Origin of the sequence: Papillibacter cinnamivorans DSM 12816 (assembly GCF_900176335.1) — a bacterium.
Classification (GTDB): domain Bacteria; phylum Bacillota; class Clostridia; order Oscillospirales; family Oscillospiraceae; genus Papillibacter; species Papillibacter cinnamivorans.
The window spans coordinates 1-54,448 of the sequence record NZ_FWXW01000006.1 but is presented as its reverse complement, the minus strand read 5'-3'; the positions used below and the strand labels follow the sequence as shown (position 1 = coordinate 54,448).

Annotated in this window: 66 protein-coding genes and 1 riboswitch (1 of these 67 cut by a window edge); of the genes, 16 read left to right on the top strand and 50 right to left on the bottom strand. The window is 56.8% G+C overall.

The features are described from left to right. The 4 genes from amrA to B9A13_RS10100 form a co-directional block, all read left to right on the top strand. Positions 1-521 carry the final stretch of an AmmeMemoRadiSam system protein A gene (amrA, locus tag B9A13_RS10115; RefSeq protein ID WP_084235041.1) on the top strand. It extends 865 nt beyond the left edge of the window, so 521 of the gene's 1,386 nt are visible here — the last part of the coding sequence; its start codon lies off the left edge, out of view; its stop codon occupies positions 519-521. Continuing rightward, positions 518-1,348, top strand: coding sequence for an AmmeMemoRadiSam system radical SAM enzyme (gene amrS, locus B9A13_RS10110; protein ID WP_084235040.1), 831 nt, complete (start codon positions 518-520; stop codon positions 1,346-1,348). The genes amrA and amrS overlap by 4 nt, the downstream gene beginning before the upstream one ends. Positions 1,349-1,486: 138 nt before the next feature. Beyond that, positions 1,487-1,668: riboswitch (cobalamin riboswitch) on the top strand. A 174-nt stretch (positions 1,669-1,842) separates the two neighbouring features. Continuing rightward, on the top strand, positions 1,843-4,560 hold the full coding sequence (locus tag B9A13_RS10105; RefSeq protein ID WP_084235039.1) for an S-layer homology domain-containing protein: 2,718 nt from the start codon (positions 1,843-1,845) through the stop codon (positions 4,558-4,560). A 705-nt stretch (positions 4,561-5,265) separates the two neighbouring features. Next, on the top strand, positions 5,266-6,651 hold the full coding sequence (locus B9A13_RS10100) for a B12-binding domain-containing radical SAM protein (protein WP_084235038.1): 1,386 nt from the start codon (positions 5,266-5,268) through the stop codon (positions 6,649-6,651). A 208-nt stretch (positions 6,652-6,859) separates the two neighbouring features. Here the strand turns inward: B9A13_RS10100 and B9A13_RS10095 are convergent, their stop codons facing one another. The 43 genes from B9A13_RS10095 to proS form a co-directional block, all read right to left on the bottom strand. Further along, complete coding sequence (locus tag B9A13_RS10095) at positions 6,860-7,603, bottom strand: amino acid ABC transporter ATP-binding protein (RefSeq protein WP_084235037.1); 744 nt, start codon at positions 7,601-7,603, stop codon at positions 6,860-6,862. Continuing rightward, a complete protein-coding gene (locus B9A13_RS10090; RefSeq protein ID WP_084235036.1) occupies positions 7,600-8,361 on the bottom strand; it encodes an amino acid ABC transporter permease in 762 nt (253 codons plus the stop codon). Before B9A13_RS10090 ends, B9A13_RS10095 begins: the two co-directional genes overlap by 4 nt. A gap of 82 nt (positions 8,362-8,443) precedes the next feature. Beyond that, positions 8,444-9,331 carry a transporter substrate-binding domain-containing protein gene (locus B9A13_RS10085; RefSeq protein WP_084235035.1) on the bottom strand — a complete coding sequence of 296 codons (888 nt, stop codon included), beginning with the start codon at positions 9,329-9,331 and terminating at the stop codon, positions 8,444-8,446. A 176-nt stretch (positions 9,332-9,507) separates the two neighbouring features. After that, the gene (locus B9A13_RS10080; RefSeq protein ID WP_084235034.1) at positions 9,508-10,722 is read right to left on the bottom strand and encodes a DHHW family protein; all 1,215 of its coding nucleotides are present in this window, start codon (positions 10,720-10,722) and stop codon (positions 9,508-9,510) included. A 12-nt stretch (positions 10,723-10,734) separates the two neighbouring features. Beyond that, on the bottom strand, positions 10,735-12,147 hold the full coding sequence (locus B9A13_RS10075) for an MBOAT family O-acyltransferase (protein WP_084235033.1): 1,413 nt from the start codon (positions 12,145-12,147) through the stop codon (positions 10,735-10,737). Positions 12,148-12,175: 28 nt separating this feature from the next. After that, positions 12,176-12,535: a VOC family protein gene (locus B9A13_RS14290; protein ID WP_200809709.1), complete on the bottom strand. Its 360-nt coding sequence runs from the start codon at positions 12,533-12,535 to the stop codon at positions 12,176-12,178. 221 nt (positions 12,536-12,756) lie between these two features. Beyond that, the gene (locus tag B9A13_RS10065; RefSeq protein ID WP_084235031.1) at positions 12,757-14,631 is read right to left on the bottom strand and encodes an ABC transporter ATP-binding protein; all 1,875 of its coding nucleotides are present in this window, start codon (positions 14,629-14,631) and stop codon (positions 12,757-12,759) included. Continuing rightward, positions 14,628-16,880, bottom strand: coding sequence for an ABC transporter ATP-binding protein (locus B9A13_RS10060; protein ID WP_084235030.1), 2,253 nt, complete (start codon positions 16,878-16,880; stop codon positions 14,628-14,630). The genes B9A13_RS10065 and B9A13_RS10060 overlap by 4 nt, the downstream gene beginning before the upstream one ends. Continuing rightward, positions 16,874-17,395, bottom strand: a complete 522-nt coding sequence (locus tag B9A13_RS10055) for a MarR family winged helix-turn-helix transcriptional regulator (RefSeq protein ID WP_159448097.1) — start codon at positions 17,393-17,395, stop codon at positions 16,874-16,876. The genes B9A13_RS10060 and B9A13_RS10055 overlap by 7 nt, the downstream gene beginning before the upstream one ends. A 247-nt stretch (positions 17,396-17,642) precedes the next feature. Beyond that, positions 17,643-17,987: a 50S ribosomal protein L17 gene (rplQ, locus tag B9A13_RS10050; RefSeq protein ID WP_084235028.1), complete on the bottom strand. Its 345-nt coding sequence runs from the start codon at positions 17,985-17,987 to the stop codon at positions 17,643-17,645. Positions 17,988-18,000: 13 nt separating this feature from the next. Next, positions 18,001-18,948 (bottom strand): DNA-directed RNA polymerase subunit alpha, encoded by a 948-nt coding sequence (locus B9A13_RS10045; protein ID WP_084235027.1) that lies wholly within the window; start codon positions 18,946-18,948, stop codon positions 18,001-18,003. A gap of 84 nt (positions 18,949-19,032) precedes the next feature. Continuing rightward, entirely contained in the window at positions 19,033-19,662 is a 630-nt protein-coding gene (gene rpsD, locus B9A13_RS10040; RefSeq protein ID WP_084235026.1) for a 30S ribosomal protein S4, read from the bottom strand. Positions 19,663-19,689: 27 nt separating this feature from the next. Then, positions 19,690-20,091, bottom strand: a complete 402-nt coding sequence (gene rpsK / locus B9A13_RS10035; RefSeq protein WP_084235025.1) for a 30S ribosomal protein S11 — start codon at positions 20,089-20,091, stop codon at positions 19,690-19,692. Between the two features lie 16 nt (positions 20,092-20,107). Beyond that, positions 20,108-20,476 carry a 30S ribosomal protein S13 gene (gene rpsM / locus B9A13_RS10030; RefSeq protein WP_084235024.1) on the bottom strand — a complete coding sequence of 123 codons (369 nt, stop codon included), beginning with the start codon at positions 20,474-20,476 and terminating at the stop codon, positions 20,108-20,110. Between the two features lie 87 nt (positions 20,477-20,563). Beyond that, a complete protein-coding gene (gene rpmJ, locus B9A13_RS10025; RefSeq protein ID WP_084235023.1) occupies positions 20,564-20,677 on the bottom strand; it encodes a 50S ribosomal protein L36 in 114 nt (37 codons plus the stop codon). Positions 20,678-20,706: 29 nt separating this feature from the next. Beyond that, the gene (infA, locus tag B9A13_RS10020) at positions 20,707-20,925 is read right to left on the bottom strand and encodes a translation initiation factor IF-1 (protein ID WP_084235022.1); all 219 of its coding nucleotides are present in this window, start codon (positions 20,923-20,925) and stop codon (positions 20,707-20,709) included. Between the two features lie 14 nt (positions 20,926-20,939). After that, entirely contained in the window at positions 20,940-21,218 is a 279-nt protein-coding gene (locus B9A13_RS10015) for a KOW domain-containing RNA-binding protein (RefSeq protein WP_084235021.1), read from the bottom strand. Next, complete coding sequence (gene map / locus B9A13_RS10010) at positions 21,205-21,975, bottom strand: type I methionyl aminopeptidase (RefSeq protein ID WP_084235020.1); 771 nt, start codon at positions 21,973-21,975, stop codon at positions 21,205-21,207. Before map ends, B9A13_RS10015 begins: the two co-directional genes overlap by 14 nt. Next, entirely contained in the window at positions 21,975-22,610 is a 636-nt protein-coding gene (locus B9A13_RS10005; RefSeq protein WP_084235019.1) for an adenylate kinase, read from the bottom strand. The genes map and B9A13_RS10005 overlap by 1 nt, the downstream gene beginning before the upstream one ends. A 12-nt stretch (positions 22,611-22,622) precedes the next feature. Beyond that, positions 22,623-23,906 carry a preprotein translocase subunit SecY gene (gene secY, locus B9A13_RS10000; RefSeq protein WP_084235018.1) on the bottom strand — a complete coding sequence of 428 codons (1,284 nt, stop codon included), beginning with the start codon at positions 23,904-23,906 and terminating at the stop codon, positions 22,623-22,625. A gap of 1 nt (position 23,907) precedes the next feature. Continuing rightward, positions 23,908-24,348, bottom strand: coding sequence for a 50S ribosomal protein L15 (gene rplO / locus B9A13_RS09995; RefSeq protein ID WP_084235017.1), 441 nt, complete (start codon positions 24,346-24,348; stop codon positions 23,908-23,910). A 15-nt stretch (positions 24,349-24,363) separates the two neighbouring features. Continuing rightward, the gene (gene rpmD, locus B9A13_RS09990) at positions 24,364-24,546 is read right to left on the bottom strand and encodes a 50S ribosomal protein L30 (RefSeq protein WP_084235016.1); all 183 of its coding nucleotides are present in this window, start codon (positions 24,544-24,546) and stop codon (positions 24,364-24,366) included. A gap of 13 nt (positions 24,547-24,559) precedes the next feature. Further along, positions 24,560-25,060, bottom strand: a complete 501-nt coding sequence (gene rpsE / locus B9A13_RS09985) for a 30S ribosomal protein S5 (RefSeq protein WP_084235015.1) — start codon at positions 25,058-25,060, stop codon at positions 24,560-24,562. 17 nt (positions 25,061-25,077) lie between these two features. Then, positions 25,078-25,434, bottom strand: a complete 357-nt coding sequence (gene rplR / locus B9A13_RS09980) for a 50S ribosomal protein L18 (protein WP_084235014.1) — start codon at positions 25,432-25,434, stop codon at positions 25,078-25,080. 15 nt (positions 25,435-25,449) lie between these two features. Further along, positions 25,450-25,998 (bottom strand): 50S ribosomal protein L6, encoded by a 549-nt coding sequence (rplF, locus tag B9A13_RS09975; protein ID WP_084235013.1) that lies wholly within the window; start codon positions 25,996-25,998, stop codon positions 25,450-25,452. 15 nt (positions 25,999-26,013) lie between these two features. After that, positions 26,014-26,412: a 30S ribosomal protein S8 gene (rpsH, locus tag B9A13_RS09970; RefSeq protein WP_084235012.1), complete on the bottom strand. Its 399-nt coding sequence runs from the start codon at positions 26,410-26,412 to the stop codon at positions 26,014-26,016. 189 nt (positions 26,413-26,601) lie between these two features. Further along, entirely contained in the window at positions 26,602-26,787 is a 186-nt protein-coding gene (locus B9A13_RS09965) for a type Z 30S ribosomal protein S14 (RefSeq protein ID WP_084235011.1), read from the bottom strand. A gap of 14 nt (positions 26,788-26,801) precedes the next feature. Then, positions 26,802-27,344 (bottom strand): 50S ribosomal protein L5, encoded by a 543-nt coding sequence (gene rplE, locus B9A13_RS09960; RefSeq protein WP_084235010.1) that lies wholly within the window; start codon positions 27,342-27,344, stop codon positions 26,802-26,804. Positions 27,345-27,362: 18 nt separating this feature from the next. Then, positions 27,363-27,680, bottom strand: coding sequence for a 50S ribosomal protein L24 (gene rplX / locus B9A13_RS09955; protein WP_084235009.1), 318 nt, complete (start codon positions 27,678-27,680; stop codon positions 27,363-27,365). 13 nt (positions 27,681-27,693) lie between these two features. After that, positions 27,694-28,062, bottom strand: a complete 369-nt coding sequence (rplN, locus tag B9A13_RS09950) for a 50S ribosomal protein L14 (protein WP_084235008.1) — start codon at positions 28,060-28,062, stop codon at positions 27,694-27,696. A gap of 12 nt (positions 28,063-28,074) precedes the next feature. Next, entirely contained in the window at positions 28,075-28,329 is a 255-nt protein-coding gene (rpsQ, locus tag B9A13_RS09945; protein WP_341456032.1) for a 30S ribosomal protein S17, read from the bottom strand. Between the two features lie 28 nt (positions 28,330-28,357). Beyond that, complete coding sequence (rpmC, locus tag B9A13_RS09940) at positions 28,358-28,570, bottom strand: 50S ribosomal protein L29 (RefSeq protein ID WP_084235006.1); 213 nt, start codon at positions 28,568-28,570, stop codon at positions 28,358-28,360. A gap of 1 nt (position 28,571) precedes the next feature. Further along, the gene (gene rplP, locus B9A13_RS09935; RefSeq protein WP_084235005.1) at positions 28,572-29,006 is read right to left on the bottom strand and encodes a 50S ribosomal protein L16; all 435 of its coding nucleotides are present in this window, start codon (positions 29,004-29,006) and stop codon (positions 28,572-28,574) included. Continuing rightward, positions 29,006-29,833: a 30S ribosomal protein S3 gene (gene rpsC, locus B9A13_RS09930; protein ID WP_084235004.1), complete on the bottom strand. Its 828-nt coding sequence runs from the start codon at positions 29,831-29,833 to the stop codon at positions 29,006-29,008. Before rpsC ends, rplP begins: the two co-directional genes overlap by 1 nt. 14 nt (positions 29,834-29,847) lie before the next feature. Next, complete coding sequence (gene rplV / locus B9A13_RS09925; RefSeq protein ID WP_084235003.1) at positions 29,848-30,183, bottom strand: 50S ribosomal protein L22; 336 nt, start codon at positions 30,181-30,183, stop codon at positions 29,848-29,850. A gap of 14 nt (positions 30,184-30,197) precedes the next feature. After that, positions 30,198-30,470, bottom strand: a complete 273-nt coding sequence (rpsS, locus tag B9A13_RS09920) for a 30S ribosomal protein S19 (RefSeq protein ID WP_084235002.1) — start codon at positions 30,468-30,470, stop codon at positions 30,198-30,200. A 21-nt stretch (positions 30,471-30,491) separates the two neighbouring features. Then, a complete protein-coding gene (gene rplB / locus B9A13_RS09915; protein ID WP_084235001.1) occupies positions 30,492-31,328 on the bottom strand; it encodes a 50S ribosomal protein L2 in 837 nt (278 codons plus the stop codon). Between the two features lie 38 nt (positions 31,329-31,366). Further along, positions 31,367-31,663 carry a 50S ribosomal protein L23 gene (gene rplW, locus B9A13_RS09910; RefSeq protein WP_084235000.1) on the bottom strand — a complete coding sequence of 99 codons (297 nt, stop codon included), beginning with the start codon at positions 31,661-31,663 and terminating at the stop codon, positions 31,367-31,369. Further along, positions 31,660-32,286, bottom strand: a complete 627-nt coding sequence (gene rplD / locus B9A13_RS09905; protein WP_084234999.1) for a 50S ribosomal protein L4 — start codon at positions 32,284-32,286, stop codon at positions 31,660-31,662. The genes rplW and rplD overlap by 4 nt, the downstream gene beginning before the upstream one ends. A gap of 19 nt (positions 32,287-32,305) precedes the next feature. After that, positions 32,306-32,941: a 50S ribosomal protein L3 gene (gene rplC / locus B9A13_RS09900; RefSeq protein ID WP_084234998.1), complete on the bottom strand. Its 636-nt coding sequence runs from the start codon at positions 32,939-32,941 to the stop codon at positions 32,306-32,308. 110 nt (positions 32,942-33,051) lie between these two features. Beyond that, entirely contained in the window at positions 33,052-33,366 is a 315-nt protein-coding gene (gene rpsJ / locus B9A13_RS09895) for a 30S ribosomal protein S10 (RefSeq protein WP_084234997.1), read from the bottom strand. Between the two features lie 382 nt (positions 33,367-33,748). Further along, positions 33,749-34,270 carry a YcxB family protein gene (locus tag B9A13_RS09890; protein ID WP_084234996.1) on the bottom strand — a complete coding sequence of 174 codons (522 nt, stop codon included), beginning with the start codon at positions 34,268-34,270 and terminating at the stop codon, positions 33,749-33,751. A gap of 57 nt (positions 34,271-34,327) precedes the next feature. Continuing rightward, the gene (gene proS, locus B9A13_RS09885) at positions 34,328-35,767 is read right to left on the bottom strand and encodes a proline--tRNA ligase (protein WP_084234995.1); all 1,440 of its coding nucleotides are present in this window, start codon (positions 35,765-35,767) and stop codon (positions 34,328-34,330) included. Between the two features lie 164 nt (positions 35,768-35,931). Between proS and B9A13_RS09880 the strand changes: the two genes are divergently transcribed. The 3 genes from B9A13_RS09880 to B9A13_RS09870 all read left to right on the top strand — a co-directional run bounded on the left by B9A13_RS09880 (position 35,932) and on the right by B9A13_RS09870 (position 38,168). Beyond that, the gene (locus B9A13_RS09880) at positions 35,932-36,258 is read left to right on the top strand and encodes a carboxypeptidase-like regulatory domain-containing protein (protein ID WP_084234994.1); all 327 of its coding nucleotides are present in this window, start codon (positions 35,932-35,934) and stop codon (positions 36,256-36,258) included. 111 nt (positions 36,259-36,369) lie between these two features. Further along, complete coding sequence (gene ychF / locus B9A13_RS09875; protein ID WP_084234993.1) at positions 36,370-37,464, top strand: redox-regulated ATPase YchF; 1,095 nt, start codon at positions 36,370-36,372, stop codon at positions 37,462-37,464. Then, entirely contained in the window at positions 37,461-38,168 is a 708-nt protein-coding gene (locus B9A13_RS09870) for a heparan-alpha-glucosaminide N-acetyltransferase (RefSeq protein WP_084234992.1), read from the top strand. Before ychF ends, B9A13_RS09870 begins: the two co-directional genes overlap by 4 nt. Positions 38,169-38,408: 240 nt before the next feature. On the opposite strand, the gene B9A13_RS09865 is transcribed toward B9A13_RS09870, so the two are convergent. From B9A13_RS09865 to B9A13_RS09840, 7 genes are all read right to left on the bottom strand, one after another. Beyond that, positions 38,409-38,834 (bottom strand): hypothetical protein, encoded by a 426-nt coding sequence (locus B9A13_RS09865; protein ID WP_084234991.1) that lies wholly within the window; start codon positions 38,832-38,834, stop codon positions 38,409-38,411. A gap of 205 nt (positions 38,835-39,039) precedes the next feature. Then, positions 39,040-39,255, bottom strand: a complete 216-nt coding sequence (locus B9A13_RS09860) for a hypothetical protein (RefSeq protein ID WP_084234990.1) — start codon at positions 39,253-39,255, stop codon at positions 39,040-39,042. A 30-nt stretch (positions 39,256-39,285) separates the two neighbouring features. Beyond that, entirely contained in the window at positions 39,286-40,026 is a 741-nt protein-coding gene (locus B9A13_RS13950) for a hypothetical protein (protein ID WP_143806942.1), read from the bottom strand. A 13-nt stretch (positions 40,027-40,039) separates the two neighbouring features. Continuing rightward, on the bottom strand, positions 40,040-40,345 hold the full coding sequence (locus B9A13_RS09855; RefSeq protein ID WP_084234989.1) for a hypothetical protein: 306 nt from the start codon (positions 40,343-40,345) through the stop codon (positions 40,040-40,042). A 169-nt stretch (positions 40,346-40,514) separates the two neighbouring features. Beyond that, the gene (locus B9A13_RS09850; RefSeq protein WP_143806941.1) at positions 40,515-40,964 is read right to left on the bottom strand and encodes a hypothetical protein; all 450 of its coding nucleotides are present in this window, start codon (positions 40,962-40,964) and stop codon (positions 40,515-40,517) included. Positions 40,965-41,056: 92 nt separating this feature from the next. Continuing rightward, positions 41,057-41,752, bottom strand: a complete 696-nt coding sequence (locus B9A13_RS09845; protein ID WP_084234987.1) for a DUF4367 domain-containing protein — start codon at positions 41,750-41,752, stop codon at positions 41,057-41,059. Further along, the gene (locus tag B9A13_RS09840; protein WP_084234986.1) at positions 41,742-42,290 is read right to left on the bottom strand and encodes an RNA polymerase sigma factor; all 549 of its coding nucleotides are present in this window, start codon (positions 42,288-42,290) and stop codon (positions 41,742-41,744) included. The genes B9A13_RS09845 and B9A13_RS09840 overlap by 11 nt, the downstream gene beginning before the upstream one ends. A 458-nt stretch (positions 42,291-42,748) precedes the next feature. On the opposite strand from B9A13_RS09840, the gene thrS reads away from it, so the two are divergent. From thrS to B9A13_RS09795, 9 genes are all read left to right on the top strand, one after another. Further along, entirely contained in the window at positions 42,749-44,653 is a 1,905-nt protein-coding gene (gene thrS / locus B9A13_RS09835; protein ID WP_084235142.1) for a threonine--tRNA ligase, read from the top strand. 520 nt (positions 44,654-45,173) lie between these two features. Next, a complete protein-coding gene (gene sleB / locus B9A13_RS09830) occupies positions 45,174-45,848 on the top strand; it encodes a spore cortex-lytic enzyme (protein ID WP_084234985.1) in 675 nt (224 codons plus the stop codon). A gap of 238 nt (positions 45,849-46,086) precedes the next feature. Continuing rightward, complete coding sequence (gene rny / locus B9A13_RS09825) at positions 46,087-47,634, top strand: ribonuclease Y (RefSeq protein ID WP_084234984.1); 1,548 nt, start codon at positions 46,087-46,089, stop codon at positions 47,632-47,634. Positions 47,635-47,823: 189 nt separating this feature from the next. Then, on the top strand, positions 47,824-48,591 hold the full coding sequence (locus tag B9A13_RS09820; protein ID WP_341456031.1) for a TIGR00282 family metallophosphoesterase: 768 nt from the start codon (positions 47,824-47,826) through the stop codon (positions 48,589-48,591). Between the two features lie 123 nt (positions 48,592-48,714). Beyond that, complete coding sequence (locus B9A13_RS09815) at positions 48,715-49,809, top strand: metallophosphoesterase family protein (RefSeq protein ID WP_084234983.1); 1,095 nt, start codon at positions 48,715-48,717, stop codon at positions 49,807-49,809. Continuing rightward, positions 49,806-52,076, top strand: coding sequence for an ATP-binding protein (locus B9A13_RS09810; RefSeq protein WP_084234982.1), 2,271 nt, complete (start codon positions 49,806-49,808; stop codon positions 52,074-52,076). The genes B9A13_RS09815 and B9A13_RS09810 overlap by 4 nt, the downstream gene beginning before the upstream one ends. After that, complete coding sequence (lepB, locus tag B9A13_RS09805) at positions 52,073-52,648, top strand: signal peptidase I (protein ID WP_242942835.1); 576 nt, start codon at positions 52,073-52,075, stop codon at positions 52,646-52,648. The genes B9A13_RS09810 and lepB overlap by 4 nt, the downstream gene beginning before the upstream one ends. 78 nt (positions 52,649-52,726) lie before the next feature. Next, complete coding sequence (locus tag B9A13_RS09800) at positions 52,727-53,362, top strand: flavodoxin family protein (protein WP_084234980.1); 636 nt, start codon at positions 52,727-52,729, stop codon at positions 53,360-53,362. 833 nt (positions 53,363-54,195) lie between these two features. Further along, the coding region (locus tag B9A13_RS09795) for a helix-turn-helix domain-containing protein (RefSeq protein ID WP_143806940.1) at positions 54,196-54,448 on the top strand (253 nt) is incomplete at its 3' end.

Here is a 54,448-nt window from a genome sequence, read left to right as displayed (position 1 = left end):
AAAAAGCGGGCGGGGACCCCTATGTGAATCTGGCCAGGGAATCTCTGGAGACCAGGGTCCGAACGGGAAAAAGTCTTCCGCGGCCCGCGAGCCTGCCGGAGCAAATGCTGAAAAACAGAGCGGGCGTCTTTGTCTCTCTGAAAAAGGAAGGTCGCCTCAGGGGCTGTATCGGGACCATCTCCCCCGCCGCCCCCTGCGTGGCGGACGAGATCATCCGCAACGCCGTATCCGCAGGCCTTGAGGACCCCAGGTTCGATCCGGTCCGTGCCGAAGAGCTGCCGGAGCTCACCTACAGCGTGGATGTGCTGCAAAAGCCGGAACCGATCTCATCCCCGGACGAGCTGGATGTGAAGCGGTACGGCGTCATTGTAAGCCGGGGCTGGCGCCGGGGCCTGCTTCTGCCCAACCTGGAGGGAGTGGATACGCCGGGCGATCAGATTTCCATCGCCCTGCAAAAGGCCGGGATCTCCCCCCGGGAGGCTTTCTCCATGGAACGCTTCGAGGTGGTGAGGCACAAATGAGCAGCATAACGTGCCCCATCTGTCCCCACGGCTGCCGGCTGGAGGAAGGGCGGACGGGGTTCTGCGGGGCCAGGAGCAACCGGGGCGGGGAAATTCGCTGCTTAAACTACGGGCAGATTACTTCCCTTTCTTTGGACCCCATTGAGAAAAAGCCTCTCCGTCGCTTTTATCCCGGCAGCCGGATTCTGTCCGCGGGAAGCTACGGCTGCAATCTCCGCTGCCCCTGGTGCCAGAATTATGAGATTTCCTCGGCGGACTCGGGGCGCCTGCGCGCCGTCTCCCTCACCCCGGAAGAGCTGGTCTCCCGCGCCCTCTCCCTTCGCTCCCAGGGAAACATCGGGCTTGCCTATACCTATAACGAGCCGCTGATTGGTTACGAATTCGTTCGGGATTGTTCGCTTCTCATCGAAAAAGAGGGTCTGAAAAACGTACTCGTCACCAACGGGTATATAAACGAGGCACCCCTGCGGGAGCTTCTGCCCCATATTCACGCCCTGAACATCGACCTGAAGAGCTTTTCCCCGGCATTTTACCGGAGGCTGCGGGGGAATGTGGAAACCGTGAAAAACAGCATCGCCGCCGCCTCGGAATGCAGCCATGTGGAGGTCACCCTGCTGGTCATCCCCGGGGAAAACGACTCTCCGGAAGAAATGCGGAGTTTGTCCTCCTGGCTGGCCTCCGTAGACCCCCGCATCCCTCTCCACGTCACCCGCTTCTTTCCCCGCTACCATATGACGGACCGGCCCGCCACCTCCGTGGACACCGTATACTCCCTCGCCCGGATCGCCCGGGAAAAGCTGGAGTACGTCTACGAAGGCAACTGCTGAGCATCTCCCCGATTTTTGTATATTCCGGATACCCGCGCAATTTCTCTTGCTTTGGAAAAAGATTCCGGTTATAATATAGACACCCCATCGCCGCGGGTGTCCTCCTGCCTCGCTGCAGACATCCGGCCGGCGGAGAAAACTAAATATCGCTCGTCAGGTGCGGATTTTACGATCCGTGAAAAGGGAAACGGGTGAAACGCCCGTGCGGTCCCGCCGCTGTATGGGACGAGCTGCGCAGCATCATGCCGCCGGTATACCGGGAAGGCGCTGCGCCGCGACGACTCCCGAGCCAGAAGACCTGCCTGACGGCAAACACCGCAGACTCTACGGAAGATAGAGGGTGTGAGGCTTGGCTCTGCCGCCGGCGGAAGCCGCTTTCTCTCCTGTCCCCCCGTGGGACAAGGAGAGTTTTATTTGCGGCTGAACGCCCGCCGGATAGGTCTGACCTTTCTCTGTCCGGCCGTGTGAAAATCAAATGCAAAGGTTGGGATGGTATGAAAAAAACACTGTGCAAATCGGGCCTCAGTCTGTTTCTCGTTCTGCTTCTGGTCCTCTCTCCCCTTTCCCTCTCCGCCCGTGCGGCATCCTTTACGGATTCCGACTATGCCGCCGCCGTCGACACCACGGCAAATACATACAAGGATTCCTATTCGGGGCCCTCGGACTCCATTTTTCCCTGGCTCATCATGACCCTGGGCCGCAGCGACGCGAAGTTTTCCACCACTTATCTCGCTTCGGCCGCCACGCGCACCTTCTATTATGACCAGCTGGACGTCGTCGAGGCCGGAACCAGCGCCAGCGGCATCGCCAAGGCTATTCTGGCCCTGTCCGCCATGGGCTTTGACGCGACCGCGCTGGACACCAACGGCGCCGGAGCCACCATAGACGCGGTAGGCACCCTGCTTCATCTGGAGGATGGCAGTTTCCAAAGCGCCGACAACAGCGAAATATACGTTAATACCCTCTGCTATGCGCTTCTGGCCCTGGACTGCGGGGCGTATCCCGACACGGCTATGAGCTGGGATTATGCCCTGAGCCAGATGGTGGACACCGCGGTACAGAACCGGGAACATCTTAAAGACGCAATTTTGGATGCTCAGGATTCCGGTGGCGGCTGGGCCTGGGATGGGGGCAGCAACGTGGATACCAACACCACCGCCGTGGCCGTTACGGCCCTTGCGCCCTATTATAGCGGGGATGCCGGCGTCGAGGCCGCGGTGAATAAAGCTTTAGCCTGGCTGAAAACCCAGTATCTGCCCGCCGGATTTGGGTATATTTCCGATTACGGCGCCGACGCCAGCTCCACCGCTCTGGTGATCCTGGCTCTTCTTTCCATGGGCACGGACCCCTGCACCTATGAATACGCCGTCGGTTCCGCCGCCGACCTCATGGAGGCTCTCATGGCCTTCCGGGGCGACGCCGGCATGATCGGAGCGGACAACAACGCTTTCTACAACGAGCAGGGCGCCCGGGCCGTCCTGGCCTACCGGGAATTTCTGGGCTTGACGACAACAGCTCCCGTCCGGTACTACATCTTCGGCAATTACGCCACGGACTTTAACGCAAACCTCTTTATTCTCAGCGACGGTACCGGCGGCGGCTCCGGGGAAACTCAGGTAAACTCCAGATCCGCCTCCGTGCGCATCGAGAGCGGGGACGCCACCCTTCTTCCCAAGACCTCCGTCACCGTCACCAACCAGAGCCCCGACCTTTCCCCTTACGGCCTTACATATGATTACCTCATTCCCAGCGCCATGCATGCCATGGTCTCGGCCATGGCCTCCCGCGGCCTTTCGGTTTCCTCTCCGGACTTTATGGCCGCGGGCGGCTACATCACGGTCATCGGCGGGCTTGCCGCCAGCGATACCGCTCCCAGATCCTACTGGAGCTTTTACATCAATAATCAGGCGGCCACCCTGGGAGCCGCCAACTATGCCCTGGTTAACGGCGACTCGGTGGTTTTCTATCTGGCTTCCTGCGACGACAACTGGAGCATTATAAACCGGTATGCCTATTTTATCCAGGAAAGCCTCTCCTGCCTCACCGGGCAGAACGTATCCCTCACTTTGCTGGACGAAACAGGCAATGCCGTTTCCGGCGCAGAGCTTCTGGTGAGCACCGCCGGAGGCTCCTCCGCCGAAACCGCCACGGATATTATCACCGATGAAAACGGGCAGGCCTCCCTTTCCTTCTCCGGCGCCGGAACCTATCTGGTCTCGGCCCAAAAGATTGTGGATTCGGTAAACACCATCTCCCGGCCCTACTGCAGGGTCTCCGTCTCGGAGCCCTACGTCCCGTCCTACATTAACGTGACCCTCTCGGTCACCGGGGTGAACGGTATTCTCCTCTCCTCCCGCACCGTCACCGTCGCCGAAGGCTCCTCCGCCTTCGATGCTCTCCATTCCGCTCTTTCCGCGGCGGGCGTCGACCTGGAGTACACCGGCAGCGGTTCCACCGCCTACGTGGTTTCCATCGGGGGCCTTGCCGCCTTCGATTACGGAGACAACAGCGGCTGGCTCTACTTCGTCAACGGGGTCGCCCCCTCCGTGGGCTGCGGCGCCTATACCCTCAGCGCCGGGGACACGGTGGAGTTCCGCTACACCGAGGACTGGCAGGCGGGTTCCTCCGCCGCGGGCGGCGAAGAGGAGGAAACCTCTATTGACGCGGACGCCGTGCTATCGCCCTTCGCCGACGGAGACTCCGTTTCCTCCTGGGCAAGGGAAGGCATGGCCCGTGCGGTCTCTCTGGAAATTCTTCGTGGGGACGACACGGGAGCCATCCGGCCCCAGGACGCCGTCACCCGGGGCGAGTTCTGCGCCATGCTCCTTCGCACCCTGGGCTGGGCGGTTCCGGACACCTATTCTCCCCGGTTCTCCGACGCGACCGAACAGGATTGGTACTGGCCCTGGGTCCAGGCGGCGGCCGACATGGGAATCATCACCGGGACCGGTGGCGGGCATTTCCGGCCCGGCGACCCTGTGACCCGTCAGGATATGGCGGTGATGCTCTCCCGGGCCTTCGCCGTTGAAAACGGGGATACCCCTACCGTCTTCTCCGATCGGGACGAGGCCTCGGCTTATGCTTTGGATGCCGTTGAAGCCCTCGCCTCCGCGGGGCTCATGGAGGGAAACGGGGAAGAGTTTCTGCCTCTGGCCTCCGCCACCCGGGAAATGGCCGCTGTTGTCCTGGTCCGCTGTCTTGACAGGGACTGAGCCTGTCCGGGATACGGCTCCGTGCGCGATAGGAGATTAAAATCTTCGAAACAGCATGGGGCTGCTGCATGATTCACAAAATGCACAATAGCACTGATATTTTAATGGTATTCCCCCCGCCGCCGGCGGGGGGAATACCATTAAAATTGTGAAATACGTGCATTTTTCAACAGCCCCTTTATAACGCGGCCAAAGCCTCAAAACTTTTACCGGCGGCGGGAAAACTAAATATGATTTTATGAGGAGCTGCTTCTCGGAAAATACCCGAATATCCGTTCAGCCGGAATCAATCCTACGATTTTTTCAGGCTGAAAGCTGTTTCACTTACATTTCGGTGCTTTTCGGATGTTCTGGTGCTTTTACTCCCGTTCATCGCCCTTGAATATTTCTCTGTTGGGAACTAAAATAAACTCGGTGTAATCTGGAAGATTCTTCCGGTGAATCGGGCTTATGGGCTGCAGACCTTGCCCTTCCTCTCCTTATCTGAAATTTCCGGTATCCCACTTTTCCTGATAGGGGTCCGGGTGGGGCAATAGATTCCATCAGACGGAAGAATGGAATCTTGCGTCTTGTATACAAATACCAAAAAATGATTTCCGGGCCTGTCTCGCAAAGGTTTAATTTTAGTAAAAGCAGCCCATACTACAAATTGTGGAAAGGCAAAACCAATCGTCTTTCTTCCCAAACCGAAAGGGGCTGTCAAACATGAAAATCGTTTTTATCACTCCTGCCAGCGGTATGCGCAGGTTCGCCCTGTACCGTTTGGGCAATAACTTGTATGGGCACCCCAATTCTATTACGGGGCCTTTGATACTTGGACATATCCTAAAAAACGCGGGGCATGAAGTGGAGGTCTACGAAGAGCTCTATGACGACCTTCCCTTTGAAAAGATTGCCGGAGCGGATGTTTACTGTCTGTATACCATGACCTCCAGCGCGCCCCGCGCTTATTTTCTCGCCGATCGCATTCACAGGGAATTCCGTGCCCGTGTTCTCATCGGGGGAATCCATGCCTCCGCGCTTCCGGAGGAGGCGGCGGAGCACGCCGATCAGGTGATTGTGGGCGAAGGGGAATCCGTCATTCTGGACGTGGTGGAGGGACGGGTGACGGATCAGATCGTACGCGCCGAATGCACTAAGGACCTGGACTCCATCCCCTTCCCCGATTATTCTTTGCTGAAAACCCGCTGTGAGGCAGCTAACGTGATGTCTACCCGGGGCTGTCCCTTCCGCTGTTCCTTCTGCACCACCTCCCGCATGTTCCATCCGTACCGGAAACGGAGTGTGGAAAGCGTCATTCAGGAGCTTCGCTACTATAAAAAACTGGGCTTTAAGTATATGAATTTTGAAGACGACAATTTTACCGCGGACAGGGAGCGCGCCAAAGAAATCTGCCGGCGCATGATCGCGGAAAACCTCGTCTTCCGGGAGACCTTCTTTTTCGGCCGGACGGATCTTGCCGGCGACGAGGAAATGCTGGAGCTGCTGCAGCGGGCTCATCTCTCCCGTGTCCTGGTGGGAATCGAATCCCTCAACCAGGCGTCTTTGGATCTCATCAACAAACACCAGAAGATTTCCGACATCCGGCGGTGCGCCGCGGCCCTTTCCCGCCATAAGATCCGCCTGATCGCGAGCCTTGTTTTGGGTATCGACACGGACTGCGCGGAGGATATCCGAAACGGCGTGCAGTTTGCCAAGTCCATCAACGCCTATCAGCTGCAGCCCGCAGTCATGACGCCCTTTCCGGGGACGCCGGTATATGATCAGCTGGAAAAACAAAACCGTATGCTCACCCACGAATGGAGCCTCTTCGATATGCTCAACGTCACCTTTATCCCTAACCACCTCTCCCCCTGGGCGCTGCAGAAGGAATTTTTTCGGGCCGTCAGACAATTCTACTCTTTTTTATCTTCTTTTAAAATTATGCGGATATTCGGGCTTCAATATGGACTGCGGCGGCTGGGTCTGTGCTTTCTGATGCATCTCGGCATGCCCTTCGCGTATGGTATCGCCTATGTTGGCAAAAATACGCATTATTATAAGCTTAAGCACATGGAAAAAAAGCCCGAAATAGCCGCCAATCCCACCTGATAATATTATCCAATAAAAAGATCAAACAAGATAGTACGGTTGTCCCCCCGCCTCCGGCGGGGGGACAACCGTACTATCTTGTTTGCTGTATCGACATTTTATTGGAGTCCAGTATAAAAAAATGCCAGGATGTCGCTTTGCTATCATAAAAGGACCGCGTCAGCCGAAACAATTCGGCTGGCGCGGTCCTTTTATGGAAAATATATCGTTATTTTTCGCTGAGGATCCGGGTTAAAAACATCTTCGTGCGCTCCAGCTTGGGATTACCGAAAATTACCTCGGGGGGGCCCTCTTCGGCGATGACTCCGTCGTCCATAAACACCACCCGGTCGGCCACTTCCCGGGCGAAGGCCATCTCATGGGTTACGATGATCATGGTCAGGCCGCTTTCAGCCAGATCCCGCATGACTTTCAGCACCTCGCCCACCATTTCAGGATCCAGTGCGCTGGTAGGCTCGTCAAAGAGCATGGCCTCCGGCTCCATGGACAGGGCCCGGGCGATGGCCACCCGCTGCTTCTGCCCGCCGGAAATCTGCCGGGGCTTGGCGTCTACATACTGGTCCATCCCTACCCGCTGCAGAAAGGAAACGGCGGTTTTTTCCGCTTCGGCCCTCTCTTTGCCCAGCACCTTCACCTGACCTACCACGCAGTTTTCCAGCACCGTCATGTTGCTGAAAAGATTGAACTGCTGAAATACCATTCCAAGCCTCGCCCTGTATTTGGCGGGGTTCATTCCTTTTTCCAGGACGTTCTCTCCGTGGAATAAAATCTGTCCGCCGGTGGGATATTCCAGCAGGTTGATGCACCGCAGGAGGGTTGACTTTCCGGATCCGCTGGCTCCGATCACGCAGACCACCTCGCCCCGGTTGACGGAGAAGTCGATATTTTTTAAAACCTCGTTTCGGCCGAAGGTCTTTTTCAGGCCGCACACCTGAACCACGGGGGTGCTCATATCTCCACCCCTCCTTCCGCCTTCTCCTCCTTGGTAATCGGACGCATTTCATAGCTGTCCGGCCCGTCCAGCCTGCGCTCGATGAGCCGCAGGATGCGCGTCACGGTAAAAGTCAGGATCAGATAGATGACGCAGGTAATGAAGAACGGCTCAAAGGTCCGATAGATGGCTCCCTTAATGGAGTTGGTCATGAAGAACAGCTCGGAAACCATGATGGCGCTGAGGACCGATGTGTCCTTGATATTGATGACGAACTCGTTCCCCGTGGCTGGCAGAATGTTTCGGATGGCCTGGGGGAGAATGACGCTCAGCATGGTCTGGGTATGATTCATCCCGATGGACTGGGCGGCCTCGTACTGGCCCCTGTCGATGGACTCGATTCCGCCCCGGGCGATTTCAGCCATATAGGCACCCGTGTTGATGGATACCACCAGAATTCCCGCCGTGATGGGGGCCAGATCGATCTGAAACGCCTCCATCAGCCCATAATACACCAAAATGCCCTGCACCATCATGGGCGTGCCCCGGAACACCTCTATGTAGACAGACAGCAGGATGTTCACAAACCGCATTGCGCCCCGCTTCACCAGCGGGTCTCCCGGATTTTTCGGTATGGTTCGCAGCACCGCTACTAAAAGCCCGATGGCAAATCCCACGACCGTGCCGGTAATGGAGATCAGCAGCGTGTTCCGTGTTCCCACGAGAAGCCACATGCCGTACCTGTCTATAATTCGGAATACCCAGTCCCAGAAGCCCATTCCGGTTCACCCCAGTATATTAATGGTATCAAAAAGACGTCTCCTGCAAAATATGCTTTCGCAGGAGACGGTTCTTTTTCTCTTACGAAGCGGAGGGCTGATTTGCGATAGCCGACTCCATCAGCGCCTGCCTGTCCTCCGCGGTAATCCCCGCAAGCGCCTCGTTGATGGGTCCGAGAAGATCGCTGCCCTTCTTGATCGCCACCGAAACCGCCACATCATCCTTGGTGTAATCAAAGCCCTTGCCCTCTTCAAAGGCAACGTAGGTGATTTCCGGGTTGGAATTCACCGCCGCAATGGCCGCAGGGCGCTCGGAGATATACCCGTCGATCTTGCCGGAGGTGAGAGCTACGATCATGGTGGGGAAATCCGCCATGGCGGTCTGCTTGTCGATCCCGTCCATCTGATCCAGCACGGTGTAGTGGAAGGTGTTCTGCTGCGCCGTGATTTTCGCCCCGGCGAAATCGCCGATGGACTTGGCATCCACATACTTGCTGTCGGCCCGGACCACCACCACCAGATCGGAATCATAGTAGTAATCAGAGAAATCCATGCTCAGCCGGCGGTCCGCCGTGGGCGACATACCGGCAATGATGGCGTCGATTTTCCCGGAATTGAGGGCGGGCTCCAGTCCTTCCCAGTCCACCTGGACCACTACCAGCTCCTTATTCAGGGAAGCGGCTACCAGTTTTGCAATCTCAACGTCGTAGCCCGCGGCATAGCCGATGCTGCCGTCGATGGGCACCGCGCCGTTGGAATCGTCCGTCTGGGTCCAGTTGAAGGGCGCATAAGCGCACTCCATTCCCACCCTCAGCGTTCCGTTCAAAGCTTCCGTGGGTGCCGCGCTCTCCGTGGGCGCAGCAGTGGGTGTCGCAGTCGCGGCGGACGATCCGCCCGAGCAGGCGGTGATGGGCAGCAGCATGGCCGCCATGACAGACGCCGCCAAAAGGATTCTCAGCTTCTTCTTCATTCCTGTCTTCCCCCATTTTTATTGAATTAAATTACTAAACTCTCGGCATATACCGGCCCCTTCATGGAAAAAGGGGGACCCTCCGGATATCCGGGGAATTATGCTGTATTATAACACAGCCATCCGGTCACATCAATACAAACCGCGTATTTTTATACTGCTTTGCTGAAGTTAAGCTAGGTATCCAGCCGAAACATCGTCCGGTTTGCCGTGGTGCCGGCGGTATAGAGGACGATCACCAAATTCGGCTTTGTCTTCTCAATATACCCGCTGAGGGAATCGGTGAAATACCGCAGATCCACGATGTCCAGCTCCCCGCACCCCAGGGCCAGGAAGGGTGCCAGGGCGCAGGAATAGGAATCCCGGATCAGAAGCACCCGTTTTCCCGTGGGGTCCAGATTGTTTCGGATGATGTTGAGCGGGAAGTCCCCTCCCGTATACATGGCGTAGGGATTGTTGCCGTAGTAGTCCCTGGTGTCGATCTTGGTGTAATCGATGACGGTGTCCAGAAACGCGCCGGTTCGGGATATCTTGTAGAAAGGGACCTCAAAGGTGAGGTTGGTTTCAAATTTGGGGGAAATGAGGCTGATGTCGTCCACCCCCGCGTACAGGGTTCCCACCCGTTTCCCCTGGCTGCCCAGGAACCAGTCTTTGTATATCTTTACAGTATATTGGTCCAAATCCGTATATGCTTCGGGTATGGTAAACCCGTATTTCTCGTTTAAAAGGCCCGCCATGGTCTGAAAGGAGAGAAAGGCCCCCTCCGGCTTCCAGTGATGGTCGGTGCGGAAAAAATAGCTCTCATAGGGCTCGCTCGCCGAGGCGAAAGCCTCCCGCAGATCGAGGCTCGCCACCCCCCGCGTATGGAGATAGGCAAGCAGCGCGTCCGCCTCGTCGTTTCCGTAGTCTGCAATTCCCTCGGGCAGCAGGTCCATGTCCTTGCCGTTTTTCTGAGGCGCCTGGACGTAGAGGAGGGGGATCCCCTGGGCTTCCAGCCTGTCGCCGAAGTCCGCGAGGGCCTGGCCGCAGTCGGAATTGTCGGAAAAAGTCGCGCCCTTCAGGGCAAAGCTCAGGCTTCCGTTTTTAAGCTTCACCACGGTATTGTCCGCGTCCACGTCGTCGATGACCCGCTTCCCCAAAAGCCTCTGGAATCCGCCGTTGAGCTCTATAAGCAGGTGGTACTTGTCCGCCTGAAGGCAGATCTCCTCCTCCGCGCTGCCGATGGCAAGCTCGGCCTTGTCGAACAGGGTCGGATTCTCCGGCCGGTTTGCCCGATACTCCTTCAGGATGTCCTGAAAAATCGTATTCGAACCGGTGGCGATTAAAAGGAAGACGGCCGCAAGCGCCGCGAGAAAAAGGACTGCAACCGCGGTTGTGCTCGTGCGTTTCATGTTGCTGCGCTCCTAAAAATTGAAATAGATGAACGGATTGTAGCTCCCCTTGATAATGTAGGAAACCGAGACGGCAAGTATGAGCAGAAGACCCGCGGCATAGAGAAAGCCGAAGACCGGCTTGTCTGAGAAACGGGCGCCCAGCCACTTCGCCGTGGGAAGGGAAAATAAGACGGCAGCCGGGAAAAACCAGCGGTTTTCCAGGACGTAAAGCATCGTGTTCGCGTCCCACAGCCCGTTCCCCTGAAGCCCGAACATCGCCTTTAAATATTCCGCCGCGGCTGCCATGCTATCGGCCCGGAACATCACCCAGCCGCAGACCACCAGAAGCATGGTGTAAAGGTGCGGGAGAAAACCGCGCCTTTGCAGCCGACGGTCAAAGCCTGTGAGCTTTTCGGCTGTGATGAGGATAAAATAAAACAGCCCCCAGCAGATAAAGGTCCAGTTGGCCCCGTGCCAGATTCCGGTTAAAAGCCAGACGACGAACAGGTTGAACACCAGCCGGGCCTTGGACTGCACCCGGCTGCCCCCCAGCGGAAAATATACGTAGTCCCGAAACCAGGTGGAAAGGGAGATGTGCCAGCGCCGCCAGAATTCGGTGATCGAACGGGAAATATAGGGGTAATTGAAGTTTTCCAGGAAGTGAAACCCGAACATCCGGCCGAGACCGATGGCCATATCCGAATAACCGGAAAAGTCGAAATAAATCTGGAAGGTGTAGGCCAGGGCCCCCATCCAGGCAAAGCTCACGGAGAGGTTGCCTCCGCCCAGGTTAAAAGCCTTTTCCGCCACCAGGGCCAGGGTGTTGGCCAGCAGGACCTTCTTCCCCAGACCCAGGATGAACCGGCAGACCCCGGCGGAAAAGTCCTCCCAGGTCTCTTTTCTGTCCCGGATCTGCTGTGCCACCGTCTCGTACTTCACGATGGGGCCTGCGATGAGCTGAGGAAAAAACGAAATGTACAGCCCCACGTTCAGGGGATTTTTCTGAGCCTCTCCCCTGCCCCGGTATACGTCCAGGACATAGGAGATCGCCTGGAAGGTGAAAAAGGAAATGCCGATGGGCAGCACAAGACTGGGGACGGAAAGCTTCGAAGAAAACAGCAGGTTGATGTTCCGCACGGTGAAGCCCAGATACTTATATACAAACAGGATGCCGAGATTTACCGCCAGCATTGCCGTGATCGCGAGCCTGGCCGCACGGGGCCTGGTCCTGCAGACGCTGACCCACAGACCGAACCCGTAGTTTACGAGGATGGAGGCGATCATCACCAGCACGAACCAGGGCTCTCCCCAGGCGTAAAAAAAGAGGCTGGCAAGAAGCAGGAACACGTTTTGCAGCGTCCTGTTCCACCGGAATAAAATATAATATCCTGCCAGTACGCAGGGCAGGAACACAAACAGGAATACGGCACTGGAAAAGAGCATACCGTTTCTCCTTCTGACTGGCTAAGGTTTATCTCTGGGGCACAATTTCAATCCAGTAGCCGTCCGGGTCCGAAATAAAGTAAATCCCCATGCCCGCGTTTTCAAAGCAGATGACGCCCATGGATTCATGCTTCCGGTGGAGAGTCTCAAATTCGTCCGTCCGGAAGGCAAGGTGGAATTCGTTTTCCCCCAGATTGTAGGGCTCCGTCCGGTCAAAAAGCTGCGTAAGCTCCAGCGTGAAGTCGGTTGTACCGTCCCCGAGATACTGAAGAATGAACCCGGGGCGCTCCACCGTCCTTACTACCTGAAGGCCCAGGGCTTCCCGGTAAAACGCGGTGCTCCGTTCCACGTCCAGTACATTGAAATTAAAATGCGCAAATTGTACCACTTTCGCACCGTCCTTTCCTGTAAAACGAAAATTCTTTGTCCCCAGACCGGCGGGATCCGCGGTGCGGTCCCAGTTCTTGGGGACAGGCTGACACCGAACGGTATTATTATACCCGTATTGAAGCCGGATGTAAATTGTAGAATTGCGGCATGCCCGTGCCGCTGTTATAAAAAATGATCCCTCCTTTTGAAAAGGGGGGATCATTTTTCCTTGCTTTGTCTTTATACCGCTTCGGAACTTTCAAACTGGGCGTTGTAGAGTTCGGAGTAATAGCCTCCCGCCTCCAGCAGCTCCTCGTGACTTCCCTGCTCCACGATGTCGCCGTCCCGCATCACCAGAATCAGGTCCGCGTCCCGGATGGTGGAGAGCCGGTGGGCGATGATGAAGCTGGTCCTGCCCTGCATCAGGTTGTCCATGGCCTTCTGGATCCGGATCTCCGTCCGGGTGTCCACCGAGCTGGTGGCCTCGTCCAGAATAAGGATCCTGGGGTCGGCCAGTATGGCCCGGGCAATAGTCAGAAGCTGTTTCTGCCCCTGGGAGATATTGCTGGCTTCCTCGTTGAGCTCCATATCGTAGCCGCCGGGCTGCGTGCGGATGAAGTGATGGATGTGGGCCGCCCGGGCTGCCGCCTCCACCTCCGCGTCGGTGGCGTCCAGCTTTCCGTACCGGATGTTCTCCCGGAGAGTTCCGGAGAAAAGCCACGTATCCTGCAGCACCATTCCGAAAAGGCCGCGCAGGTCGTTGCGGCGGAAGTCCCGGATGTCGTGCCCGTCAATGAGAATGGCTCCGCCGCTTACATCGTAAAACCGCATGAGAAGCTTGATGATGGTGGTCTTTCCGGCGCCGGTGGGCCCCACGATGGCTATCTTCTGCCCGGGTGAGATGATGGCGTTGAAGTCCCGGATGATGAGCTTGTCGGAATTGTACCCGAACTTCACATGACGGAACTCCACCTGGCCCCGGATCCCCTCGGGTGAAACGGGTTCGTCGGCCTCCGGGACCTCTTCTTCCTCCTCCAGAAACTCAAACACCCGCTCCGCCGCGGCTGCGGTGGACTGCAGGAAGTTGGCCACCTGGGCCGCCTGGGCGATGGGCTGGTTAAAACTGCGCACATACTGGATAAAAGACTGGATATCTCCCACCGTGATGGTCTTCTTGATGGCCAGATACCCGCCCAGGATGGAGACCATCACATAGCTGATGTTTCCGATGAACGTCATCATAGGCATCATCATCCCGGATAAAAACTGGGACTTCCAGGCCGATCCGTAAAGTGTTTCGTTGGTTTTGTCGAATTCCTCCACAACGCCGGCTTCCCCGTTGAAAGCCTTGACCACGTTGTGTCCGCCGTAGACCTCCTCCACCTGGCCGTTGATTTGGCCCAAAAACTTTTGCTGTTGTTTGAAATACTTCTGGGACCTTTTGACCACACTGGAAACCGCCAGCATGGAAAGAGGCAGAATCAGAAGGGTCACGACGGTCATAAGCCAGCTGATGGAGAACATCATGATGATGGTGCCCACCAGCATGGTCACGGAGGAAACCAGCTGAGGCAGACTTTGGTTGAGGCTCTGGCTCAGGGTGTCTACGTCGTTGGTCACACGGGAGAGTACTTCCCCGTGAGTCACCCGATCGAAAAATTTCATGGGCAGGCGGTTGATTTTCTTGGAGATCTCATCCCGCATGCGGTAGGACACCTTCTGGGCCACTCCGGAAATGATGAAGCCCTGGGCAAAGGAAAAACAGGCGCTGACAACATACAGGCACAGGAGATTGATCATGATCCGCCCGATGAGGGTGAAATCGATGCCCGTTCCAGTTCCCTGGATTTTATTCACAAGACCGTTGTAGATCTCCGTTGTGACGTTTCCCAGGATCTTGGGGCCGATGACAAAAAACGCGGCGCTCCCGATGGCGAAAAGCACCACCAGAATCAGAGACAGTTTATATTTGGCCAGATACCGGAGAAGCTTTCCCATGGTAACCTTAAAATTCTTTGCCTTTTCTCCGGCACCCATTCCCCCCATGGGACCGCCCATGGGACCCCGTCCCATGGGACGACCGCCGGGACCTGGGGCTCTTGTTTCTTCGCTCATATGTCAAGTTCCTCCTTTGAAAGCTGTGAGACCGCGATCTGCCGGTATACCTCGCAGTCGCGCATCAGCTCCCGGTGGGTGCCGATTCCCGCGATTTTACCTTCCTCCAGCACGACGATCTGATCCGCGTGCATGATCGTGTTGATCCGCTGCGCCACCACAAGAACCGTGCTCTTGCCGGTTTCCGTCCGGAGCGCCCGGCGCAGGCTGGCCTCCGTCTTGAAGTCCAGCGCGGAAAAGCTGTCGTCGAACAGATAGATTTCGGGTTTCACCGCAATGGCTCTCGCAATGGAAAGCCGCTGCTTCTGCCCTCCGGATACGTTGGTGCCCCCCTGGGAGATGGAGGAATCGTATCCCTCCGGCTTTTCCTCCACAAAGTCCGAGGCCTGTGCGATCCGGGCGGCGGTCTTCATCTCCTCGTCGGAGGCCTCCTGCTTCCCGTATTTGATGTTGGAGGCAATCGTGCCGGAAAAAAGGATCCCGTGCTGGGGCACATACCCCAGCTTTGCACGGAGGTCATGCTGGCTCACGTCCCGAATATCCATCCCGTCAATGAGGATCTGGCCCTCCGACACGTCGTAAAAACGCGGAATCAAATTCAGAAGCGTCGACTTACCGCTGCCCGTGCTGCCGATAAACGCGGTGGTTTCCCCGGGTTTGGCGGTAAAGCTGATATGGCTCAGCACATCCTCCTCCGCGTTGGGGTAATGAAAGGAGACATCCCGGAACTCCACCAGGCCCTTCACGTCGCCGGAGAAAGATGCCGGCTTCTGCGGATCCCGGATGCTCTGCTTCGTGGACAGAACCTCCTCGATACGCACGGCCGAAACGGAGGCGCGGGGCAGCATGATGGACACCATGGAAACCATGAGAAACGCCATAATGATCTGCATGGTGTACTGGATGAAGGCCATCATATCTCCCACCTGCATGGTGCCGGAATTCACGGCGTGTCCGCCGTTCCAGACGATCAGCAGTGTCACTCCGTTCATCACCAGCATCATCGCGGGCATCATTCCTGCCATGATGCGGCTGACAAACAGGTTGGTTTTCGTCAGATCCACATTGGCCCTGTCAAAGCGCTTCTCCTCATAGCTCTGGGTGGAAAAGGCGCGGATGACGGGAAGGCCGGACAGGATCTCCCGGGTGACCAGATTCACACGGTCCACCAGCTTTTGGATTCGCTTGAACCGCGGGATGGCAAGGCCGAACAGAACCAGTACCAGAGCCAGAATGGCAGCCACCGCCACAACGATGATCCATCCCATGGAGGTGTCCGTGTTCAGCACCTTAATAATGCCCCCGATTCCCAGGATGGGAGCATAGAACAGAATTCGCAGCATGATGGCCATCAGAAGCTGGATCTGCTGGATGTCGTTTGTGCTCCGGGTGATAAGAGATGCGGTGGAAAAGTGGTTCAGTTCCTCTCCCGAGAAGGAAACCACCTTTTTAAACACCCTGCCCCGCAGCTCCATACCCAGCCTCGCCGCCACCCGGGAGGCGAAGAAGCCCACCAGGATGGAAGCCGCCATGGAGGCAAAGGCGATTGCCAGCATCTTGGCGCCGGAGAAGAGGACGTACCGCGTCTGCTTCGTATCCAGATTGATGCCCAGTTCCTGGTATTCCTCCTGGATCGCCACAATGGCCCCCTGGCGGAGGAAACTGTCCGGCAATGCGTCCATTTGGGTCTGCGCGCCGCTGAGCACCTGTGTCCTCGCCTCTTCCGGCAGAAGCGCCAGAATTTGTATTACGCTCATATCGGCGGCTTGGGTCTGCATCTGGGAAGGCAGCATGGCGATCAGAGCGCTGTGAATCTTGGAAGCCGTTTCGGAATCCCCCGAAAGCTCTTCCATCATGAGAAGCGGCCGCGTCATGGTGTCGGCCAGTTCTCCGACAGTTGTTTCATCCTGAGGGATCCTTTGATACAAGGCTTCGCCCCCCAGGTCCGGATATTGCTTGTTGAACTGCTCCAGCTCCTGCTCGCTCATGGAAGCGGTGTCTACGGCCTCGTACTGGGAGGAGATCTTCTCCCCGTCCTCTCCGGCCAGAAGCGCCAGAGTATCCAGCGTGCTCTTCCGCAGCACTTCTGGAGCCGCGGAGTCGATTCCCTTCTGCTGGATTCCCACATTTACGATACTGGAAGTATAGTCCGGCAGAGAAAGGTCGCAGGTCGCCTGAATCACAAGCAGGACAATGATGACAAGCACCGCCGGGGCAGACTGCTTCATGTATTTGAGTATTTTCAGCATGTGTGGTTTCCTTTCCGTGAATGGCATGGAATTGGCCCGTCCGGGCCGTTTTCAAAGGGCTCCTGTCCCGATGCGAGGTTACTCCTTGCCCGCTGCAGATATTCCCGGAACTGGTGCCGTTCCCCCTGGGAAAAATCCAGCAGCATGGCGGTTTCGATCTCCTTTGTCACCTGCATAACCCTCAGGAATACGTCCTCACTCTTTTTTGTCATGTAAACCCGGATTATCCGCTGGTTGTTTTCATCCCGCCTTCGCTCGATGAGCTCCGCTTTTTCCATTCTGCGGAGCAGTACAGTGATGGTGGAGGGCCGGATGTGCATTTTTTCCCCCAGTTCCTTTTGGCTGAGCCCCGGCGTATCGCTCAGATGCTGCAGCAGAACGAATTGGCCCGGATATACCCCGGTTGCGCCCGCGGCGGCGAACATCCTGTGAAACAGCAGGTGGGCGACTTGCGCCGCCAGCATGCTCATGGGTTCCTCCTCCGGGCGGCGTTTTTCGCATACCCCTTCTATCATCCTTTTTTCCTCCATGTTAGTTAGATAGCTAAATTGCATTGTACTCCTATTATGTCCGTTGTCAAGAGTATTTTCCTGGTCAATATCGACATATGTTGAATTCGTCCATGCGGTAATTTTTGGCATGCAATTTATTCAAGAAATGTCTGCTGGGATAATAGTATGATATGTTAAAGTGCCCAAATAAAAGTGGCTGTCATAAAATGCCCGGCGGCATTTTGTGACAGCCACTTTTCGATTCATCACTTTACTTGACCAGCTCGATAACCGCCATTTCGGCGGCATCCCCGCGCCTCGGCCCAAGCCGGGTGATGCGGGTGTAACCCCCGTTGCGCTCCGAGTATCCGGGAGCGACCTCCGCGAACAGGCGCTTGGCCACGTCCTCCTTCGTCAGGAAGGAAATCGCCTGCCGATAGGCGGCCAGGCTCCGGCTCTTTCCCAGGGTTATCATTTTCTCGGTCAGAGGCGCAACCTCTTTGGCCCTGGTGATCGTGGTTTCCAGTCTGCCCTTTTCCAGCAGGGTGGTCACCATGGATCTCAGCATTGCCATGCGCTGATCGGTGGGCTTACCGAGTTTTCGTGTTCCAGGCATTGAAAATACCTCCCTAATTGTCTTCGCTTGCCAGGGAAAGCCCCATCATTGCAAGCTTATTGATCACTTCTTCCAGTGACTTGCGCCCGAGGTTGCGAACCTTCATCATTTCGTCCTCGGTCTTGCTGATGAGATCCTCCACCGTGTTGATGTTGGCGCGTTTCAGGCAGTTGAACGAACGGACGGACAGATCCAGCTCCTCTATCGTCATTTCCAGCACCTTGTCCCGCTGGGTCTCTGCCTTTTCCACTACCGTGGATTTATTGCCCACCGTATCGGACAGGTCCGTGAACAGGATAAAATGGTCGCACAGAATCTTGGCTCCCAGAGAGACCGCATCCCTGGCTGTAATGGTGGAATTGGTCCAGACCTCCAGCGTCAGTTTGTCGAAATCGGTCATGTTGCCCACGCGGGTGTTTTCCACCGTATAGTTGACCTTGTATACCGGCGTGTAGATGGAGTCCACGGGGATGACGCCGATAATGGTCTGGGTGGGCTTGTTCCGATCGGCCGGGACGTATCCCCTGCCGTGGTTGAGGGTGATTTCCATATTCAGCGACGCGTCCGGGCCCAGAGTCGCAATGTGAAGCTCGGGGTTTAAGATCTCCACCTCGCCGTCGGCCTTGATGTCGCCGGCCTTCACTTCGCACTCGCCGTTGGCTTCGATATACACGGTCTTGGGGCCCTGGCTGTGAAGCCTCGCCACAATTCCCTTGACATTGAGAACGATTTCCGTGACATCTTCTTTTACGCCCGGTATGGTGGAAAACTCATGCTGGATGCCGGCAATCTTAATGGTGGTCGCCGCGGTTCCGGGCAGAGAGGACAGCAGAATCCGGCGGAGAGAGTTGCCTAAGGTCGTGCCGTAACCGCGCTCCAGCGGTTCCACGATATACTTCCCATAAGAGCCGTCTCCCGGGGTTTCCACGCATTCAATACGCGGCTTCTCTATTTCTACCATAGATTGATGATACCCTCCTTTACTCCGCGGCGCAAAAGATGCGCCGCATGGTTTTTCAGCTGACCAATGATTGAGGGTGATGGTTTATTTGGAATACAGCTCAACGATCAAATGCTCCTCGATGGGAAGATCGATATCTTCTCTGGCGGGCAGAGACACTACCTTCGCTTCCAGCGTGTTTTTATTGAAATCCAGCCACTTGGGCGCGGTGCGCGCGCCGTTGGCTTCGATGACCGCCTTGAATTTATCCAGGTCCCGGCTTCCCTCTTTCAAAGTGATTACCTCTCCCGGCCGGACAAGGTAAGAAGGAATATTGACCTTCTTCCCGTTCACGGTAAAATGCCCGTGCCGGACAAGCTGTCTGGCCTCCGCCCTGGACATGGCAAAGCCCAGTCGGTACGCCACGTTGTCCAGACGGGATTCCAGAATACCCAGAAGATTCTCGCCGGTGACGCCCTTCCGGTTGGCGGCCATTTCAAAATACGCTCTGAACTGGCTCTCCAGGACGCCGTAATACCTGCGCGCCTTTTGTTTCTCTCTCAGCTGCACGCCGTATTCAGACGCCTTTTTATTGCGGGCGTTTCCATGCTGTCCGGGGGGAAAGGAACGACGGTCCACGGCGCACTTTTCTGTATAGCATCTGTCGCCCTTGAGGAAAAGCTTCTGCCCTTCCCTGCGGCAGAGACGGCACACCGCTCCGGTATATCTTGCCATTTTTATTTACACCTCCATAAAGTACGGTTACACGCGCCTTCTCTTGGGCGGGCGGCATCCGTTGTGGGGAATGGGCGTTACGTCTTTGATCATGTTGACCTCGAGGCCGGCGGCCTGAAGTGCCCGGATGGCGGCTTCACGCCCTGCGCCCGGTCCCTTCACGTAAACTTCCACCGTTTTCAGCCCGTGCTCCATGGCGGCCTTTGCGGCGGTCTCCGCCGCGGTCTGAGCCGCGTAGGGCGTGGACTTCCGGGAGCCCCGGAACCCGAGACCGCCGGAGGATGCCCAGGACAGCGCGTTCCCGTTCATGTCGGTAATCGTCACCATAGTATTGTTGAAGGACGAGCGGATATGTGCGGCGCCTTTTTCGATGTTTTTGCGCTCGCGGCGTTTCCTCGTCGTCTTTTTCACGGTTTTAGGACTGGCCATTTACAATATCCCTCCCTTACTTCTTTTTATTGGCGATGGTTCTCTTGGGTCCCTTGCGCGTTCTCGCGTTGGTTTTACTGCGCTGACCGCGGACGGGAAGACCTTTTCTGTGGCGCATGCCGCGGTAACTGCCGATTTCGGTCAGCCGCTTGATATCCATCGCTACATTGCGGCGCAGATCGCCTTCCACAATGAATTTCTTATCGATGCATTCGCGAAGGGCCGCCTCTTCCGCGTCTGTCAGGTTCTTGACTCTCGTGTCGGGACTCACGCCCGTCTCCGCCAGAATGTCTCTGGCGCTTTTCCTGCCGATGCCGTAGATATAGGTCAGTCCAATCTCGACCCTTTTCTCTTTTGGCAGGTCTATACCGGCAATACGTGCCATGTTGTTAAAGCACCTCCAATAATTTGACATGCGGCGCGGCCGCGGGGGCGGTCCATTTCACCGTCATATTTCTTGCCGAATTTCGTTTCAGCCTTGTCTCTGCTTGTGTTTCGGGTTTTCGCAGATTACCATGATGCGCCCTTTGCGCCGGATGACCTTGCACTTTTCGCACATGGGTTTCACAGATGGCCTTACTTTCATTGTTATACCTCCCGTTGGAAACGTTCGTATTATTTGCTTCTCCAGGTGATTCTGCCCCGGGTCAGATCATAGGGGGACATCTGTACTGTCACCTTATCGCCCGGCAGGATCCGGATGAAGTTCATCCTGAGCTTTCCGGAAATGTGCGCCAGTATCGTATGCCCGTTTCCGATATCCACATGGAACGTGGTATTCGGCAGGGCCTCCGTCACGATGCCTTCCAGTTCGATCACGTCGTCTTTAGCCAAGCCTCATTACCTCCTTAGTCCTGACCCTTGGGCTCGCCGAGAAACTCGGCGAGAGCCTTCCGAATCTCACTGTTGAGTACCTTCTCGCCGTTTCGGATTTTTGCGGCGGCGTAGGAATTGCTTTCCGAAACAAATTGTATGTGCTTTCGTTTCTTTCGTTTGGGCTTTTCCTGTTTTCGTCCCCGTCCGTCGGCAATGAGAACATACTCCCCGTCGGTATCCAGAGCAAGGAAGAGCTTTCCTTTGTCGCGCCCGGCAAGGGAAACGACGACATGGGATTTAACAATGTCCATCGGATTCTCCCTCTGTGACGGTGAGAACTTCCGGCTCGCCGTCGGTGATGAGCACTGTGTTTTCATAATGGGCCGAAAGGGATCCGTCCGCCGTAATAACCGTCCAGCGGTCTTTCAGCACCCGGATGTCATACCCTCCCGCGTTGACCATGGGTTCGATGGCCAGCGTCATGCCGGCAAGGAGCCTGGGTCCGCGCCCCGGTTCCCCGAAATTGGGAACCTCCGGCGCTTCGTGGAGCTTCGCGCCCACGCCGTGTCCGATGTAATCCCGGACGACGGAATAGCCGTTGCTCTCCACATACGTCTGTATGGCATGGGAAATATCCGAGATGCGGTAACCCTGGCGCGCAAACCGGATTCCTTCCCGGAAGCTCTCCCGGGTCACGCGGATCAGATTCATCGCCGCCTCCGACGCGCGGCCGCAGGGAAAGGTGTCCGCGCAGTCGCCGTGATACCCGCCGATAAAAGCTCCCACATCCACGCTTACGATATCGCCCTCGTGGAGCCTGCGTTTTCCCGGAATGCCGTGAATCACCTCGTCGTTTACCGACAGGCAGACGCTGGCGGGAAAACCGTTGTAGTTTAAAAAGGAAGGTTCGGCGCCCTGCGCCTTGAGAAATTGATACACCGCTTTGTCAATTTCCCCCGTTGTGATCCCGGGGACCACCATGGATCCCGCGAGCTTTCTCGCTGCCGAAGTTATGGCTCCGGCCCGGCGCATCAGGTCCGCCTCCCGGGGAGATTTGAGAATAATCATCAGGAAATCCCCAGAGCTTCCAGAATCGCCCGGGTGGTGCCTTCGATGCTGCCCTGGTTGGCCACCATCTTCAGCTTCCCCCGTGCCTCGTAAAACCCTTTGAGGGGTTCCGTTTCGGTGTGGTAAATCTGCAGGCGCGCCTTTACGGTCTCCGGTGCGTCGTCGCTGCGCTGCACCAGAGGTCCGCCGCACACGTCGCAGATTCCTTCCTTGCGGGGCGGCTTGCTTACCACGTGATAGCTGGATCCGCACTTCTGGCAGACCCGTCTCCCCGCCATGCGCTGCATGATTTCCTCGTCGGAAACCTCGATGGAAACAGCGGCGTCGACGGTAAGGCCCGCATCCTCCATACTCTTGGCCTGAGCCAGGGTTCTGGGGACGCCGTCCAGGATATAGCCGTTCCTGCAGTCGTCCTGGGAAAGGCGCTCGCGGATGATGCCGATGATGACGTCGTCCGGTACCAGCCGTCCGCTTTCGGTATATTCCTTGGCCTTCAGGCCGATTTCCGTTTTGTTTTTAATTGCCTCCCGGAGGATATTGCCCGTGGATATGGTCGGGATATGCAGGTGATTTCCCAGGATTTCGGCCTGGGTGCCTTTTCCGGCCCCGGGAGCTCCCAATAAAATCAGTTTCATTGCACAGTCTCCTTATTCAAGAAACCCCTTGTAATGCCGCATGAGCATCTGGGCTTCCAGCGCCTTCACCGTCTCCAGGGCGACGCCCACGACGATGATGACGGAGGTGCCGCCGATGGCAAGGGACGAAACCTTTACCGTGCTTCCCAGAATGATGGGGATAATCGCCACAACGCCCAGGTAAAGTCCGCCGAACATGGTGACCTTATTGAGTACCTTCGCGATAAAGTCCGCCGTGGGCTTACCCGGCCGGAAGCCGGGAATGAACCCGCCGTTTTTCTTCAGATTGTTCGCGACCTCGATGGGATTGAGCTGAATGGTCGCATAGAAGAAGCTGAAGGCAACGATCAGCAGGAAGTATACGATGATATAGGTGGCCGAGGATGTGTCGATGGCTTTCAGGAATCCCGACCAAAAGCTTCCCGTCGCAGGGGTGGGCAGAAAAGCCGCCACCGTTGCGGGGAGGGAGGCGATGGACTGGGCGAAGATGATGGGCATGACGCCGGACATGCTCAGTTTCAGGGGAAGGTGCGAGCTCTGTCCGCCGTACATTTTGCGTCCCACCACCCGCTTGGCGTACTGGATGGGAATCCTGCGCTCGGAATTGGAAATAAACACGATGATGAGCACCAGCACCAGTATCCCTAAAAGGATGAGGGCAATATGACCCAAGTTCAGCGTGCCGAGGTTTACATAGGTGGCGGCGCTGCCCACGGCTCCGGGAACCCGGGATACGATACTGGCAAACAGGATGATGGAAATGCCGTTCCCGATTCCGAACTCTGTAATCTGTTCGCCCAGCCACATGAGGAAGGCCGAGCCTGCAGCGAAGGACAAAATGACGACGATGGCGGCCCAAATGGTCGTATCGGTGAGGATCGAGTAGTTCTTCAGCAGCATGTAATAGGCAAAGCCCTGAAGGAGGCCGATGCCCACGGTGGTATACCGGGTGATGCTGACGATTTTCTTTCTGCCCTCCTCGCCTCCGTCCTTCTGGAGTCTTTCCAGAGCGGGAATGGCGATGGTGAGAAGCTGGATGATGATGGATGCGTTGATATACGGCTGTATGGAAAGGGCGAATACCGTCGCTTTGGCGAAGGCGCCGCCGGACATCGCGTTATACAGTCCCAGCACCGTATTGCTCAGCTGGCTGAAATAGTTGGCCAGTGCCGAAACGTCTACGTACGGAACCGGGATCGCGTTTCCCAGCCGGTAGATCAGCAGGATGAAAATGGTGAAGATGATCTTCTTGCGCAGTTCGGGGATTTTCCACGCATTGCGAATGGTCTCAATCACCCTACACCACCTCTGCCTTTCCACCTGCCGCTTCAATTTTACTCTTTGCGGTTTCGGAAAAAGCCGCGGCGCGAACCGTAAGTTTCTTTGTGATCTCGCCGTTGCCCAGCACCTTTACGCCGTCCTGGCACTTGGAGATGACCCGCTTTCCCAGCAGTTCTTCCGTTCCCACCGTTGCGCCGTCTTCAAACGCATTGAGCGCGGAAACGTTGATCTCTTCGTACGTCTTGCCGAATATATTGTTGAAACCGCGTTTGGGGATCCGGCGCGCCAGCGGCATTTGTCCGCCTTCGAAACCGGCCCGGATGCCGCCGCCGGAGCGGGCCTTCTGGCCCTTGTGTCCGCGGCCCGCCGTCTTGCCGTTGCCGGTGCCTGCGCCGCGTCCCTTGCGCTTGCCTTCCTTGACAGAGCCGGGAGCGGGAACAAGTTCATGCAAATCCATTACACTTGCACCTCCTTACTTTTCCTCTGTAACCTGCAGCAAATACGCGATCTGAGCGATTTTGCCGCGGGTCTGCGCGTTGTCGGGCTGAACCGTCTCGCTGTTGGTCTTGTTCAGTCCCAGGGAGTGGGCAGTGGCGATATGCTTCTCCAGTCTGCCGCTCAGGCTCTTAACAAGCTTTATCTTAAGATTGGCCATTTGTTCCGCCCTCCTAACCTTGGATCTCTTCTACTCTTTTCCCCCGGATGCGCGCCACTTCCTCCGGGCCTCTGAGTGACTTGAGGCCTATCATCGTTGCCGTGACAACATTCTGGGGGTTGTTGGAACGCAGACACTTGGTCCGGATATCCTTGATGCCGGCCGATTCCAGAACGGCACGCACCGGTCCGCCGGCGATCACGCCGGTACCGGGGGCGGCGGGCTTCAGGAGCACCTTGCCGGCTCCGAACTCGCCGATCACCTCGTGGGGAATGGTGGTTCCGGAAAGGACGATCTTCACCATGTTTTTCTTGGCGTCTTCGATCCCCTTGCGGATTGCCTCGGGAACCTCCGCTGCCTTGCCAAGTCCGAATCCCACCTTGCCCTTCTCGTCGCCTACCACGACCAGAGCGGCGAATTTGAAGATCCGGCCGCCTTTGACGGTTTTGGAAACACGGTTCAAGGCAACAACCTTTTCGGTAAATTCGCTGGGTTCTTTTTCAAATCTAGCCATCCTCTGTTTCCCTCCCGTCAAAATACGAGTCCGCCCTCGCGGGCGCCATCAGCCAGCGACTTGATTCTTCCGTGGTAGAGGTAACCGCCCCGGTCGAAAACGACCTGCTCGATTCCCTTTTCCTTCGCCCGCTGAGCAAGTGCAATGCCTACCTTATGTGCGCCCTCGCAGTTTCCGTTTCCTTCAAATCCTTTTTCCAGGGTGGAGGCGGAAACCAGCGTCTGCCCGCTTACGTCGTCGATAATCTGGGCGTAAACATGGCTTAGGCTGCGAAACACGTTCAGGCGCGGTCTCTCGGATGTGCCGGAGACGGTAGCGCGCACCCTTTTATGACGCTTTAAGCGCTGCGCGTTGGTATCGGGTCTTTTTACCATTTTGGCACACCTCCTTTACTTCTTCTTGACGCCCGTCTTGCCTTCCTTGCGGCGGATGACCTCGTTGGCGTATTTGATTCCCTTGCCCTTGTAAGGCTCGGGGGGTCTCTTCTCTCTGACTTCGGCGGCGAACTGGCCTACCTTCTGCTTGTCGGGTCCGCTGATGACGATCTTGTTGGGGGCCGGCACCTCGATGGTGATGCCGTCCACTTCGTCCACGAAGACCTGATGGGAATATCCCAGGTTCATCACCAGCTGCTTTCCCTGCTTGGCGGCCCTGTATCCGACGCCGCCCACCTCCAGCTCCTTCTTGTAGCCGTGGGTGACTCCCTCAATCATGTTGAAAAGGAGCGTCCGGGTCAGTCCGTGAAGGGATTTGTGCTCTTTATCCTCGGTGGGCCGCTTGACGTGAATGACGGCGCCCTCGATGTCGATGATCATGTCCTTGTGCAGGTTCTGTGTCAAGGTTCCCTTGGGGCCTTTCACCGTTACGGCGTTCCCCTCGCCCACCTTGACGTCCACTCCCGCGGGAATGGCTATGGGCATTCTGCCTATCCGTGACATTTCAGTTCCTCCCCCCTACCATACGAACGCAAGGACCTCGCCGCCGACATTGGCCGCTCTCGCGCTCTTGTCGGTCATGACGCCCCTGGACGTTGATATGATGGCGATGCCCAGTCCCCTGAGCACCTTCGGAAGCTCCTCCGCGCCCACGTACACCCGAAGGCCGGGTTTGGAAACCCTGCGAAGGCCGGTGATGACCTTCTCCTTGCTGGGGCTGTACTTGAGGGTGATGCGGATGGTCCCCTGGGTTCCGTCGTCGATGATCTGGAAATTCTTGATATAGCCTTCCTCCAGCAGGATTTCGGCAATGGATTTCTTGATCTTGGAGGCGGGAATGTCCACCGTATCGTGCTTTGCGGAATTGGCATTCCGGATGCGCGTGAGCATATCCGCTATGGGATCCGTAATGTGCATTATTGAGACCTCCTTTAAAAGGTTACAAGCCATGCCCTTTCGGCTTGTGAAGGGACACCGGGGTTTCGGCTCCGCTTTTTAAGGCTCGGGCTCTCCGCCCTGCCGCTTAAAGCCGACTTCCGGCCTCCGTGAATAACCCGGGACGCGCCGCGCCCTGTTTTTGAGCGGACGGACGTCCCTGCGGCGGTGTTACCAGCTTGCTTTCTTTATGCCCGGAATCTGGCCTTTATAAGCAAGTTCGCGGAAACAGATGCGGCAGATGCCGTAATCCCGGAGAAACGCGTGGGGCCTGCCGCAGATTTTGCACCGGTTGTACCGTCTGGTGGAAAACTTCGCCGGCCTCTGCTGCTTGAGAATCATTGATTTCTTTGCCATTTGTCGTTTCCTCCCTAACTGCGGGCGAAGGGAGCGCCGATGAGCCCCAGGAGCTCTCTCGCCTCTTCGTCGGTCTTGGCCGTGGTGCAGATGACGATGTTCATCCCGCGGATCTTGTCGATTTTGTCGTACTCGATCTCGGGGAAAATGAGCTGTTCCTTGATGCCCAGGGCGTAATTGCCCCTGCCGTCAAAAGCGTTGGCGCTGATGCCGCGGAAGTCGCGGACCCGGGGCAGCGCCACGTTGATCAGACGGTCCAAAAACTCCCACATGCGGTCTGCACGCAGCGTCACCTTGACGCCGATGGGCATGCCGGCGCGGACCTTGAAGTTTGCAACCGACTTCTTGGCCTTGGTGACCACGGCCTTCTGGCCGGTGATGGTGGTAACGTCGTTCACCACGGCGTCCAGCATCTTGGCGTTGTCCCTGGCCTCGCCGCAGCCTACGTTGACGATGATCTTTTCAAGCCTGGGGATCTCCATGGAGCTCTTGTACTCGAATTTCTTCATAAGAGCCGGGGCGACCTCTTCCAGGTACTTCTTTTTCAGTCTAGCCATCCTGCAGCTTCCTCCCCCTTATATTGTCTCGCCGCATTTCTTGCACAGGCGGGCCTTGCTGCCGTCGGCAAGAATCTGGTGAGCAGGGCGCGTGGGTTTGCCGCATTTGGGACATACGCGCATAACCTTGCCGGCGTAAATCGGCGCTTCCTTCTGCAGGATTCCGCCCTCTTCCCCCTGCTTCCTGGGCTTGGTGTGCCGGCTGACCATGTTGATGCCTTCCACGATTACCTTGTTGTCGTCGGGAACGGTGCGCATGACCTTGCCTTTTTTTCCTCTGTCTTTTCCGGACAGGACGATAACCGTATCGTCCTTTCTGATGTTGAGTTTTGTCATCTTACAAATCCCCCTATATGACTTCCGGGGCGAGGGAAAGGATCTTCATATAGTCCTTTTCCCGCAGTTCCCGGGCCACCGGGCCAAAAATGCGGGTTCCCCTGGGGTTCTTGTCTTCCTTGATGAGAACCGCCGCATTGTCGTCAAAGCGGACATAAGTGCCGTCGACCCGGCGCACGCCTTTGGCCGAACGGACGATCACGGCCTTGACGACCTCGCCCTTTTTCACCGTTCCGCCCGGCGTGGATTTGCGGACCGAAGCGACCACCACGTCGCCGATGTTTCCGTATTTCCGTTTGGAGCCGCCCAGAACGCGGATACATTTAATCTCTTTGGCGCCGGTGTTGTCGGCAACCTTGAGATAGGTTTCCTGTTGAATCACGGCGAACCCTCCTTACTGAGCCTTCTGTATGATCTCGACCAGGCGCCATCTTTTGTCCTTGGACAGAGGGCGTGTCTCCATGACCTTGACCGTATCGCCCACCGAGCACTGGTTCTGCTCGTCGTGAGCCTTCAGCTTATACGTTCTTCCAACGATTTTCTTGTACAGCGGATGCTGTACGCGGTCTTCTATGGCAACAACGATGGTTTTATCCATCTTGTCGGATACGACTTTGCCGACTCTGGTCTTGCGGGAAGTGTTTCTGATTTCCTCGCTCACCTGTTCCTACCTCCTTCTACCGGCTGGAAGGAGCGTCCTTGCGGGGCTCCTTTTCACGCAGTATGGTTTTGACTCGGGCAATATCCTTTTTCACGTCTGCTATTTTAATTGGATTGTCCAGCTGGTTGGTCGCGTGCTGCAGTCTGAGATAAAACAGATCCTTCTTCAGGCTGCTCAGCTTGTTTTCCAGCTCGGCAGGGGTCATTTCGCGTACCTCGCTTGCCTTCATCCTATTCACCACCTGTCTCGGTATCCGGTTGTCCGCGCGTGACAAACTTGGTCTTGATGGGCAGCTTGTGGCCGGCCAGACGCAGCGCCTCGCGCGCGGCTTCTTCAGGTACCCCGGCAATTTCGAACATGACTCTGCCGGGCTTAACGACGGCGACCCAGTATTCGGGAGAACCCTTACCGGAGCCCATGCGGGTCTCCGCGGGTTTCTGGGTCACGGGCTTATCGGGGAATATTTTAATCCAGACCTGACCGCCGCGCTTGGTGTAGCGGGTCATGGCGATACGGGCTGCCTCGATCTGATTGCTGGTGATCCATGCCGGCTCCAGGGCCACGAGGCCGTACTCGCCGTATGTCACCGAATTTCCGCGCAGTGCCTTGCCCTTCATGCGTCCTCTGTGCACTCTGCGGTATTTTACTCTCTTAGGCAGAAGCATCAGCGATTGCCTCCTTCCCTCGGGGGTCCGCCGGCGGGCCTGTTATAGCCGCCGCCGGGGCCGCGGTTGTTATTAAAGCCGCCCCGGTTGTTGTTGTTGTAACCGCCCCTGCGGTCGTTCCTGCGGTCGTCCCTGCGGGGCCGGTCGGGTCTGGGCGGACGGGTGGTGTCCATAGTCCTGGGGGTGGTCCTCAGAGACTGACTGAGCACTTCGCCCTTATAGATCCAAACCTTCACTCCGATACGGCCGAAGGTGGTGGCCGCCTCGGCAAAACCGTAGTCGATGTCGGCCCGGATGGTCTGCAGGGGAATGGAGCCCTCGTGATAGTGCTCCGTGCGGGCGATTTCCGCGCCGCCCAGGCGGCCGGAAACGCTTGTTTTGATTCCCCGGGCGCCGAGACGCATGGCACGGGCCATGGCGTTTTTCATCGCCCGGCGGAAGGAAATGCGCTTCTCCAGCTGGGCGGCTATGTTCTCGGCCACCAGCTGTGCGTCCATATCGGGGTTCTTGACCTCCACGATATTGAGAACCACGCTCTTTCCGATCATAGCCTCCAGTTTCAGGCGCAGACGCTCGATTTCAACGCCGCCCTTTCCGATCACGACGCCGGGGCGGGAGCAGTGCATGAAAATGCGCACCTTGGCATTGTCCCGCTCGATTTCGATCTTCGGAATCCCTGCCGAATACAGGGTCTTTTTCAGGTATCTGCGGATTTTATAGTCTTCAAGAATCAGATCGCCCACCTTTTCGTTCCTGGCATACCAGCGGGAATCCCAATCCTTGATAACGCCTACGCGCAGTCCGTGCGGATTTACTTTCTGTCCCATAACCTGCCTCCTCGCTATACCCTTTCTTTCACGACGATGGTGATGTGTGAAGTCCTTTTGTTGATCCGGTACGCTCTGCCCTGGGCTCTCGGCATCACTCGTTTGATGATGGGGCCGGGATCGGCGTATGTCTCGGATACGATGAGGTTTTCCGGATCCATTGCGTGGTTGTTTTCCGCGTTGGAAACGGCGCTCTTGAGGAGCTTCAGCATCAGCTCGGACGCCGCCTTGGGGGTCTGCATCAGAACCGCCTCGGCCATCTTCGCGTCTTTCCCCCGAATGAGGTCGCAGACAATCTTGACCTTACGCGGAGAGATACGGGCATATTTCAGTTGTGCTCTGGCTTCCATATTTCCCTTCCTCCTTATTTCGTGGTCTTGCTGCCGGCGTGTCCTCTGAATGTCCGGGTGGGAGCGAATTCGCCCAGTTTGTGTCCTACCATGTCCTCGGTGATGTAGACCGGAACATGCTTGCGGCCGTCGTGGACCGCGATGGTGTGACCGACGAAAGCCGGGTATATGGTGGAAGCCCTGGACCACGTTTTCAGAACTTTTTTGTCCGCCGTCTTGTTCAGCTCGTTTACCCGCTTGAGCAGCTCGGGGGCAACAAACGGGCCTTTCTTTACGCTTCTGCTCATATCATTTGCCTCCTTACCTGCTTATTTGTCGTTGCGGTGCTTGATGATGAACTGGTTGGTGGTTTTCTTTTTCTTACGGGTCTTGTAGCCCATGGCCGGCTTGCCCCAGGGGGTCACGGGTCCGGGGCGTCCCACCGGGCTTTTGCCCTCGCCGCCGCCGTGGGGGTGATCCACCGGGTTCATGACGGAACCGCGGACGGTGGGCCGCCATCCCATGTGGCGCTTTCTGCCGGCTTTGCCGACCTGGATGTTTTCATGCTCCAGGTTTCCCACCTGGCCGATGGTCGCCTTGCACTCCTGGCGGACAATGCGAACCTCGCCGGAAGGCAGCCGGATCTGGGCGCCGCTCTCCTCCTTGGCCATGAGCTGCGCGGCGGTGCCTGCGCTGCGGACCAGCTGGGCGCCCTTGCCGGGATACAGCTCGATGTTATGGATAAAGGTGCCCAGGGGGATGAGGGAAATGGGCAGCGTGTTTCCGGGCTTGATGTCCGCCTTCTCGGAGGAAAGGACCCTGTCGCCGTCCTTGAGTCCCGCGGGAGCCAGGATGTAGCGGCGCTCCCCGTCCTCGTACTCCACCAGGGCGATGTTGGCGCTCCGGTTGGGGTCGTATTCCAGACGCAGGACGGTGGCCGGCATATCGGTCTTGTCCCGCTTGAAATCGATGACTCTGTATTTGCGCTTAACGCCGCCGCCGCGATGGCGCACGGTGATTCTGCCGTAGCTGTTGCGGCCCGCGTTCTGCTTCAGGGTTTCCGTGAGGCTCGGCTCGGGCTTGGCCTTTTTATCGATGCCGTCGAAGCCGGAGACCGTCATATGCCTTCTGGACGGAGTCGTCGGCTTATAGCTCTTAATCGACATGTTGCGTTACACTCCCTTTGTTCGAATCGGCAATGGAATCAGACCATTCCCTCGAAGAATTCAATGGTTTTGGAATCTGCCGTCAGCTTGACGATCGCCTTTTTCCAGCTCTTGGTGCGTCCTTTGGGATTGTTGCCGACCCGCTTTTCCTTGCCCCGGACATGGAGGGTGTTCACGTCGCTCACCGTAACGCCGAACACCTCTTCCACCGCCTGCTTGATTTCCAGCTTGCTGGCTTCCTTTGCGACTTCGAAAACGTACTTCTTATTTTCCGTCTCGGACATGGACTGCTCGGTCACGATGGGCCGGACGATGATGTCGTATGCGCTTTTCACTGTGCGAACACCTCCTCGATGATGGAAAGGGCCGCCCTGTCCACCACGAATTTACGGCTTCCCAGGATATCGTAAACATTGAGGATGGTGGCGGTGGTGGTCAAAACGCCGGGAATGTTCCGGGCGCTCTTCACCACGGTCTCCCGGGACTCGGGAGTGACCACCAGAGATTTCCCGTCGCAGCCGATGGCAGTGAGAAAGGTCTTGAAATCCTTCGTCTTGATTCCAGGCAGAGCGATGCTGTCCACCACGATGATCTCCCCGGCCGCCGCCTTGGCGGAAAGGGCGCTCTTCAGGGCCAGCCGCTTGACCTTTTTATTGAGGGTGTAGCTGTAATCTCTGGGCTTGGGGGCGAAAACGATGCCGCCGTGGATCCACTGGGGTGCCCGGGTGGAACCCTGCCGCGCCCGGCCGGTCCCCTTCTGGCGCCAGGGTTTTTTGCCGCCGCCGGACACCTCGGCGCGGGTCAGAGCGCTCTGTGTGCCCTGCCTGCGGTTTGCAAGATAGTTCTTCACCGCGTCATGCATGGCCGACTTGTTTGGCTCGATGCCGAAAATGGCTTCGGACAGCTCGACTTCGCCGATCTGTTCGCCCGCCATGTTGTATACTGCTGCCTTAGGCATGGTCTATCTCTCCTTCCGCTCAGACATTTTTGACTGAATTGCGCAGGAAGACCACTCCGCCACGGGGGCCGGGGATCGCGCCGCGCACAACAATCATGTTCAGTTCCGGGTCAACCTTGACCACGTCCAGGTTCAGTATGGTGACCTGCTCGCATCCCAGCTGGCCGGCGCCGATCTTGCCGGGAAGAATGCGGGAAGGGTCCGTGTTGGAACCCATGGAGCCCGCGTGCCGGTGAACGGGGCCGCCGCCGTGGCTCATGGGGGTCCGCTGCGCGTTCCAGCGCTTGATGACGCCGGAATACCCCTTGCCCTTGCTGATGCCGGTGATGTCCACCCGGTCGCCCGCGGCAAACATATCCGCCTTTACCACATCGCCGACGTTCATGCTGCCGGCGCTGTTCAGTTTGAATTCCTTCAGGACCTTTTTCAGCGGAACCTCCGCCTTCTTCAGGTGTCCCGCCTCGGGCTTCGTGAGCTTGCGCTCCAGCACGTCTTCAAATCCCAGCTGGACCGATTCGTACCCGTCCTTTTCCGCCGTCTTCTTCTGCACGACCACGCAGGGGCCGGCTTCGATCACGGTGACCGGGATGACTTTGCCGTTTTCGTCGAACACCTGTGACATGCCCACTTTTTTGCCGATAATTGCTTTTTCCATGGTCTATCCTCCTCGTCAGGTTATTGGTTGCCGTTTCCGGCAACATGACCCGTCCGCCTCTGGGCGGATGTTGGGCCTTGGATCCGCGGCGGTTCTCCGCCGCCTCCGGATCAGAGCTTTATCTCGATCTCAACGCCCGCCGGAAGATCGAGGGCCATGAGGGCTTCCACGGTCTTGGGGTTGGACTTGAGGATGTCGATCAGACGCTTGTGGGTGCGCCGCTCGAACTGCTCGCGGCTGTCCTTGTACTTGTGGACCGCCCGCAGAATGGTAACGATCTCCTTCTTGGTGGGAAGGGGGATGGGGCCGGAAACCTGTGCGCCGGTGCGCTTTGCCGTCTCCACGATCTTTTCGGCGCTCTGGTCGATGAGCTGATGGTCGTAAGCCTTCAGCCGGATCCGGATCATTTCCTTTTGCAGTGCCATTTTCGATTTCCTCCTTAATAACGTACGTCGTGTTGCATGGGTCGGGGCGCCCGCTTTCCCTTCCGGGGACAAACATGCGGTATTCCCGGCCTGCTCGGTGGCTTGCCGCGCTCCGTACGGTGAGAAATAATCTGTACGCTTTGCCGTGCGTATCATTTTGCGGTATAAATAAAACCGGCGCAGGGAAAGATCCGGCCGGTACCATTTACGCGCAGCGATATACGCTCTACAGTATTCCTCAGCCGCCCGATTCTCGGACATACTCCGCGGAAGTTACCGGCTCAAAGCCGCAATCTCCCGTTTCATCGCAGTTGCACCCGAAGGCGCTCAACTATAATATAATAAATCCCCCTTGCTGTCAAGGGGGATTTACTGTTTTTCATTATTTTTTGAAAAGGCGTCTTCCCTTGGTTTTCGGGTGCCATTTTTCGTAGGTCCGGAGGATTTTTCCCCGGTCTTTGTTGGTAAGCAGGCGTTTGGGAAGAACGTAGCACGTCCTCGCCGTGGGGAAGAAGTAGAGCGCTTCCGGATCGTTCCGGAGCTTGGCGGTCTTTTCCCAGGTATAATACGCCTCCCGGTCCTGCCAGCGGACGGACCAGCCGTCCGGGGTAAACCGGAAAACCCGCGGCGTTTTGGGCGAAGCCAGCTTATCGAAGAAAAACCGGTTGACGGCTTCAAACACCAGCGGCAGAAATACCAGAGCGCCGAGGAAGAAATAAAAGGAGGGGACCGGCAAATAAGGCTTCCATAGCTCGTTGCTGTCGATCCAGTACGCAAAAAGCAGGAAAATCATCACCAGGTAACTGTAAAAAAACCAGAAGATCGATCTTGCGCTGCGGATATATTCCCCCCGCGTCAGGCTGGGGACCTCGATTTCCAGGATGTCCTTCTCTTTGTCCGCCATCTGTTCCGCCTCCGGTTATTTTAATAGGATCGGCTGGATGGTACCGCCGCGCCGGCTTTAATAGGCCACGCCCCACACCACCATGTGCTTTGCGGGCTTCCCGCAGCAGGGGCAGGTCTCTCCCAGGTTCTCCTGCTGGAAGGGCATGCACCGGGAGGTGACGCCGGCGGCTTCCTTGAACTTCTCCTCGCAGGCCTCGTCGCCGCACCACATGGTTTTGATAAACCCGCCGGGGCCTTCGGCGATCGCCTTAACTTCTTCCAGAGTGGTCGCCGTGAAGGTATTCTGCGAAAGGTTCTGCCGGGCCTTTTCAAAAAGGCCCCTGTGGATCTCCTCCAGAAGCCGCGCTGCCTCCGTCTCTACATGGTCCAGTGCCACGGAAATCTTTTCTCCGTTATCCCGGCGTGCCATCATGCACCGGCCCGCTTCCAGATCCCGGGGGCCGATCTCCAGCCGGAGGGGGACCCCCTTCATCTCATATTCGGCGAACTTCCAGCCCGGGCTCTGGTCCGATGTATCGGACTTGACGCGGAATCCAGCCGCCTTCAGTCTGGAAAGAAGCGCGTCCGCCGCCGCCGAAACCCCCGCCTTGTGGGCCGCCACGGGAATGACGACGATCTGCACCGGAGCGATCCTGGGGGGCAGGACCAGGCCGGAGTCGTCCCCGTGGGTCATGATGATCCCCCCGATGATCCGGGTGGACAGACCCCAGGAAGTCTGGAAGGGGTTTTTCAGCTGGTTGTCCTTGTCGGTGAACAATATCTCGAAGGCTCTGGCGAATCCGTCCCCGAAATAATGGGACGTGCCGCTCTGGAGGGCCTTTCTGTCGTGCATCATGCATTCGATGGTGTAGGTGGCCTCGGCGCCGGCGAATTTTTCCTTATCGGTCTTTCTTCCCCGGATCACCGGCATGGCCAGGTAATTTTCCGCAAGGTCGGCATAGACCTCCAGCATCCGCAGGGTCTCCGCCTGGGCCTCCTCGGGCGTTGCGTGGATGGTGTGCCCCTCCTGCCAGAGAAATTCCCTGTGCCGGAGGAAAGGCCTCGTGGTCTTCTCCCAGCGCAGGACTGAGCACCATTGGTTATACAGCTTCGGCAGGTCCCGCCAGGAGTGCACCACATGGGCGTAGTGATCGCAGAACAGGGTCTCCGAGGTGGGCCGGACGCACAGCCGCTCCTGCAGCGGTTCGCTCCCCCCGTGGGTGACCCAGGCCACCTCGGGGGCGAAACCCTCCACATGGTCTTTCTCCTTATTCAGCAGGGATTCCGGGATCAGCACCGGCATATAGACGTTCTCGTGCCCCAGTTCCTTGAACTTCTTGTCCAGAACGGCCTGTATATTCTCCCACAGTGCATAGGCGTAAGGGCGCAGCACAAAGCAGCCCTTGACGCCGGAATAGTCCACCAGTTCGGCCTTTTTGACTACGTCGGTGTACCACTGGGCGAAATCGCTCTCCATGGAGGTGATCTGCTCCACCTGCTTTTTTTCCTGCGCCATCTTATCCTCAAATCCTTTACCTGAGAAATCGCCGCATAACCTTATATTTTATGCATTTATTGATTTTATAGAATTGCCGTCCGCTTGTCAAGCACAGGCGGGCGGTTTTCCCGATATTATAGTACTGCCCGCGGAACAAACCGCACGGCGGAAAGGAGCTCCGTATGGGAAGCTTTAGTCAGTTCTTTTTCAAGGCAGGCGAAGGGGAGCAGATCTCCACCACTGTGTCCAGCGCCTCCGACAGCCGCAGCGCCATTGTCGGCCGGGTTTTGGACCGAAATGGTCAGCCCGTGGAAAACGCCCTCGTCCTGCTCTTTGAAACGGTGGAATCTCCCGATGATTTGAAGCTCACAGCCCAGGGCTTTACCGACGGCGCGGGGCATTTCGCCTTCGGCCCCCTCATCGTCGGCTCTCTATACTTAATTAAGGTATTCAGGGACGCCCTGAAGGTCCGGGAGCTGGAGCTTTTAGCCGAGCCGCCCGAGGAATAATTGCCGCCGGGCCGTCCCCGGCGCCCTTCCCTGTCCCGCTCTTGTCTTTCCCCGCATTTCTGTGTATAATAATGGGATTGAACAGAGATCCGGAAAGAGAGGCGAGGATTTGTGAAGCTTGGCATCGTGGGTTTGCCCAATGTGGGCAAAAGCACTTTATTTAACGCGCTCACCAACGCCGGCGCGGAGTCGGCCAATTATCCCTTCTGTACCATCAGCCCCAATGTTGGGGTGGTTACGGTGCCGGACAGGAGGCTGGACGCCCTGGCCCAAATGCACCATCCTGACAAGGTGACCCCGGCGGTCATCGAATTTGTGGACATCGCGGGTCTGGTGCGGGGCGCCTCCAGGGGAGAGGGCCTGGGAAACCAGTTTCTGTCCCACATCCGCATGACCGACGCCATCATTCACGTGGTCCGGTGCTTTGACGACGAGAATATCGTCCATGTGGAGGGAAAGACCGACCCTCTGCGGGATATCGACATCATCAACATAGAACTCGTCATGGCGGATATGGACATGGTGGCCCGGCGGATCGACAAGGCCAGGAAGATGTCCAAGGGCGACAAGCGGTACCTCCACGAGGCGGAGCTTTTCGAGGCGCTTCACAAGCATCTGGACGGCGGAGGGCTCGCAAGGACCTTCCCGTGCTCGGAGGACGACCGGGCGCTCATCGGCACGTCCGAGCTTCTATCCCTCAAGCCGGTAATTTACGCCGCCAATATGGACGAGGCCTCCTTCCGGCAGGGCTATGAAACCAACCCCTATTATAAGTCCGTGAAAGACCTGGCCGACGCCGAGGGCTCTTTGGCCCTGCCCGTCTGCGCCAAGCTGGAGGCGGATATCGCGGAGCTTCCTGCCGAGGAGCGCGTTTTGTTTTTAGAGGAATTGGGAATTGAAGAGTCCGGCCTGGACAGACTCATCCGGGCCTCCTATTCCCTCCTGGGCCTCATGTCCTTTCTGACCGCCGGAAAGCCCGAGGTCCGGGCCTGGACTATTCCCAAAGGCACCCGCGCGCCCCAGGCCGCCGGAAAAATCCACTCCGACATCGAGCGGGGCTTCATCCGGGCCGAGGTCGTCTCCTTCGACGAGCTTATGGACTGCGGCTCCATGGCGGCCGCCAAGGAGAAGGGTCTTATCCGCAGCGAAGGAAAGGAATACGTCATGCAGGACGGCGACATCGTCCTCTTCCGCTTTAACGTATGAGAAAACCGGGGCCGGATCGGATCGGCGGAATCGATGCTCTGCGGGGGATCAGCATTCTCCTGATGCTGTTTTACCACTTCATGTTCGACCTGACCCATTTCGGGGTGGCGTCTCTCCGTCTCTTCTACAATCCGCCCATGGACGCGGTGCAGCAATATATCGCCTGCAGCTTCATCCTGCTGGCCGGGATCTCCTCCCGCGTCTCCCGGGACAATGTCCGGCGCGGGCTCATTGTCTTTGCCTCCGGCATGCTGGTTACCTTTGTCTCGCAGTTTGTGGACATGCCCATCCGCTTCGGCATCCTGCACCTTCTGGGCTGGTCCATGGTGACCTATGGGCTGGGGCGCTGCTGGATCGATCGGATTCCCCGGAAGGCAGCGCCGTTTCTCTATCTCGGCGGCTTTTTTCTCTCCCGGTGGATCTTCAACCGCACCTTTGAGATCGGCTGGCTTTATGTCTTCGGCATCATGGACAAGCACTTTTATTCCGCCGACTATTTTCCCGTCTTCCCCTGGATCTTTCTCTTCCTCCTGGGCACCTGGGCGGGCCCCTTCGTCTGGGAGCGCCGCCTGCCGAAAGGCTTTTATTCCCGGAAGCTTCCCTTTCTTTCCGCCCTGGGCCGCCGCAGCCTCCTGATCTATCTTCTGCACCAGCCCGTGCTCTACGCTCTTACCATGGGAATCCTGCGCCTGATCCGCGGATAACGGACTGACAGGCGAAAATATTTCTGGAATGAAACGTAATACTATTATCCAATAAAAGATGAAACAAGACGTATGGCTGTCCCCCCGTCTCCGGCGGGGGGGACAGCCATACTGTTTTATTTGTTGTATCGACATTTTATTGAAGTCTGGTATAAAAATCCGGTACATTCGGCGCCGGATTCTGATTGTTCGGGGTTTCCTCCATCCGCGGCCCCCCGCTGTACCGGTACCGCCGTTCCGTCAGGAGCGCTGGAGAGCCTCCATAAAAATACCCGCAGCGAACACCCCCGACAGGATGGCCAGGCTGCCCACCGCGTCCTTGATCAGCTTTTTAGAAAGCTCCGGATCGTCGCGGTTTTTCCGATACTGCACATAGCTGGTGACCAGCACCCGCAGCGACGCGTAAATGCCGAGCATCAGCATGATCGCCGAGGGACCCGGCAATGTGTCGGTCCGGCCGTAATAGAACTCCCCGCCGAGGTACTCGGACGTTCGCAATTGAGTGCCGAATAGAGCCCCGAACATGGCCCCGGCATTGGCAAACTGCGTGTATCTCCAGGCTCTTTCGGGATCCATCCTCCTGCTGACGGCCCATTGAATCAGCAGGCTGATCGCCATGAAGGCGGCGGCAAAAATAAACGGCCCGAGGCCCTGCTGAAACGGCATAATACTCCTCCTTACGCTGCATCGGATATGCAGATGGCTGAATCTGAATCCCGGATTGTACTCTGTTTCTATAACCAAAACGGTGCTATATTTTTTATTTTAACATGATATTCTTCAAGTTTTTAAATAAATTCTCCTAAACGTCTTGGGAAACAGGTTTTCAACGGATGAGAAATCCGGCACCGGACGGTGCCGGATTTCATAATTACTCTCTCAAATCCTGAATATTTTCCGCCGCTATGATATCGTCCTTCCAGGCGGCAAACCAGGCCTCCCAGTCTTTCTTCATAGTTTCTCGGTCGGGTTGGGCCTCGCCGTACTGCGCGAGGAATTCCTCGTATACTTTCGCTTCATGCTTGTGCGTTACCAGCTCCATCTCCAGCTCGGGGCGCAGGGAATTCCAGTATTCTTCGCTGGTCATGCCCAGCCCCTTGAGAAACGCCCGGTGTGTTTAATTATCATATGGGTTGTTTACAAGTTCTACATACCAAGTATCAGGATCGTTTCCCCTTTGAATACCTACAACATATGTACAACCAACCGTAGGATCCCATATTTGTATTCCTGAAGAAACAACATAAAGCGGATGCCAACTCGTCGGAGCCGAATAATACCAGGATAATGAAATTGGATATTTTGTGATACTTTGGGAGACATAAAGTCTAGTAGTTGCACTTGTTCCTGTTTGTCCTGCTGTAACGCTTTGACTGGCTATAATGCATCCAGAATTAATGTCGGAAACGCCACCGGAATAAGAAGTCATTTTTACGCATTCATCACCTTGCGCATCATTATACGTCTGATAATAAACTGTTGAATAGATTTCTACTGAACCGGATGTATCATAGGTATCCAGATATGAAGATCCGTTCCCCTTTGTTGAAACAATAGACATCAGCTTGGTTTTTGCCTCATCGGTTACAGGTACAATTTTAACATATTCAACTGCCGTCACACCCGTGCGGGAATTTACTTTTTCTCCCTTTACATGCTCAAAGCGATAAGTTAAACTGCATTCGTCAACAGATACCAGTTCTGACGTTACATTTTTATCGTTTTGTAAATACAGTATTGAAAGTCTAGCCTCATCAATCGTATTATTCGGTTTATCTGAAGCGCTGGCCATAGTAACAATTCCAAAAGTAACAGCCAAAACAAATATTATCAAAAAAGATAGTATCTTTCTAACCATTTTTCCTTCCTCCTCATTTGTTGAAAAATAAATAGTAACACATCAATGATAATAATAAGGGTGCCAGTATAATAAATAATGCCTTTATTGTGAAGCTCTTCTTTTTTTCGTCTCCATATTGTTCGGCAATCTTGTCTTGATAAAAATTAGCCCTTGCTTGTTGTGCTGTTGTCAGTGCGTTATTGGAGATAGCAAAGTACACGCACAAAACTGCTACAGCGCCGCCCAAAAATGGAATCGGGTTGAATTGCAACAACAACGAAATACAAAAAAAACAAACCACACCACATACATATATACCATAAAGCTTCTTTTTCATAAAGACACCCTCACTATCGGCAGAGTTGAAATATAATTTTACGTCATGATAAGCTCTACTGTTCCAAGCAGCACCCACCTCCAGTTTCTACGTTATACTTTATACGGGGCATGGCAATGAAATTACTTCCATCGTTGCTCATATTTTTTTAAATCTTTACAATTATTCGCTACCCCGCGTACGCCTCGTAGCTTCCCGAAACCGTTTCCGCCGTGCCGTTGCGGTACACCGTCGCCGTGATGCTCAGCCGGTAGGTATACCCCGTGGCCACATAATGGATTCCGTCAAAAATCAGGATGCTTCCCGAGGCTTCAAGATCGTCCCAGGTCTTTACGGTGGTGTAAGTGCCGTCCGTATTCCTGCGCTCCAGAACCACCGTGCCCGTGATTTCGGTGGTACCCGTCTTTCCTATGACCCGGGCGCCGCAGATTGCCCTGCCGCCGTCAAAGGAAAGGCTGAGAGTAATCGAGACGGTGTTCGCCCACTGCGGCAAGATAAGCCCCTCCCCTCCGGCTGCGGCCGGCGCGGCGGCCCCCCTGGCAGACGCTGCGCCTCCCAGGGAAAAGAGAAGCGTCAGGGCCAGCAGCAGCGACACGCATTGCTTCATCGGTGCTCGCATTTTACCATACCTTCTTTCTTTTGTTTATTCGAGGTTTTTCGCCTCTGCTATATAAACAACGGAAGGAAGGTTTTGGTAACACATTCGCCGGTTTATTTTTTAAGACTTTCTGCCATCCGGATCAGCTCTCCGGCGTCGACGGAAGAAGTCAGCTGGAACATCGTATCCCCCGCCTGCCAGATCAGCACGTTGGAATCCTCCTGCGTAGCGGCCTCAAACAAATATCCCTTGCCGCCCGCCACTTCAATTTCCGAATATTCCGTGCCCTCGTTGTCCACCGAGATTCCCCCCGTATCCGCCGCCGTCTGGTCAAAGACGATGACGGCGCCGCTCCCGTTTTCATAGGTCAGCATCGTAACGGTTCCGAAAGTGTCCAGAGACGTTTCCGAAAATCCTTCCGGTAGATACGCGGGGCGGTAAATACTCCCCCTTGACGGTGTTTCGTCGAAGTGAATCTCCGTGTATTTTTCCTGCCATTCGATCACGGCGTTGAAAATCGCGTTTCTCGTGGCCTCCACGCTCAGCAGCGCCGCCGACGATAAACCGAGCAATACGAAAAACCATACGGCGGCCCTGCCGAGTGTTTTTGTAAAGCGCTGCAGCTTTGTTTTCCGGCGGTTTTCCCGGATGAGCTTTCGTATAGTCTTATCCAGCTCCGGGGAGGGGGCGTGGCTTGCGTTCAGCGCTTCGGCGGCCGGAAGAGCGCCCATTTCCCGTTCAAACGCCTCCCTCACGCCGACATTCAGCAGCGAATTGAAGATAGAGTCGCCCTTTTCCCTATCGTTCACAGAAATCCCCCTCTTTCATAAGCTGCCGCTTGAGCGCGCTGCGCGCCCGGAAAAGGCAAATTTTCACATTTTCCGGGCTGATGCTGAGTATTTCGGCGATCTCCTGATTGGAGTATTCCAGGACCGCCTTGAGATACAGAATATCCGAATAGCTCTTGTGAAGCGCCGCCACGGCGTCCGCGATCCTGTCGCAGGCCTCTTTTGCCGATACATGGTCGAAGACCGGTTCCGCCGTGTCCGGGCAGTCTCCGAAGTCATCCAAATGTACCGTCCTGTTTCTCTCCCTGAGCATGTTGAGCGCCGTATTCCTTACAACTATAACAACAAACCCCCGTGTCCGGTTACAGTCGAGCAGATCGATTTTTTCAAGATGCCGGATAATTTTTACAAAGGCCTCGGACACCGCGTCCTCCGCAAGCTGCCGCTCCCGCAGGATGCCCTCGGCCACGTAGAGCATGGTCCCGGAATAGCGGCGGTAGATCTCCTCCGCCTTTTCCCGGTCACTGTCGTTTTCAATGGTCAGAAATATGGGTAGCATCGCGTTTTACTCACCCGCAATCGTTAGCATAATAATCCATTATTTTCTATTATATCATGATTTTCCTCAAGTTTCCAGATAAAATCTCCCGTATTCGTCCGCCCGGGAAAACCATTTTCTATCCCGGACTCTCTCGCGGGTTGACATTGGACTGTTTTCATGCTATATTGGCCCTACATAAATAAAAGGCAATGACAGGGACGAAGCGTGTTACGCCGCCCAGAGAGAGGGAGCCCCGGCTGAAAGCCCCCTTGCGAAACAGACTTTGCTTTACCGCCCTTGAGCCGCCCGCCGAAAGAGCCGAGTAGGCCGGGCCGTATACCGCGCGTTACTGCGGGCACGAGCGGCAGCCCTTCGGGCTGCAAGCAGGGTGGAACCATGGGATTACATCTCACCCCTGATTCAATCAGGAGTGGGATTTTTTATTGCTCCTGATATCGGAAAGCGAGGAAATAAGTATGATCCGCATCGCATTGAAAGACGGCTCCGTCATAGAAAAGGAACCGGGTCTTACCTGCCTTCAGGTGGCCGAGGGCATCAGCGCCGGTCTTGCCCGCGCGGCGCTGGCCGCCGAACTGGACGGCAAAACGGTCTCCCTCACCACGCCCATTAAAAAGGACTGCGCCCTTTCCATCCTCACCTGGGAATCCGATGAGGGAAAGTGGGTGCTGCGCCACACCGCTTCCCACATCCTGGCCCAGGCGGTGAAGCGTCTGTATCCCGAAACCAAACTGGCCATCGGTCCGGCCATCAAGGACGGCTTCTATTATGATTTCGATTCCGAGACCGTTTTCACCCCCGAGGTGTTGGAGAAGCTCGAGGCGGAAATGCAGAAGATCGTCAAGGAAAATCTGCCCCTCACCCGGTTTGAGCTTCCCCGGGAGGAGGCCCTCCGGTTCATGCGGGAGAAAAACGAGCCCTACAAGGTGGAGCTTATCGAGGATCTTCCGGAAGACGCGGTCATCTCCTTTTATACCCAGGGGGATTTCACCGACCTGTGCGCCGGCCCTCACCTGCCGGGAACGGGCCTTGTAAAGGCCTTTAAGCTCACCTCCTGCACCGGTGCCTACTGGCGGGGGGATTCCAAAAATAAAATGCTCCAGCGGATCTACGGCACCGCCTTTACCAAGAAATCCGAAATGGACGAATACCTGGCCCGGCTGGAAGAGGCCAAACGCCGGGATCACCGGAAACTGGGGAAGGAACTGGACCTCTTTGCCCTCATGGACGAGGGCCCCGGCTTCCCGTTCTTCTTCCCCAGGGGCATGGTGCTCAGAAACATCCTGGAGCAGTACTGGCGCGAGGAACACACAAGAGCCGGCTATGAGGAAATCCGCACGCCCCTCATCTTGAACGAGGAGCTCTGGCACAGGAGCGGCCACTGGGACCACTACAAGGAAAACATGTATTTCACCAAGATCGACGGCGAGGACTACGCCATCAAACCCATGAACTGCCCGGGCGGCATGCTGGCCTTTAAGCGCAAGCCCGTCTCCTATCGGGATCTGCCCATCCGCATGGCGGAGATGGGGGTGGTCCACCGCCATGAGCTCTCCGGCGCGCTTCACGGGCTCTTCCGCGTCCGCTGCTTCACCCAGGACGATGCCCATCTGTTCATGACTCCCGAGCAGGTTCCCGGTGAAATTGCCGGTGTCATCGAGCTCATCGACCGGATCTACAAGGTCTTCGGGTTTAAGTACCACGTGGAGCTTTCCACCTGTCCCGAGGACTTCATGGGTACTCAGGAGCAGCGGGAGCTGGTGGAGGGCGCCCTCCGGCAGGTGCTGGAGGCGCGGGGCATGTCCTACACCGTCAACGAGGGAGACGGCGCGTTCTACGGGCCCAAGATCGACTTCCACCTGGAGGACTCCATCGGCAGGACCTGGCAGTGCGGAACGATTCAGCTGGACATCCAGATGCCCGAGCGCTTCGACCTCACCTATACCGGCGCCGACGGGGAAAAGCACCGCCCCGTGATGATCCACCGGGTTGCCTTCGGCAGCATGGAGCGCTTCATCGGCATCCTCATTGAAAACTATGCAGGCGCCTTCCCCGCATGGCTCGCTCCCGTCCAGGTGATTCTTCTGCCCATCACCGACCGGACCCACGAATACACCAAGGCGGTGGCCGAGAGGCTCACCGCCGAGGGCTTCCGCGTGGAAACCGACCTGCGCAACGAAAAGATCGGCTATAAGATCCGGGAAGCCCAGGTCCAAAAGGTTCCCTATATGCTGGTGCTGGGAGACAAGGAAGCCGAGGCGGGCGTCGTGGCAGTCCGCAGCCGGGCCGCCGGGGATCTGGGCGTCATGGGCCTGGACGGCTTCATCGCCAAACTCAAAGAGGAAGTCGCCTCCAAAAGCTGACTGACGCTCAGCGCGCAAAACTGTATCGTTTAATAAAGAGCCGGATCGGAATGCAGGCAGCGTCCCGATCCGGCTCTTGTATTTTCTCTTTTATGAATCTCGCGCGACGCTGGATACAGCCTCTTCAGCGTCGAAGGCATTACGTTTTCGCAGTCTCATTGAGCTCCACAGGCTAAGATACGGAGAGCTCCGATCGCGGGCTGAAAAACAGACTTCTTGCTATAGAGCTGTGTATGCGTTTGAAGCTGCCGATAATCAATCTGTCATTCAGAGCACCCACCGGAGCACACTCCCATGGAGATCCAAGAGGCCGGAGCCTCTTGGCATCCTTTTGGTGACTTTTCCTATGCGGGAAAAGTTACCCCCAGCGGGGAGCGCACAGCTCCTGTCCAAATCTTTCGAAATTAATTTATTAACATATAGTTTTAAAGAACAAACAGAATGCGCATTCTCCCTTTGTATAAATTTCCTCCCTCTTCCGCAAACTAAATCGGAATAAACTGCAGCGGAGGGAATTGCAATGCAAAGAAGAAGAAAATCGGCCACCGTCCTCGCCGGACTTTTTATAACGAGTATCCTCACCGTTTCGCTGATCCAGATGATCCCCGCCGCCGCCGCGGTGAGCTATCGCATGGGCTCTTCCGGGACGGTGGTCAAGGAGATCCAGACGCGGCTGAAAAACTGGGGATATTATACCGGAGATGTGGACGGGATCTACGGGAGTAAAACGGTGGCGGCGATAAAATACTTTCAGAGCAAAAACGGCCTGACCCAGGACGGCATCGCCGGGCCGGCTACCCTTGAAAAACTCGGCGTTTCCGCCGCATCGTCCGCCAGCGCCAGAAGCAACAGCGAATATCTCCTGGCAAGGGTCATTTCGGCCGAGGCCCGGGGAGAGACTTACCGGGGCCAGGTGGCCATCGGGGCGGTGATCCTCAACCGGGTGGACCATCCGTCCTTCCCCAACACCATTGCGGGCGTCGTTTATCAGCCCGGGGCCTTCACCTGCATGAGCGACGGCCAGTTCAACCAGCCCGTGGCCGACTCCGCGATCCGGGCGGCACGGGAAGCCCTCAACGGCACCGACCCCAGCGGCGGCGCCATTTACTACTTTAATCCTGACACCGCCACCAGCGCGTGGATCTGGAGCAGGCCGCTGATTGTTGTCATAGGAAACCATCGTTTTTGCAGCTGAAACTGCAGTTTTCCCTGGATTTTCGGCACAGCTTGCCGTATTTTGGCGGGCTGTGCCTCTATTTTGCCCGCTGTACGCCGAATTTTCTTGACAGTGGAACACACTGGCTCTAAAATAGAAAAAGAATTATGGGGGGAAATTTGTTGGGGGAATTTCCTGAAATGAATTTCTGTTTGTACTGTATTTCGGTTTTTTATCGATAAACAATCACGAGAAATGGAGGTGTGTACACGAGTATATGCTGCACTATGTTATTGTAGGAGTAATTGCGTTTGTGGTTTCTGCGCTGGTTTTCTTCCCCTTGGGCATACATTACAGGAAAACCGTTTCCGAAAAGGAAATCTCCAGCGCCGAAGAAGAAGCCAAGCGCATTATTAATGAGTCCATCAAGAGCGCGGAAAACAAAAAGCGGGAAGTGCTGCTGGAAGCCAAGGAGGAAATCCTGAAAGCCCGCACCGAACATGAAAAGGAAGTCAAGGAGCGGCGCGCGGATCTGCAGAAGCAGGAGCGCCGTCTGCAGCAAAAGGAAGAATCCCTCGACCGCAAGACGGACATGATCGAAAAGAAGGACGAGGTCCTTTCTGCAAAAACCAGCGAGGTGGAACAGCTGCAGGCCGAAATCCGGGGCATCAAACAAAATCAGCTGGATCTCCTGGAAAGAATTTCAGGGCTCACCATCGAAGACGCCAAAAATTATCTGATCCATCAGCTGGAATCCGAAGTAACCCATGAAATGGCCATGAAGATCAAAGAGATCGAGACCCGTTTCAAGGAAGAATCGGACAGCAAGGCAAGAGAAATCATTTCTCTGGCCATTCAGCGCTGCGCCGCGGACCATGTGGCCGAGGTCACCGTCTCCGTCGTTCCCCTACCCAACGACGAGATGAAGGGCCGTATCATCGGCCGCGAGGGCCGCAACATTCGTACTCTGGAGACCCTGACAGGAGTCGACCTCATCATCGACGATACGCCGGAAGCCATCACGATTTCCTGCTTCGATCCCGTCCGCCGCGAAATCGCCCGCATCGCTCTGGAAAAGCTCATCACCGACGGGCGGATTCATCCGGCCCGTATTGAGGAAATGGTGGAAAAAGCCCGCCGCGAGGTGGACGCAACCATCAAGGCCGAGGGTGAAAGGGCCACCTTTGAAACCGGAATTCACGGCCTGCACCCGGAGATCATCAAGCTCCTGGGCCGCCAGAGATACCGCACCAGCTACGGTCAGAACGTCCTCAATCATTCTATCGAGGTGGCCCACGTCGCGGGGCTTCTCGCAGCCGAAGTGGGAGCGGACATCACCCTTGCCAAGCGCGCGGGTCTTCTGCACGACCTGGGCAAAGCAGTGGATCACGAGATGGAAGGTTCACACGTCACCATCGGCGTGGAGCTTGCCAAAAAATACAGGGAATCCAACGAGGTCGTACATGCCATTCACGCGCACCACGGCGATGTGGAACCCCAGACCATCATCGCCTGTCTTGTTCAGGCGGCCGACGCGGTTTCCGCGGCCCGGCCCGGCGCCCGCAGGGAGAACCTGGAGAACTATATCAAGCGCCTGGAAAAGCTGGAGGAGCTCACCGGGAGCTTCGCGGGAGTGGAAAAATCCTTCGCCATTCAGGCCGGCCGGGAAGTTCGCATCATGGTAAAGCCCGAGGAGATCTCCGAGGACAACATGATCCTCCTCGCCCGGGACATCGCCAAAAAGATAGAGAGCGAACTGGATTATCCGGGGCAGATCAAGGTGCATGTCCTCCGGGAAACCAAGGTCATCGAATACGCAAAATAACTTTGCATCAACAGATCGGACAGGGTATAATAACTTTGTCCGATCTTTTTATTTTATCCCGGGCCAGGGCCTGTCGGCCTTTTCCGGTCTTTCGGAGGCCTTGGCCTTTCGGAGAAATCCCGCCGCGGAAACGCATTTCGTAATCCGGCATCTTAAATCGGAAGGATGCAAAGGAGCATTGCCGTGAAAATGAATCTCTTGGCCGTGGGCGACGTGGTGGGCGACAGGGGCATCGCCTTTCTCGGCCAGCGCCTGCGTCCGTTAAAAAAGCTTAAAAATATCGAAATCACCGTTGTGAACGGCGAAAACGCCTCCGGCGTAGGGATCACGCCCCGCCAGGCGGAGGAGCTGTTTCAGGCCGGAGCGGATCTCATCACGTTGGGAAACCACACCTGGAACCGCCGGGAGATCGTCCGCTTCCTGGACGAAAACCCGTACATCTTCCGCCCCGCCAACTATCCTCCCCAGAATCCCGGACGAGGCTGGGGAATTTACGACACGGGTAAACTGCGTCTTCGCGTGGTCAATCTCATCGGCCGCCTGGGCATGGACTTCGGCCCCGACAATCCGTTTCTGGAAATAAACCGCATCCTGGCCCAGGACACGGCGGACTTCACCGTCGTGGACTTTCACGCCGAGGCCACCAGCGAAAAACTCGCCATGGCATATTACCTGGACGGGCGGGTTTCCGTCCTCTTCGGGACCCACACTCACGTCCAGACCGCCGACGAGAGAGTCCTGCCCAAGGGGACGGGATACATCACCGACTTGGGGATGACCGGCCCCGTGGAGTCCGTTCTGGGCATCCGCGTCGACCAGTCCGTGGACACCTTTTTGGGAAACCCCACGGGAAGGTATGAAACCGCCCCGGGAGATTACAAGATGGAGTGCGCCATCTTTGAACTGGACACCGATACCGGGCTCTGCTCCGGCGTGGAACGGCTCCGGATTCTCTGACACCGGCCTCCGGAGGCGCGCTGGCGCCGCCGGGGATAAAACGGCAAGCCGCAGCCGGAAGGGCGGCCGCCGCGGCGGAAGCGGAAGGGTTTCCTCTTCCCTGCCGCGGTTTTTGGAGCGGGCATGATTCGATTGATTCACGCGGCCGATTTTCATCTGGACAGTCCTTACGACGCTCTTTCACCGGAACAGGCGGTCCTCCGCCGGAAAGAAGGCCGGGAGCTTCTGGACCGTCTGTACGATCTTGCCCGGGAAACCCGGGCGGATCTGCTGCTTCTGGCAGGGGACCTCTTCGACTGCGGCACCGTTTTTTACGAGACCACCGAGGCTATGGTCCGCGTATTCGGCCGGATCGGGGCCAAAATTTTTATCGCCCCGGGAAACCACGATTATTACTCTCCCGGCTCTCCTTACGGGACCGTCCGCTGGCCGGAGAACGTCCATATCTTCAGGTCGGGCGTCGTGGAACGGGTTATATTGCCGGAGCTGGGCTGCGCCGTGTACGGGGCCGGTTTTACCTCCCCTTTGTGCTCCAGCTCGCTGCTCTCCGGCTTTTCCGCCGCCAAAGACGGTCTTACAAATCTTATGGTGCTTCACGGAGATTTGGGCGCGGCGGACCCCCGTTACAATCCCATATCCGAATCGGATATTGCCTCCAGCGGTCTTGCTTATCTCGCCCTGGGCCATAAGCATGCCTTCGGCGGCGTTCAGAAGGCGGGTTCCACCCGGTATGCCTATTCCGGCTGCCCGGAAGGCCGCGGGTTCGACGAATTGGGGGAAAAGGGCGTTCTTGTGGGTGAAATAGACGATACCGTCCGGCTTCGGTTTTATCCCATCGCCAAGCGGCGCTATGAAATTCTGAAGGTGGATCTGACGGAAAGCTCCGACCCGGCAAAAGCTCTCCTTGCCGTTCTTCCCACCTCCGCGGAAAACGACATCTACAGGATTATCCTCACAGGGGAGTCCGCCGCCGAGGATCTGAACCTGGTCGCCCTTACGGCTCTCGTAAAAGACAGGTTCTTCAGCGTGACGCTCCGGGATTCCACCTCCGTGCGCCGGTACATATGGGAACAGGCCGGAGAGGACACGCTGCGCGGGCTGTTTCTCCGCCGGATGCGGGAAAAAATGGACGCGGCAGGGGAAGAGGAAAGGGAAAAGCTGGCGCTGGCCGTACGCTTCGGCCTCGCCGCTCTGGACAACAGGGAGGAGCCCCTATGATTCTGAAACGACTGAGCGCCTCTTTCGGAAAGCTGCGGGACGCTTCCCTTGAGCTGCGGGAGGGCCTGAACATCATTGAGGCTCCCAACGAGGCGGGAAAATCCACCTGGCTTTCCTTTCTTTTCGCCATGCTTTACGGCCTGGACACCCGCAGCCGGGACAAAAAGGAACAATTGGCGGATAAAAACCGGTACGCTCCCTGGAGCGGCGCTCCCATGCAGGGAGTTCTTGAATGCTCGGTATCCGGAAGGGACATCACCATAGAGCGCCGCACCCTGCGCTCCAACTCTCCCATGGGGCAGTTTTCCGCCCGATACACCGGAACGGCCGACTCCGTTCCCGGACTGACGGCGGAAAACGCGGGCCAGTGGCTGCTGGGAGTGCCCCGGGAGGTCTACGAGCGCAGCGCGCTCATCCGGCAGTCGGGGCTTTCTGTGGATCATCATGTGGAACTGGAGCGGCGGATCCTGGCTTTGGTATCCACCGGAGAGGAGACATCTTCCTACACCGAGGTAAACGGAAGGCTCCGGGACTGGCAGCGGAAGCGGCGTTTCAACAAAACCGGCCTTCTTCCCAGGCTGGAAGCCGAGCTGGAAAGACTCGGCGGGGCCATCGACGGCATGTACCGCATCAACGCCCAGGCGGCCCAGGATCGGGCCGCTCTGGAGGAGTGGATCCGAAAGCGGGAGTCTTTGGCGTCGGCGCGGGATGCTTACCGGCGCCTGGATGCCCGCGGGAACTGGGTCCGTCTTTCCCGGGCGGAAACCGAACGGGACGAGGCGGCCTCGCATCTTGCCGATCTGAAACGGAATTTGGGCGGGGCGGCGGCCTTTTCCCGGGAGCAGCTTCTGGAACTCCGGCGGGCGCTTTCCGGCCTGGGAGCCCTTCGCGCGTCTCTTTCGGAGGTTGAAAAAATGCTTGCCGCCGCCAGCTTGGACCTGGCCGACGCGGAGGAGCGGGTAAACGCCTCTCCCTTTGCCGGGATGGGCCCCGACGCAGCCTGGGAAGCCGCCCAGGCGGATCTCCGGGAATACGCCCACTGGCAGAAACGCGCCTCTTTCGGAAAAATACCCCTTTTTCTCTGGAGCGTCGCTTTGCTTGCGGTCTCCGCCGTGTCGGTCTATATGGCTCTCTCCGGCAGTTTGTCTTTCTGGATGCCGGCCGTTCCCCTGGCTCTTTTGGCGGGTGGCGACCTTCTTCTCCTATGGCTGGGGAAAACCGAGCAGCTCCGGGCAAAATCCGCCATGATACTGCTCGTGCACAGGTATTCCGCAGCAGACTCTTCCCTCTTTCTGGAGCAGGCCGCCCGCTATCGGGAAGATTTCGCCCTTTTAGAGCAGCGCCGCGTCATGGAAAAGCAGCTGGAATCCAATTGCGCCTCCCTGACGGCGCAATACTCGGAAAAACGAAAGGACATCATGGGCGGTATCCGGCGTCTGGACCCGTCCGCGGACTCCGACGAAGCCGCCGAGCTGGCCGTCGCCGCCGCTCTGGACGGCTGGGACCGGCTGGAAGCGGCCTCTGTCGCTTTGAAAAACGCCGGGATGGTTTATGAAGCCTTGAAATCTTCTCTTCCATCCGACGCTCCTCCTCCCGGAGACGACCCGGCGCCGCCGGAGATAAGCCGGGAAGCGGTGGAAGCCTCTTTTGCGGAAGCGGAAACGGAGATCCGCCGCCTCACCGTCTCCCTTGCCTCGGCCCAGGGCCGCCTGCAGGCCGTCGGCGATCCCGCCGCTCTGGAGGCGGAAAGAGATGCTCTGAATGGGCGCGGGGAGCGCCTGCTGACCGAATATGACGCCATCTCTTTGGCTTTGACCGGCATGGAGGAAGCCAATGGGCTTTTAAGAGCCCGTTTTTCTCCTCCGCTCAACGAAAAGGCGGGAAAAATCATGGGGATGCTCACCGGGGGAAAATACGACAGGCTGTATTTTGACAAGGATTTTTCTGCTGCCGCCGTCGAAACCGGGGAGGCGCAGACCAGAAGCGCCCTCAGCCTGAGCCAGGGGACTTTGGATCAGCTTTATCTTGCCCTGCGTCTGGCCGTGAGCGCCCTGGTGCTTCCCTCCGAAAAAAAAGCGCCGCTTCTCATGGACGACGCGCTGGCGAATTTTGACGACAGGCGCATGGGATATGCGCTGGACTGTCTGCTGGAGGAAGCGAAAAATCGGCAGGTGGTTCTCTTTACCTGCCATTCTCGGGAGGCCGCCGCCATGGAAAACCGCAGCGGAGTTCACATTCTCCGCCTCACAGAATGGAGCCGTCCTTGAGCCCCCGGTATGATCGGCCGGGAACCGGCCGGAAGGGGGAGAGCTCTTCCCGCTCCGGCGAGTTGTATGAGCTTCTTCAGTCCTTTGTGCTTCTTCTTATTTTTATCATTCTGGTTTTTACGTTTTTAGGGCGGGTCACGGAGGTGGTGGGCATCTCCATGGTTCCCACCCTCCGGGGCGGAGACCGCCTCTGGGTTTCCGGCATGGGATATCATCCCGCTCGGGGCGATGTTGTGGTGCTGACCCGGTTTGACTTTATGGACGAGGCGCTGGTCAAACGCGTCATAGCCGTGGGCGGACAGACGGTGGATATCGACTACGTCCAAGGAACCGTATCCGTCGACGGCGTTGTGCTGGACGAACCGTATATAAACGGGCGCATGCTGGAGCCGGGATATAACAATATCTCCTCCATCACCGTCCCCGAAGGCTCCGTTTTCGTCATGGGGGACAATCGGAATGAAAGTATGGACAGCCGCTATATGGAGCTGTCCGTGGTGGATGAACGGTGCATTCTGGGGCATGCTGTTATGGTGCTTTTTCCCTTCAACCGCATCGGGATCGTAAAGTAAAAGGTCATACCGGCCTTATCCCCTGCTGCACGGTTTTCTGAAGAACCAAAATCCGCTCAATAGGAAAGGGGTAACGACATGAAAGTGGTCATCTTCAACGGCAGTCCCCGTCCCCAGGGCAACACCGCCTTCGCCTTGAGCCTGTGCGCCGAGGAACTGAAAAACGCGGGAATCGAAACGGAAACCATTCACATGGGCCATCTCCCCATCCGCGGCTGCACCGCCTGCAACGGCTGTGCAAAAAACCGGGACGGAAAATGCGTTCTCCCCGACGACGGCGTCAACGGCTGGATCGAAAAAATCAGCCGGGCCGACGGCGTGATCCTGGGGGCCCCTGTGTATTACAGCTCGCCGGCAGGAGCCATGCGCTGCTTTTTGGACCGGGCGTTCTACGCCGCCCAGAACGGCGGCATGCTATTTCGCCGCAAGGTGGGCGGCGCCCTGGTTTCCGTCCGCCGCATCGGCGGCGTCGCGGCGCTGGATGAGCTCAACCGGTACTGCCTTGCCGGCGAAATGGTTCTCGCCCCCGCCGCCGCCCTGCCCCTGATTTTCGGGCTCCGTCCCGGCGAGGCGGAGGGCGACGAGGAGGGAATCCAGGCCGCCAGAACCCTGGCGCGGAACATGGCCTGGCTGATAAAGCTCATGGAACACGGGAAAGGCACGGTGGAAGAGCCTCCCGCCGAAAAGCGAAAATACACCAATCTCATCCGCTGAATAACAGAAAAAGAGCAGTCTGAAAGCCGGCGGCTTTCGGACTGCTCTTTTTCATTTTTCTCCTGGCCGTGAAAAAATGGAAGATTGATTACGAAAGGCTTGGACGGGAGCGTACGCTCCCCGCTGGGGGTAACTTTTTGTTTCTGCAAAAAGTTACCAAAAACAGGCCAATAGGCTCCGACCTCTTGGATCTCCATGGGGGAGGGTGTTCCTGTGGGCGCTCTTAACAGGCGATTGACTACTGGTAGTTTCGAACGCACGGGCAACTCTGTGGCAGGAGGTCTGTTCTTCAGCCCGCGATCGGGGCTTTCTAGGTTTTAGATTGTGAAGCTCAAGGGGTCTGCGAAAATGTACTTTGTATGACGCTGTATGACGCTTGAAAAGAATTTTCGTTTTGAAAGTTTCCGTCTAGGGGACATTTCATGATTTCAATGCTTCCGCATGTCGTTTCCGGTGTAATTTCCCTCTATCGGTACCGGGTTTGTTATACGGTTCTTCTTCGACGTTGCAAGCAGAAGGTTTTAGCAGACTTTCTGAGCCGCTGAGGACGGTTCTTGGAAGGCCGGTGGCGGGCTGAAAAATGGTTTTCCTGTTTTTTGAGCGGTCCGTGCGGTTCATCCTGGCGGCGGCCGGGTTTTTCCGGAGGCGCGCTTGCCGCTGCACCCTCTCGAGGGAATCCAAGGGGCCTGGGCCTCTTGGCGCACCTTTTTCGGCCACTTTTCCCTGCGCGGCGGATTAAAATAGCAAGTGCAACAGTATAAAAAAGCTCATAAGGGAGGCCAAAGGGATACAGTAGGAGTTGAAAAGACCACTACTGAAAGGCGGCGACCCATATGAGCTACCACCATCTTACACCGGAAGAACGGAAAAAGCTATTTCGGATGTGGCGGAATAAAGAAAGTATCCGCCGTATGGCCGCGGCACTAAGGCGAAGTCCGGGCACGGTCAGCCGGGAACTGAAGCGAAACATCACATGGTACAGACATTCGCCGCTCTATCGGCCCGTCAATGCACAAAAGATGTATCAAGCCAGAAAGCATCGGCCAAGGGGCGGAAAATACCTGGATGCCCGGCTATACGGGTACG

Excerpts from the sequence above, each read along its gene's own strand:
- B9A13_RS09890 (WP_084234996.1), bottom strand. The coding sequence starts at position 34,270 with ATGGCGGACAAAGAGAAGGACATCCTGGAAATCGAGGTCCCCAGCCTG.
- rplE (WP_084235010.1), bottom strand. The coding sequence starts at position 27,344 with ATGGCTAGACTGAAAAAGAAGTACCTGGAAGAGGTCGCCCCGGCTCTT.
- rpsK (WP_084235025.1), bottom strand. The coding sequence starts at position 20,091 with ATGGCCAGTCCTAAAACCGTGAAAAAGACGACGAGGAAACGCCGCGAG.
- rny (WP_084234984.1), top strand. The coding sequence starts at position 46,087 with ATGCTGCACTATGTTATTGTAGGAGTAATTGCGTTTGTGGTTTCTGCG.
- rplC (WP_084234998.1), bottom strand. The coding sequence starts at position 32,941 with ATGGAAAAAGCAATTATCGGCAAAAAAGTGGGCATGTCACAGGTGTTC.
- B9A13_RS10105 (WP_084235039.1), top strand. The coding sequence starts at position 1,843 with ATGAAAAAAACACTGTGCAAATCGGGCCTCAGTCTGTTTCTCGTTCTG.
- B9A13_RS10045 (WP_084235027.1), bottom strand. The coding sequence starts at position 18,948 with ATGGTAGAAATAGAGAAGCCGCGTATTGAATGCGTGGAAACCCCGGGA.
- sleB (WP_084234985.1), top strand. The coding sequence starts at position 45,174 with ATGCAAAGAAGAAGAAAATCGGCCACCGTCCTCGCCGGACTTTTTATA.
- thrS (WP_084235142.1), top strand. The coding sequence starts at position 42,749 with ATGATCCGCATCGCATTGAAAGACGGCTCCGTCATAGAAAAGGAACCG.
- B9A13_RS10015 (WP_084235021.1), bottom strand. The coding sequence starts at position 21,218 with ATGGACATTGTTAAATCCCATGTCGTCGTTTCCCTTGCCGGGCGCGAC.
- B9A13_RS09880 (WP_084234994.1), top strand. The coding sequence starts at position 35,932 with ATGGGAAGCTTTAGTCAGTTCTTTTTCAAGGCAGGCGAAGGGGAGCAG.
- B9A13_RS10080 (WP_084235034.1), bottom strand. The coding sequence starts at position 10,722 with ATGAAACGCACGAGCACAACCGCGGTTGCAGTCCTTTTTCTCGCGGCG.
- rpsH (WP_084235012.1), bottom strand. The coding sequence starts at position 26,412 with ATGCACATTACGGATCCCATAGCGGATATGCTCACGCGCATCCGGAAT.
- B9A13_RS09850 (WP_143806941.1), bottom strand. The coding sequence starts at position 40,964 with ATGCGAGCACCGATGAAGCAATGCGTGTCGCTGCTGCTGGCCCTGACG.
- rplO (WP_084235017.1), bottom strand. The coding sequence starts at position 24,348 with ATGGATTTGCATGAACTTGTTCCCGCTCCCGGCTCTGTCAAGGAAGGC.
- rpsC (WP_084235004.1), bottom strand. The coding sequence starts at position 29,833 with ATGGGACAGAAAGTAAATCCGCACGGACTGCGCGTAGGCGTTATCAAG.
- B9A13_RS09810 (WP_084234982.1), top strand. The coding sequence starts at position 49,806 with ATGATTCTGAAACGACTGAGCGCCTCTTTCGGAAAGCTGCGGGACGCT.
- proS (WP_084234995.1), bottom strand. The coding sequence starts at position 35,767 with ATGGCGCAGGAAAAAAAGCAGGTGGAGCAGATCACCTCCATGGAGAGC.
- B9A13_RS10085 (WP_084235035.1), bottom strand. The coding sequence starts at position 9,331 with ATGAAGAAGAAGCTGAGAATCCTTTTGGCGGCGTCTGTCATGGCGGCC.
- rplX (WP_084235009.1), bottom strand. The coding sequence starts at position 27,680 with ATGACAAAACTCAACATCAGAAAGGACGATACGGTTATCGTCCTGTCC.
- B9A13_RS10005 (WP_084235019.1), bottom strand. The coding sequence starts at position 22,610 with ATGAAACTGATTTTATTGGGAGCTCCCGGGGCCGGAAAAGGCACCCAG.
- rplF (WP_084235013.1), bottom strand. The coding sequence starts at position 25,998 with ATGTCACGGATAGGCAGAATGCCCATAGCCATTCCCGCGGGAGTGGAC.
- rpmD (WP_084235016.1), bottom strand. The coding sequence starts at position 24,546 with ATGGCCAATCTTAAGATAAAGCTTGTTAAGAGCCTGAGCGGCAGACTG.
- B9A13_RS09855 (WP_084234989.1), bottom strand. The coding sequence starts at position 40,345 with ATGAAAAAGAAGCTTTATGGTATATATGTATGTGGTGTGGTTTGTTTT.
- B9A13_RS09815 (WP_084234983.1), top strand. The coding sequence starts at position 48,715 with ATGATTCGATTGATTCACGCGGCCGATTTTCATCTGGACAGTCCTTAC.
- B9A13_RS10075 (WP_084235033.1), bottom strand. The coding sequence starts at position 12,147 with ATGCTCTTTTCCAGTGCCGTATTCCTGTTTGTGTTCCTGCCCTGCGTA.
- rpsS (WP_084235002.1), bottom strand. The coding sequence starts at position 30,470 with ATGAGCAGAAGCGTAAAGAAAGGCCCGTTTGTTGCCCCCGAGCTGCTC.
- B9A13_RS09800 (WP_084234980.1), top strand. The coding sequence starts at position 52,727 with ATGAAAGTGGTCATCTTCAACGGCAGTCCCCGTCCCCAGGGCAACACC.
- rplV (WP_084235003.1), bottom strand. The coding sequence starts at position 30,183 with ATGGAAGCCAGAGCACAACTGAAATATGCCCGTATCTCTCCGCGTAAG.
- amrS (WP_084235040.1), top strand. The coding sequence starts at position 518 with ATGAGCAGCATAACGTGCCCCATCTGTCCCCACGGCTGCCGGCTGGAG.
- rplB (WP_084235001.1), bottom strand. The coding sequence starts at position 31,328 with ATGTCGATTAAGAGCTATAAGCCGACGACTCCGTCCAGAAGGCATATG.
- B9A13_RS09865 (WP_084234991.1), bottom strand. The coding sequence starts at position 38,834 with ATGCCGTTTCAGCAGGGCCTCGGGCCGTTTATTTTTGCCGCCGCCTTC.
- rpmC (WP_084235006.1), bottom strand. The coding sequence starts at position 28,570 with ATGAAGGCAAGCGAGGTACGCGAAATGACCCCTGCCGAGCTGGAAAAC.
- map (WP_084235020.1), bottom strand. The coding sequence starts at position 21,975 with ATGATTATTCTCAAATCTCCCCGGGAGGCGGACCTGATGCGCCGGGCC.
- B9A13_RS09860 (WP_084234990.1), bottom strand. The coding sequence starts at position 39,255 with ATGACCAGCGAAGAATACTGGAATTCCCTGCGCCCCGAGCTGGAGATG.
- B9A13_RS09870 (WP_084234992.1), top strand. The coding sequence starts at position 37,461 with ATGAGAAAACCGGGGCCGGATCGGATCGGCGGAATCGATGCTCTGCGG.
- rpsD (WP_084235026.1), bottom strand. The coding sequence starts at position 19,662 with ATGGCAAGATATACCGGAGCGGTGTGCCGTCTCTGCCGCAGGGAAGGG.
- rplD (WP_084234999.1), bottom strand. The coding sequence starts at position 32,286 with ATGCCTAAGGCAGCAGTATACAACATGGCGGGCGAACAGATCGGCGAA.
- B9A13_RS10060 (WP_084235030.1), bottom strand. The coding sequence starts at position 16,880 with ATGCTGAAAATACTCAAATACATGAAGCAGTCTGCCCCGGCGGTGCTT.
- rpsJ (WP_084234997.1), bottom strand. The coding sequence starts at position 33,366 with ATGGCACTGCAAAAGGAAATGATCCGGATCCGGCTGAAGGCTTACGAC.
- rpsM (WP_084235024.1), bottom strand. The coding sequence starts at position 20,476 with ATGGCACGTATTGCCGGTATAGACCTGCCAAAAGAGAAAAGGGTCGAG.
- B9A13_RS10100 (WP_084235038.1), top strand. The coding sequence starts at position 5,266 with ATGAAAATCGTTTTTATCACTCCTGCCAGCGGTATGCGCAGGTTCGCC.
- B9A13_RS09820 (WP_341456031.1), top strand. The coding sequence starts at position 47,824 with ATGAATCTCTTGGCCGTGGGCGACGTGGTGGGCGACAGGGGCATCGCC.
- B9A13_RS09965 (WP_084235011.1), bottom strand. The coding sequence starts at position 26,787 with ATGGCAAAGAAATCAATGATTCTCAAGCAGCAGAGGCCGGCGAAGTTT.
- rplQ (WP_084235028.1), bottom strand. The coding sequence starts at position 17,987 with ATGCCTGGAACACGAAAACTCGGTAAGCCCACCGATCAGCGCATGGCA.
- rplP (WP_084235005.1), bottom strand. The coding sequence starts at position 29,006 with ATGCTTCTGCCTAAGAGAGTAAAATACCGCAGAGTGCACAGAGGACGC.
- rpsE (WP_084235015.1), bottom strand. The coding sequence starts at position 25,060 with ATGGCTAGATTTGAAAAAGAACCCAGCGAATTTACCGAAAAGGTTGTT.
- B9A13_RS13950 (WP_143806942.1), bottom strand. The coding sequence starts at position 40,026 with ATGGTTAGAAAGATACTATCTTTTTTGATAATATTTGTTTTGGCTGTT.
- B9A13_RS10065 (WP_084235031.1), bottom strand. The coding sequence starts at position 14,631 with ATGAGCGAAGAAACAAGAGCCCCAGGTCCCGGCGGTCGTCCCATGGGA.
- rplR (WP_084235014.1), bottom strand. The coding sequence starts at position 25,434 with ATGGTAAAAAGACCCGATACCAACGCGCAGCGCTTAAAGCGTCATAAA.
- B9A13_RS10055 (WP_159448097.1), bottom strand. The coding sequence starts at position 17,395 with ATGATAGAAGGGGTATGCGAAAAACGCCGCCCGGAGGAGGAACCCATG.
- B9A13_RS10090 (WP_084235036.1), bottom strand. The coding sequence starts at position 8,361 with ATGGGCTTCTGGGACTGGGTATTCCGAATTATAGACAGGTACGGCATG.
- rpmJ (WP_084235023.1), bottom strand. The coding sequence starts at position 20,677 with ATGAAAGTAAGGCCATCTGTGAAACCCATGTGCGAAAAGTGCAAGGTC.
- B9A13_RS10095 (WP_084235037.1), bottom strand. The coding sequence starts at position 7,603 with ATGAGCACCCCCGTGGTTCAGGTGTGCGGCCTGAAAAAGACCTTCGGC.
- B9A13_RS09840 (WP_084234986.1), bottom strand. The coding sequence starts at position 42,290 with ATGCTACCCATATTTCTGACCATTGAAAACGACAGTGACCGGGAAAAG.